Source organism: Streptomyces sp. Mut1 (assembly GCF_030719295.1).
In the GTDB taxonomy this organism is placed as follows: domain Bacteria; phylum Actinomycetota; class Actinomycetes; order Streptomycetales; family Streptomycetaceae; genus Streptomyces; species Streptomyces castrisilvae.
Map to the genome: position 1 here is coordinate 230,226 of NZ_CP120998.1, position 55,780 is coordinate 286,005.

55 protein-coding genes and 1 pseudogene (1 of these 56 running past the window's edge) are annotated in these 55,780 nt (G+C 69.9%); 23 read left to right on the forward strand and 33 right to left on the reverse strand.

Features of this window, described 5'->3' with window-relative positions:
• The 6 genes in view from P8A18_RS33710 to P8A18_RS33735 are tightly spaced (each overlapping or abutting the next) and all read left to right on the forward strand, a layout consistent with a single transcriptional unit that may run on beyond the window.
• On the forward strand, positions 1–887 hold the 3' portion of the coding sequence (locus P8A18_RS33710; protein WP_306061714.1) for a DegT/DnrJ/EryC1/StrS family aminotransferase. It extends 193 nt beyond the left edge of the window; only the last 887 of its 1,080 coding nucleotides appear in the window; its start codon lies off the left edge, out of view; its stop codon occupies positions 885–887.
• On the forward strand, positions 884–2,197 hold the full coding sequence (locus tag P8A18_RS33715; RefSeq protein WP_306061550.1) for a macrolide family glycosyltransferase: 1,314 nt from the start codon (positions 884–886) through the stop codon (positions 2,195–2,197). The genes P8A18_RS33710 and P8A18_RS33715 overlap by 4 nt, the downstream gene beginning before the upstream one ends.
• A complete protein-coding gene (gene rfbA, locus P8A18_RS33720) occupies positions 2,194–3,132 on the forward strand; it encodes a glucose-1-phosphate thymidylyltransferase RfbA (protein ID WP_306061552.1) in 939 nt (312 codons plus the stop codon). Before P8A18_RS33715 ends, rfbA begins: the two co-directional genes overlap by 4 nt.
• Positions 3,129–4,346, forward strand: a complete 1,218-nt coding sequence (locus P8A18_RS33725; RefSeq protein WP_306061554.1) for a macrolide family glycosyltransferase — start codon at positions 3,129–3,131, stop codon at positions 4,344–4,346. The genes rfbA and P8A18_RS33725 overlap by 4 nt, the downstream gene beginning before the upstream one ends.
• Positions 4,343–5,575 (forward strand): macrolide family glycosyltransferase, encoded by a 1,233-nt coding sequence (locus tag P8A18_RS33730; RefSeq protein ID WP_306061556.1) that lies wholly within the window; start codon positions 4,343–4,345, stop codon positions 5,573–5,575. The genes P8A18_RS33725 and P8A18_RS33730 overlap by 4 nt, the downstream gene beginning before the upstream one ends.
• Positions 5,572–6,816: a cytochrome P450 gene (locus tag P8A18_RS33735; protein WP_306061558.1), complete on the forward strand. Its 1,245-nt coding sequence runs from the start codon at positions 5,572–5,574 to the stop codon at positions 6,814–6,816. The genes P8A18_RS33730 and P8A18_RS33735 overlap by 4 nt, the downstream gene beginning before the upstream one ends.
• Positions 6,817–6,829: 13 nt before the next feature.
• Here P8A18_RS33735 and P8A18_RS33740 read toward each other — a convergent pair whose 3' ends face one another.
• On the reverse strand, positions 6,830–7,378 hold the full coding sequence (locus P8A18_RS33740; RefSeq protein WP_306061716.1) for a YciI family protein: 549 nt from the start codon (positions 7,376–7,378) through the stop codon (positions 6,830–6,832).
• Between the two features lie 184 nt (positions 7,379–7,562).
• Between P8A18_RS33740 and P8A18_RS33745 the strand changes: the two genes are divergently transcribed.
• Positions 7,563–8,987 carry an ATP-binding protein gene (locus P8A18_RS33745; protein WP_306061560.1) on the forward strand — a complete coding sequence of 475 codons (1,425 nt, stop codon included), beginning with the start codon at positions 7,563–7,565 and terminating at the stop codon, positions 8,985–8,987.
• Between the two features lie 164 nt (positions 8,988–9,151).
• On the opposite strand, the gene P8A18_RS33750 is transcribed toward P8A18_RS33745, so the two are convergent.
• Positions 9,152–9,727: a helix-turn-helix domain-containing protein gene (locus P8A18_RS33750; protein ID WP_306061562.1), complete on the reverse strand. Its 576-nt coding sequence runs from the start codon at positions 9,725–9,727 to the stop codon at positions 9,152–9,154.
• A gap of 121 nt (positions 9,728–9,848) precedes the next feature.
• Between P8A18_RS33750 and P8A18_RS33755 the strand changes: the two are divergent.
• From P8A18_RS33755 to P8A18_RS33770, 4 genes and pseudogenes are all read left to right on the forward strand, one after another.
• Positions 9,849–9,968, forward strand: a pseudogene (locus P8A18_RS33755) (EamA family transporter); the annotation flags it as partial.
• 29 nt (positions 9,969–9,997) lie between these two features.
• Complete coding sequence (locus P8A18_RS33760) at positions 9,998–10,705, forward strand: B3/B4 domain-containing protein (protein WP_306061564.1); 708 nt, start codon at positions 9,998–10,000, stop codon at positions 10,703–10,705.
• A 51-nt stretch (positions 10,706–10,756) separates the two neighbouring features.
• Entirely contained in the window at positions 10,757–11,005 is a 249-nt protein-coding gene (locus P8A18_RS33765) for a type II toxin-antitoxin system CcdA family antitoxin (RefSeq protein WP_306061566.1), read from the forward strand.
• A complete protein-coding gene (locus P8A18_RS33770; protein WP_306061568.1) occupies positions 11,002–11,403 on the forward strand; it encodes a DNA-binding protein in 402 nt (133 codons plus the stop codon). Before P8A18_RS33765 ends, P8A18_RS33770 begins: the two co-directional genes overlap by 4 nt.
• A 134-nt stretch (positions 11,404–11,537) precedes the next feature.
• On the opposite strand, the gene P8A18_RS33775 is transcribed toward P8A18_RS33770, so the two are convergent.
• Both P8A18_RS33775 and P8A18_RS33780 read right to left on the reverse strand, forming a co-directional pair.
• On the reverse strand, positions 11,538–12,278 hold the full coding sequence (locus P8A18_RS33775) for a coenzyme F420-0:L-glutamate ligase (RefSeq protein ID WP_306061570.1): 741 nt from the start codon (positions 12,276–12,278) through the stop codon (positions 11,538–11,540).
• Positions 12,275–12,913, reverse strand: coding sequence for a hypothetical protein (locus P8A18_RS33780; RefSeq protein ID WP_306061572.1), 639 nt, complete (start codon positions 12,911–12,913; stop codon positions 12,275–12,277). The genes P8A18_RS33775 and P8A18_RS33780 overlap by 4 nt, the downstream gene beginning before the upstream one ends.
• 554 nt (positions 12,914–13,467) lie before the next feature.
• On the opposite strand from P8A18_RS33780, the gene P8A18_RS33785 reads away from it, so the two are divergent.
• A complete protein-coding gene (locus P8A18_RS33785) occupies positions 13,468–14,130 on the forward strand; it encodes an HAD family hydrolase (protein ID WP_306061574.1) in 663 nt (220 codons plus the stop codon).
• Here the strand turns inward: P8A18_RS33785 and P8A18_RS33790 are convergent.
• Positions 14,111–15,334: a helix-turn-helix domain-containing protein gene (locus P8A18_RS33790; RefSeq protein ID WP_306061576.1), complete on the reverse strand. Its 1,224-nt coding sequence runs from the start codon at positions 15,332–15,334 to the stop codon at positions 14,111–14,113. The genes P8A18_RS33785 and P8A18_RS33790 overlap by 20 nt on opposite strands.
• A gap of 1,099 nt (positions 15,335–16,433) precedes the next feature.
• On the opposite strand from P8A18_RS33790, the gene P8A18_RS33795 reads away from it, so the two are divergent.
• Both P8A18_RS33795 and P8A18_RS33800 read left to right on the forward strand, forming a co-directional pair.
• Positions 16,434–16,895: a glycine-rich domain-containing protein gene (locus P8A18_RS33795; protein WP_037710878.1), complete on the forward strand. Its 462-nt coding sequence runs from the start codon at positions 16,434–16,436 to the stop codon at positions 16,893–16,895.
• 179 nt (positions 16,896–17,074) lie between these two features.
• The gene (locus P8A18_RS33800) at positions 17,075–17,734 is read left to right on the forward strand and encodes a class I SAM-dependent methyltransferase (RefSeq protein WP_306061578.1); all 660 of its coding nucleotides are present in this window, start codon (positions 17,075–17,077) and stop codon (positions 17,732–17,734) included.
• Positions 17,735–17,909: 175 nt separating this feature from the next.
• On the opposite strand, the gene P8A18_RS33805 is transcribed toward P8A18_RS33800, so the two are convergent.
• Entirely contained in the window at positions 17,910–18,449 is a 540-nt protein-coding gene (locus tag P8A18_RS33805; RefSeq protein WP_306061580.1) for an NUDIX hydrolase, read from the reverse strand.
• A gap of 359 nt (positions 18,450–18,808) precedes the next feature.
• Here P8A18_RS33805 and P8A18_RS33810 point away from each other — a divergent pair, with 359 nt between their 5' ends.
• The 4 genes from P8A18_RS33810 to P8A18_RS33825 all read left to right on the forward strand — a co-directional run bounded on the left by P8A18_RS33810 (position 18,809) and on the right by P8A18_RS33825 (position 20,598).
• Positions 18,809–19,603, forward strand: a complete 795-nt coding sequence (locus tag P8A18_RS33810) for a hypothetical protein (RefSeq protein WP_306061581.1) — start codon at positions 18,809–18,811, stop codon at positions 19,601–19,603.
• Between the two features lie 97 nt (positions 19,604–19,700).
• Positions 19,701–19,883: a type II toxin-antitoxin system Phd/YefM family antitoxin gene (locus P8A18_RS33815; RefSeq protein ID WP_018555988.1), complete on the forward strand. Its 183-nt coding sequence runs from the start codon at positions 19,701–19,703 to the stop codon at positions 19,881–19,883.
• Between the two features lie 29 nt (positions 19,884–19,912).
• Positions 19,913–20,278, forward strand: coding sequence for a hypothetical protein (locus tag P8A18_RS33820; protein WP_306061583.1), 366 nt, complete (start codon positions 19,913–19,915; stop codon positions 20,276–20,278).
• A complete protein-coding gene (locus tag P8A18_RS33825; RefSeq protein WP_362932711.1) occupies positions 20,275–20,598 on the forward strand; it encodes a hypothetical protein in 324 nt (107 codons plus the stop codon). Before P8A18_RS33820 ends, P8A18_RS33825 begins: the two co-directional genes overlap by 4 nt.
• Before the next feature lie 105 nt (positions 20,599–20,703).
• Here P8A18_RS33825 and rfbB read toward each other — a convergent pair whose 3' ends face one another.
• From rfbB to mqnE, 5 genes are read right to left on the reverse strand one after another with little or no spacing between them, the layout of a single operon-like run.
• Entirely contained in the window at positions 20,704–21,666 is a 963-nt protein-coding gene (gene rfbB, locus P8A18_RS33830; protein WP_306061585.1) for a dTDP-glucose 4,6-dehydratase, read from the reverse strand.
• A gap of 14 nt (positions 21,667–21,680) precedes the next feature.
• Positions 21,681–22,886 carry a cyclic dehypoxanthinyl futalosine synthase gene (mqnC, locus tag P8A18_RS33835; RefSeq protein ID WP_306061587.1) on the reverse strand — a complete coding sequence of 402 codons (1,206 nt, stop codon included), beginning with the start codon at positions 22,884–22,886 and terminating at the stop codon, positions 21,681–21,683.
• A gap of 40 nt (positions 22,887–22,926) precedes the next feature.
• Positions 22,927–23,832 (reverse strand): menaquinone biosynthetic enzyme MqnA/MqnD family protein, encoded by a 906-nt coding sequence (locus P8A18_RS33840; protein ID WP_306061589.1) that lies wholly within the window; start codon positions 23,830–23,832, stop codon positions 22,927–22,929.
• A complete protein-coding gene (locus tag P8A18_RS33845; protein WP_018555727.1) occupies positions 23,832–24,140 on the reverse strand; it encodes a ferredoxin in 309 nt (102 codons plus the stop codon). Before P8A18_RS33845 ends, P8A18_RS33840 begins: the two co-directional genes overlap by 1 nt.
• Before the next feature lie 41 nt (positions 24,141–24,181).
• Positions 24,182–25,348, reverse strand: coding sequence for an aminofutalosine synthase MqnE (mqnE, locus tag P8A18_RS33850; protein ID WP_306061592.1), 1,167 nt, complete (start codon positions 25,346–25,348; stop codon positions 24,182–24,184).
• 226 nt (positions 25,349–25,574) lie between these two features.
• Here mqnE and P8A18_RS33855 point away from each other — a divergent pair, with 226 nt between their 5' ends.
• From P8A18_RS33855 to P8A18_RS33865, 3 genes are read left to right on the forward strand one after another with little or no spacing between them, the layout of a single operon-like run.
• The gene (locus P8A18_RS33855) at positions 25,575–25,994 is read left to right on the forward strand and encodes a DUF6069 family protein (RefSeq protein ID WP_306061594.1); all 420 of its coding nucleotides are present in this window, start codon (positions 25,575–25,577) and stop codon (positions 25,992–25,994) included.
• Positions 25,995–25,997: 3 nt separating this feature from the next.
• Positions 25,998–26,483 (forward strand): hypothetical protein, encoded by a 486-nt coding sequence (locus P8A18_RS33860; RefSeq protein ID WP_306061596.1) that lies wholly within the window; start codon positions 25,998–26,000, stop codon positions 26,481–26,483.
• Between the two features lie 3 nt (positions 26,484–26,486).
• Complete coding sequence (locus P8A18_RS33865; RefSeq protein WP_306061598.1) at positions 26,487–27,260, forward strand: futalosine hydrolase; 774 nt, start codon at positions 26,487–26,489, stop codon at positions 27,258–27,260.
• Here the strand turns inward: P8A18_RS33865 and ahcY are convergent.
• The 4 genes from ahcY to P8A18_RS33885 form a co-directional block, all read right to left on the reverse strand.
• Complete coding sequence (gene ahcY, locus P8A18_RS33870; protein WP_306061600.1) at positions 27,254–28,690, reverse strand: adenosylhomocysteinase; 1,437 nt, start codon at positions 28,688–28,690, stop codon at positions 27,254–27,256. The two genes, P8A18_RS33865 and ahcY, sit on opposite strands and share 7 nt — an antisense overlap.
• 50 nt (positions 28,691–28,740) lie before the next feature.
• Positions 28,741–29,724, reverse strand: a complete 984-nt coding sequence (locus tag P8A18_RS33875; protein ID WP_306061602.1) for a carbohydrate kinase family protein — start codon at positions 29,722–29,724, stop codon at positions 28,741–28,743.
• A gap of 69 nt (positions 29,725–29,793) precedes the next feature.
• Positions 29,794–31,002: a methionine adenosyltransferase gene (gene metK, locus P8A18_RS33880; RefSeq protein ID WP_306061604.1), complete on the reverse strand. Its 1,209-nt coding sequence runs from the start codon at positions 31,000–31,002 to the stop codon at positions 29,794–29,796.
• Positions 31,003–31,247: 245 nt separating this feature from the next.
• The gene (locus P8A18_RS33885) at positions 31,248–32,420 is read right to left on the reverse strand and encodes an aminotransferase class V-fold PLP-dependent enzyme (RefSeq protein WP_306061606.1); all 1,173 of its coding nucleotides are present in this window, start codon (positions 32,418–32,420) and stop codon (positions 31,248–31,250) included.
• 347 nt (positions 32,421–32,767) lie between these two features.
• On the opposite strand from P8A18_RS33885, the gene P8A18_RS33890 reads away from it, so the two are divergent.
• Positions 32,768–33,001: a hypothetical protein gene (locus P8A18_RS33890; RefSeq protein ID WP_306061608.1), complete on the forward strand. Its 234-nt coding sequence runs from the start codon at positions 32,768–32,770 to the stop codon at positions 32,999–33,001.
• Positions 33,002–33,128: 127 nt separating this feature from the next.
• Here P8A18_RS33890 and P8A18_RS33895 read toward each other — a convergent pair whose 3' ends face one another.
• From P8A18_RS33895 to P8A18_RS33960, 14 genes are all read right to left on the reverse strand, one after another.
• Positions 33,129–34,382: a helix-turn-helix domain-containing protein gene (locus tag P8A18_RS33895; protein WP_306061610.1), complete on the reverse strand. Its 1,254-nt coding sequence runs from the start codon at positions 34,380–34,382 to the stop codon at positions 33,129–33,131.
• Between the two features lie 356 nt (positions 34,383–34,738).
• Positions 34,739–35,584: a metallophosphoesterase family protein gene (locus P8A18_RS33900; protein WP_306061612.1), complete on the reverse strand. Its 846-nt coding sequence runs from the start codon at positions 35,582–35,584 to the stop codon at positions 34,739–34,741.
• A 162-nt stretch (positions 35,585–35,746) separates the two neighbouring features.
• On the reverse strand, positions 35,747–36,568 hold the full coding sequence (locus P8A18_RS33905; protein WP_018555420.1) for an AfsR/SARP family transcriptional regulator: 822 nt from the start codon (positions 36,566–36,568) through the stop codon (positions 35,747–35,749).
• A 216-nt stretch (positions 36,569–36,784) separates the two neighbouring features.
• Entirely contained in the window at positions 36,785–37,630 is an 846-nt protein-coding gene (locus P8A18_RS33910) for an AfsR/SARP family transcriptional regulator (protein ID WP_078622687.1), read from the reverse strand.
• Positions 37,631–37,766: 136 nt separating this feature from the next.
• Positions 37,767–39,359 carry an acyl-CoA carboxylase subunit beta gene (locus tag P8A18_RS33915; protein ID WP_306061615.1) on the reverse strand — a complete coding sequence of 531 codons (1,593 nt, stop codon included), beginning with the start codon at positions 39,357–39,359 and terminating at the stop codon, positions 37,767–37,769.
• 35 nt (positions 39,360–39,394) lie between these two features.
• The gene (locus P8A18_RS33920; protein ID WP_306061617.1) at positions 39,395–39,607 is read right to left on the reverse strand and encodes an acyl-CoA carboxylase subunit epsilon; all 213 of its coding nucleotides are present in this window, start codon (positions 39,605–39,607) and stop codon (positions 39,395–39,397) included.
• 141 nt (positions 39,608–39,748) lie between these two features.
• Positions 39,749–41,785: a condensation domain-containing protein gene (locus tag P8A18_RS33925; protein ID WP_306061619.1), complete on the reverse strand. Its 2,037-nt coding sequence runs from the start codon at positions 41,783–41,785 to the stop codon at positions 39,749–39,751.
• A complete protein-coding gene (locus P8A18_RS33930) occupies positions 41,782–42,594 on the reverse strand; it encodes a 4'-phosphopantetheinyl transferase family protein (RefSeq protein WP_306061621.1) in 813 nt (270 codons plus the stop codon). Before P8A18_RS33930 ends, P8A18_RS33925 begins: the two co-directional genes overlap by 4 nt.
• Complete coding sequence (locus P8A18_RS33935; RefSeq protein WP_306061624.1) at positions 42,591–43,913, reverse strand: hypothetical protein; 1,323 nt, start codon at positions 43,911–43,913, stop codon at positions 42,591–42,593. The genes P8A18_RS33930 and P8A18_RS33935 overlap by 4 nt, the downstream gene beginning before the upstream one ends.
• Before the next feature lie 43 nt (positions 43,914–43,956).
• Complete coding sequence (locus tag P8A18_RS33940) at positions 43,957–44,919, reverse strand: SRPBCC family protein (RefSeq protein ID WP_306061626.1); 963 nt, start codon at positions 44,917–44,919, stop codon at positions 43,957–43,959.
• Between the two features lie 96 nt (positions 44,920–45,015).
• The gene (locus P8A18_RS33945; protein WP_306061628.1) at positions 45,016–45,657 is read right to left on the reverse strand and encodes a ScbR family autoregulator-binding transcription factor; all 642 of its coding nucleotides are present in this window, start codon (positions 45,655–45,657) and stop codon (positions 45,016–45,018) included.
• Between the two features lie 304 nt (positions 45,658–45,961).
• Positions 45,962–46,627 (reverse strand): ScbR family autoregulator-binding transcription factor, encoded by a 666-nt coding sequence (locus tag P8A18_RS33950; RefSeq protein ID WP_306061630.1) that lies wholly within the window; start codon positions 46,625–46,627, stop codon positions 45,962–45,964.
• 113 nt (positions 46,628–46,740) lie between these two features.
• A complete protein-coding gene (locus tag P8A18_RS33955) occupies positions 46,741–47,511 on the reverse strand; it encodes an SDR family NAD(P)-dependent oxidoreductase (protein ID WP_306061632.1) in 771 nt (256 codons plus the stop codon).
• On the reverse strand, positions 47,508–48,239 hold the full coding sequence (locus P8A18_RS33960; RefSeq protein ID WP_306061634.1) for an HAD family phosphatase: 732 nt from the start codon (positions 48,237–48,239) through the stop codon (positions 47,508–47,510). The genes P8A18_RS33955 and P8A18_RS33960 overlap by 4 nt, the downstream gene beginning before the upstream one ends.
• Positions 48,240–48,598: 359 nt before the next feature.
• On the opposite strand from P8A18_RS33960, the gene P8A18_RS33965 reads away from it, so the two are divergent.
• Positions 48,599–49,510, forward strand: coding sequence for a ScbA/BarX family gamma-butyrolactone biosynthesis protein (locus P8A18_RS33965; protein ID WP_306061636.1), 912 nt, complete (start codon positions 48,599–48,601; stop codon positions 49,508–49,510).
• A 45-nt stretch (positions 49,511–49,555) separates the two neighbouring features.
• On the opposite strand, the gene P8A18_RS33970 is transcribed toward P8A18_RS33965, so the two are convergent.
• The 4 genes from P8A18_RS33970 to P8A18_RS33985 form a co-directional block, all read right to left on the reverse strand.
• Positions 49,556–49,945 carry a DUF6009 family protein gene (locus P8A18_RS33970; RefSeq protein ID WP_018554470.1) on the reverse strand — a complete coding sequence of 130 codons (390 nt, stop codon included), beginning with the start codon at positions 49,943–49,945 and terminating at the stop codon, positions 49,556–49,558.
• Positions 49,946–50,087: 142 nt separating this feature from the next.
• The gene (locus P8A18_RS33975; protein ID WP_306061638.1) at positions 50,088–51,632 is read right to left on the reverse strand and encodes a DNA primase family protein; all 1,545 of its coding nucleotides are present in this window, start codon (positions 51,630–51,632) and stop codon (positions 50,088–50,090) included.
• A 702-nt stretch (positions 51,633–52,334) separates the two neighbouring features.
• A complete protein-coding gene (locus P8A18_RS33980; RefSeq protein WP_306061640.1) occupies positions 52,335–52,952 on the reverse strand; it encodes a hypothetical protein in 618 nt (205 codons plus the stop codon).
• Positions 52,949–53,875 (reverse strand): ParA family protein, encoded by a 927-nt coding sequence (locus P8A18_RS33985; protein WP_018554467.1) that lies wholly within the window; start codon positions 53,873–53,875, stop codon positions 52,949–52,951. The genes P8A18_RS33980 and P8A18_RS33985 overlap by 4 nt, the downstream gene beginning before the upstream one ends.
• Positions 53,876–55,780: the final 1,905 nt, after the last annotated feature.

Sequence of the window (55,780 nt, forward strand, 5' to 3'; positions counted from 1 at the left end):
TCGGTCCGGGCGACGAGGTGATCGTGCCCGCCCACACCTTCATCGGGACCTGGCTCGCCGTCTCGTCCACCGGGGCGCGCCCGGTCCCCGTGGAACCGGGCGAGGGGTCGTTCCAGATCGACACGGACCTGCTGGAGGCGGCCCGCACCCCGCGCACCCGCGCCGTGATGCCGGTGCACCTGTACGGGCATCCGGTCGACCTGGACGCGGTGGAGCGCTTCGCCGAACGGCACGGCCTCGCCGTGCTGGAGGACGCGGCCCAGGCGCACGGCGCCCGCCACCAAGGCCGCCGCATCGGCAGCCGGCACGTCGCGGCCTTCAGCTTCTACCCCGGCAAGAACCTGGGCGCCCTGGGCGACGGCGGCGCCGTCGTCACCGATGACCCCGAGCTGGCCGACCGGATCCGGCTGCTGCGCAACTACGGCTCCCGCGAGAAGTACGTGCACCAGGAGAAGGGCGCCAACTCCCGGCTCGACGAGATCCAGGCCGCGGTGCTCGCCACGAAACTCCCCCACCTGGACGCCTGGAACGAGCGGCGCCGCACGATCGCCCGCCGCTACACGGAGGCGCTCGCGGACCTGGACGGGCTCACCACCCCCGAGGAGGCGCCGTGGGCCGAGCCGGTCTGGCACCAGTACGTGCTGCGCACCCCGCGCCGGGAGTTCCTGCGCGAGCGGCTGGAGGAGGCGGGCGTGGGGACGCTGATCCACTATCCGGTGGCCGTCCACCACACGCCCGCCTATGCCGGACAGGGCCTCGAACCCGCCGCCGGCCTGCCGAGGACCGAACGGCTGGCCGATGAGGTGCTGAGCCTGCCCATCGGCCCCCAGCTGCCCGACCACGCGATCGACCTGGTCGTGGACGCCGTGCGGAGCGCGCTCCTGTGAACGCGCTGCCGGCCCAGGACGGCCCCGCGCACCGGCAGCCACCCGGCCCGCGCGGACACATCGGCGTCTGCACCTTCCCCGCGTACGCGCACATCGCGCCGGCCGTGCCCCTGATGACCGAGCTGGTGGACCGCGGACACCGGGTCACCTGCTTCGTCACGGAGCGCTTCGCCGACCTGGTCCGGGGCAGCGGCGCCGAGGCCGTCGTCTACCCGTCGCGCTTCCCCTGGGCGAACGGGCCGACCGGCTCGGCGCTGGAGAACATCCTCGCCTTCTTCGAGGAGGCGCTCGCCCCGCTGGAGACGGCGGTGACCCGCTTCGACGGCGACCGGCCCGACGTCATCGCCCATGACCTCGCCGCCTCCGAAGGGGCCAGGCTGCTGGCCCGCGCCTGGGACATCCCGGTGCTCCAGCTGTGCCCGACCATCGCGTCCGGCCCCGGCTTCTCGATGTCCGAGCGGCAGAACCAGGAGGTGACGGGGCCGCCACCGGAGCCGATCGACCCGGCCGACCCCTCGATCGGCGCGTTCGTGGAGCGCAGGGGGCGGCTGCTCGACGCCCACCGCATCGACGGCTCCCCGCTCGACGGCTTCGGCGCGGAGCACGGCGACAACATCGTCTTCCTGCCGAAGGAGTTCCAGCCGGCCGCGGAGACCTTCGACGACCGGTTCTCGTTCATCGGGCCCTGTCTCGCCGGCCCGTCCGACGACACCGCCCAGGACCCCGGCGGCTGGCGGCCGCCCGAGGGCCGCAAGGTCGTGCTGCTCTCCCTGGGCAGCTCCTACACCCCCGACCAGGCCGCCTTCCTGCGCTTCTGCGTCGAGGCACTGGCCGGCTCGCCGTGGCACCTGGTGGTGACCCTCGGCCACCGCGTCACCGCCGATGAGCTGGGCCCGCTGCCGGCCCATGTGGAGACCCACCAGTGGCTGCGCCACCCCGAAGTCCTCAGGCACGCCGCCGCGTTCATCACGCACGGCGGCATGGGCAGCGTCATGGAGTCGCTCGCCCACGGGGTCCCGATGGTCCTCGTGCCGTACCACATCGACCAGCGGGTCATCGCCCGCCAGGCCGCCGGCCTCGACCTGGGGCGCGTCCTCATGCGGGAGTCGGCCGACCCGGCAGCGCTGCGCGCGGCGGTCGAGGAGGTCGCCACCGGCCCCCGGATCGCCGCCGCCGTGGCCGCCATGCGCCGGCACGTGCACGAGGCGGGCGGCGCCTCGCGCGGAGCCGACGCGGTCGAACGCCTGATGCGCCGTCCCGAACGTCCACGCACCCCTCACGCGCCACCTAAGGAAGTGACTCACCCATGAAGGGCATCATCCTCGCCGGGGGCGCCGGAACGCGCCTGCACCCCGTCACCCTCGCCGTCTCCAAGCAACTGCTCCCCGTCTACGACAAGCCGATGATCTACTACCCGCTGTCCGTGCTCATGCTCGCGGACGTCCGGGACATCCTCATCATCTCGACGGCCGAGGACCAGCCGCTCTTCCAGCGGCTGCTCGGTGACGGCTCCGAGCTGGGCCTCAGGCTCAGCTACGCCGTACAGCACGAGCCGAACGGCCTGCCCGAGGCGTTCGTCATCGGCGCGGACTTCATCGGCGACGACTCGGTCGCGCTGATCCTCGGCGACAACATCTTCTACGGGCCCGGCATGTCCGACTGCCTCCGCGACAGCCGCCGCGACCTGGACGGCTGCGTCCTGTTCGGCTACCACGTCTCCGACCCCGAGCGCTACGGCGTGGGCGAGGTCGACGCGCGGGGCCGGCTGATCAGCATCGAGGAGAAACCGGTGCGCCCGCGCACCGACCGGGCCATCACCGGCCTGTACTTCTTCGACAACCACGTCGTGGACATCGCCAAGAACCTGGTGCCGTCGGCGCGCGGCGAACTGGAGATCACCGACGTCATCCGCCACTACCAGCGGGACGGCAAGGCGAACGTGGTCGATCTCGGCCGGGGCTTCGCCTGGCTGGACACCGGGACCCACGACTCGCTCATGGACGCGGGCCAGTACGTCCAGGTGCTGGAGCGCCGCCAGGGCGTGCGCATCGCCTGCATCGAGGAGATCGCCCTGCGGCGCGGCTTCATCAACGCCGAGGCCTGCTACCGGCGCGGCTCGCGCCTCACCAAGTCCGGCTACGGCGAGTACGTCATGGACACCGCCAGGAAGCACATGGAGACGCGGCTCACGAGTCCGGTGGACACGTCCTCGGAGAAGCTGCGGGAAATGGTGGGCCTTCGGTGAGCGGCCGGCACATCGCCTTCTTCAACTACGCGGCCCACGGCCATGTGAACCCCACGCTGCCGGTCGTCGCCGAACTGGTGCGCCGCGGCAACCGGGTGACGTACGTGGTCGCCGACCAGTTCGCCGGCGTGGTCGCCGCGACCGGCGCCGAGGTGATCCCGTACGAGTCGGTCGTACCGAAGTCGTGGAACACCGTCGCCATCCCGGCGAAGATCACCGGCAACGACATGGCCGAGGCCGCGGAGAAGCACCTCACCGAGGCGTTCGCCCCGCTCGCCGAGGCGGAGAAGCGGCTCGGCGACGACCGCCCGGACCTGATGGTCTACGACGGGTTCGGCTACGCCACCGGCCGGCTGCTGGCCCGCAAGTGGCAGCTGCCCTCCGTGATGACCGCGACCACGTTCGTCGTCAGCGAGCAGTGCAACCCGTACGCCGGACTCGCCGCGACCATGTCCGCGCCCGACCCCGGCCACCCGGCCCTGGCCCGCACCCAGGAACTGCTGCGCACCACGCTGGACGCGCACGGCCTGGGCGACCTGTCGAACGAGGAGTTCACCGGCGCCGCCGAGGAGCGGACCATCGTCTTCGTGGCGCCCGAGTTCCAGCCGGGCACCGAGACGTTCGACGAGCGGCACGTCTTCGTCGGCCCCTGCATCGGTGACCGCGCCCTGCAAGGCACCTGGCAGCGGCCCGGCGACGGGCGCCCGGTGGTGCTCGTCGCGCTGGGCAGCTTCGGGTACGAGAACCAGGCGGCCTTCTACCGCGACGCGCTCGCCGCGCTCGCCGACCTGCCCTGGCACGTCGTCATGTCGCTCGGCGGCCTGGTCACACCGGACGACCTCGGTCCGCTCCCGCCGAACGTCGAGGCCGCCCCCTGGGTGCCGCAGCTCTCCGTCCTGGAACACGCGTCGGCCTTCGTCTCGCACGCCGGCATGGGCAGCACCATGGAGGCCCTCGCCTTCGGCGTACCGCCGGTCGTGGTGCCCCGTACCGGCGAACAGGACCTGGTGGCCGCGCGGGTGGCGGAGCTGGGCCTGGGCCGGTCCATCGCCCCGGACGCACTCGACGCGCGGGCGCTGCGCGCCGCCGTACTGGACCTCTCCGAGGACCGGGCGGCCCGGGAGCGGGTACGGGAGCTGTCCGCGAGCATCGCGGCCCGCCGGGGCCCGGAGCTGGCCGCCGACACGATCGAGTCCCGGGCGGCCGCGTCATGACCGAGCCGTCCCGTCACTTCGCCTTCCTGCCCTACCCGGCGTACGGGCACATGGTCCCGGCGCTCCCGGTGGTCGCCGAACTCGTGGCCCGCGGCCACCGGGTGACCTGCTTCACCACCGAGGAGTTCCAGGACCGGGTCCGCGCCACGGGAGCGGAGGCCCGCCTGTACGACCCGCCGCTGTCCTCCGACCCGCCGCCGGACGTCATCGACGCCGACGAGTGCGCGCGGGCCCCGCTGAAGCTGCTGGACGGGAGCACGGCCGTGCTCCCGTCGATCGAGGCCTGCTTCGCGGACGGCCCGCCGGACGTCGTCGCCTACGACACCACGCTGTGGCTGACCGGACGGCTGCTGGCCGCCCGCTGGGGGCGGCCCAGCGTGCAGCTCTCGCCGACGTTCATCTCGAACGAGCACTTCAACCTCTCCGAGCAGCACCAGGAGTTCGCCGGGCGGATCGATCCGGCGCACCCGGCGATCGTCGCCTTCGCTGACCGGCTCAAGGACATCGTGACCGGCAGCGGCCTGCGCGAGGACCAGCAGGCCGAACTGTTCAACGGGCACGAGGAGTTCACGGTCGCGTTCGTGCCGAAGGAGTTCCAGTTCGCGGGCGACACCTTCGACGGGCACCATGTGTTCGTCGGCCCGACGACACAGCCGCCGGCCCCCGCGGACGACGGCACGGCCTGGCAGCCGCCCGCGGACGGGCGGCCGGTGCTGCTCGTCTCGCTCGGCACCACCGTGAACAACCACCCCGGCTTCTTCCGCGACTGCGTCGAGGCCTTCGCCGACCAGCCCTGGCACCTGGTGCTCGCGCTCGGCAAACGCGTCTCCCCCGAGGAGCTGGGCCCGCTGCCGCCCCATGTGGAGGCGCACCCCTGGGTCCCGCTGGCCGAGGTCCTGCCGCACACCTCGGTCCTGCTGTGCCAGGCGGGCATGGGCAGCGTCCAGGAGGGGCTGCGGGCCGGCGTGCCCATGGTCGTCGTACCCCACCACCCCGAACAGCACGTCAACGCGCGGCGGCTGACCGAACTGGGCCTGGCCCGAGCGGTGCGGCGCGAGGACGCCTCCGTACAGGCCCTGCGCAACGCCGTACTGGACGTCGCGGACGACGCCCCCCTGCGGGAGCGCGTACGGCGGATGCGGCACCACGTCCGGTCGGCGGGCGGCGCGAGGCGGGCCGCCGACGCGATCGAACAGCGACTGCACGCACTGTCCCTGGAGACGACATGACCCAGCTCCCGGACGCCGGCCCCGCGCCCGTGGCGCACCCGCCGGTCACCCTGCCCTCGGCGCGGACCTGCCCCTTCGACCCGCCCCCCGAGTACGCGGAGCTGCGCGAGACCTGCCCGGTCGCCCCGCTCGCACTGACCGTGGGTCCGGGCGACGGCGCCGGCTGGCTGGTCACCGGGCTCGCCGATGTGCGCGCCGTCCTGAGCGACCGCCGCTTCAGCCACCGCAACGAGCTGATCGCCCTGCCGATCCCGCCGCCCTTCCCGATGACCGACTACGACCCGCCGCCCGCCGCCCCCGGCGCGTTCATCAAGATGGACCAGCCCGACCACTCCCGCTACCGGCGGCTGCTGACCCGCCGGTTCACCATGCGGGGCGTGGCCGCGCTGACCCCGATGATCACCCGCCTCACGGAGGAGTACCTCGACGCGCTGGCCGGCGCCGACGGGCCGGTCGACCTGGTGAGCACCTTCGCGGAACCGCTCACGGTCCGGGTGATGTGCGAGATGCTCGGCGTGCCCGAACCACTGCGCGAACCGCTGGCCGGCCACCTGGCGGTGCTGTCCCGGACGCACTACACGGTCGAGGAGCTGATCGAAGCCTGCACGGTCATCGCCGAAGCCCTCCAGGACCTGGTCGCGGCCAAGCGCGCCGACCCCGGCACGGACCTGCTCGGCGAGCTCGCCGCCGACGACGGGCTCACCGACGAGGAGGTCGTCAACATCGCCTGGGCCCTGCTCGGCGGCGGCTTCGACACCACGGCCAACATGCTGGCCCTCGGCACGTTCGCCCTCCTGGCCCACCCCGACCAGCTCGCCCTCCTGCGCGCCCGCCCCGAGCTGGCCGACAACGCGGTGGAACAGCTCCTGCGCTACCTCACGATCTCCCACCTGGGGGCGAGCCGAGCCGCCCTGGAGGACGTCGAGCTGAACGGCACCCGCATCAAGGCGGGCGACACGGTCGTCCTCGCCCTCTCCGCCGCCAACCGCGACCCCGGACACTTCGACGCCCCGGACCGCCTGGACATCACGGCCGAAGCCCAGGGCCACGTGGCCTTCGGCCACGGCGAGCACCAGTGCATAGGCCAGAACCTCGCCCGCGCCACCCTCCGCACAGCCCTGCCCATGCTCTTCGACCGCTTCCCGGCCCTACACCTGGCCACCCGCGCCGAGGAGGTCCCGCTCCGCTCGGACATGCTCCACTACGGGGTGCACGAGCTGCTGGTGGATACGGGGGCGTGAGCCGCGGCCTGGTTCAGCGGCGCCCGCCGAACTCCCAGGCGTGGACCTCGATGTTCGCGTACCGGTCCTGGGTCAGGATGCCGCGTGCCGCGTCCGGGTCCGGGGCCCGGACCAGCGCCGCCGTGCCGAGCCAGGTGTCACCGTCGTCGGCCAGCAGTGGCCCGTACGCGATCAGTTCGTCCCGGCCGGGCGGCAGGTCGAGGTCGGCCGCCGGGCCCTCGCCGAGGCCGAGGACCAGGTACTGGCTGCCACTGCTCCGGTCACCGGGAAAGTCCCACATGGTGCGCCCCAGCAGGTTGCGCCATCGGCGCAGCAGCACGTCCCGGTACGCTCCGGCCTGGTAGTTGGGTTCGTCGAAGGCGAACGCGCGGGCAGCGGCGGCGTCCGGCAGATCGACGATGTGGACGCTTCCGGTGAGCGTCTCACCATCGTGGGTGAAGGTCGGGCCGCGAGCGCTCAGTTCCTCCACGTACCGGTCCATGTAGGACCAGTGCTCCTCCACCAGCTCCTCGCGCAACGCGAGGGAGCCCGGCCGGTCTCGGTGGTAACAGAAGTACTCCATGGTCACAGACCCTTCCTCACACCGCCCCGGGGCTCAAGTCCCATCACCGATCGCCACCGGACTCCCCCATCGGACCACCCCAAACACTGGCGTCACTCTATGTGAGGCATGTTACTTCCATTCATGAGAGTATCATGAATGGAAGTAACATGAATGAACGCCTAGATCATGGAGGTGGACCGCCATGAACGGATTCATCGGACGCCGCACCGAGCTCAGACTTCTGGACGACCTGTTGCGGCCAGTGAAGACGGGCGGGCGCAGCGGGCGCCCGGGGCGGGCCGTCCTCATCCGCGGGCGCCGCCGGGTGGGCAAGTCCCGCTTGGTGGAGGAGTTCCTGGAGCAGACGGGCCTGCCGCATGTGTTCTTCACTGCCGTCGGCGGCTCCCGTGAGGAGGATCTGGCGGGTTTCGCCGCCGAGGTGGCCTCTTCCCGACTTCCCGACGTGGCGCGGTTCAGGGACTTCGCCGCCCCGCTGACCTGGGACGCCGCGCTGACCATGCTCGCCTCCGCGCTGCCCACCGACTCCCCCAGTGTGGTGGTCCTTGACGAGATGCCCTACCTCGTACGCGAAGACCCGAGCTTCGAGGGCGCGCTGCAGAAGGCATTCGACCGGACGCTGTCGAAACTGCCCGTTCTGCTCGTCCTCATCGGCTCCGACATCGCAATGATGGAACAGCTCAACACCTACGGGCGGCCCTTCTACCAGCGGGGCACCGAAATGGTCGTGCCGCCGCTGAATCCCGCCGAGGTCGCCTCGATGCTCGATCTGCCGCCCGCCGACGCCTTCGACGCCTATCTGGTGTCCGGCGGGCTCCCGCTCATCCTGGAGGAGTGGCCGCAGGGCGCCGGGTTGTGGGAGTACCTCGAACAGGCTCTGCGCAGTCCGACCTCCGCCCTCCTGGTCAGCGGCGAACGGTCCCTGGCGGCCGAGTTCCCCGTCGAGGCGCAAGCCCGCACCGTCCTGGGCGCCATCGGCCACGGCGAGCGCACTTTCACCCTGATCGGCAGAGCTGCCGGCGGCCTCAACCCCAGCTCGCTATCCCGCTCACTGGAGCTTCTCACCTCGCGTCGCATGGTCACCGCGGAGCTTCCCCTCTCCACCAAACCCAGCCGGGAGACCCGCTATCGCATCGATGACCCCTACCTGCGCTTCTGGCTCTCCTTCATCGGTCCGGGCATCCCCGCGATCGAACGCGGCCGGGGCGACCGCGTCCTCGACACCATCCGTGCCGGCTGGACGTCCTGGCGGGGCAGGGCCATCGAGCCCGTCATCCGCGAAGCTCTGTGGCGACTCGGCTCCGACGACGGGCAACTACCCGCGAGCACGAATGTGATCGGCGGCTACTGGACCCGCACCAACGACCCGGAGATCGACCTCGTCGGCGCCGACCGCGCCCCCATCGCCAAGAAGATCACCCTCGTGGGTTCGATCAAGTGGCTGGAGAACAAGCCTTTCGACAACCGCGACCTCGCCCGCCTCATCACCCACCGCTCCCAGCTTCCCGGCGCCGACGACACCACCCCCCTGCTCGCCGTCACCCGCAACGGCTGCACCGCCGACATCTCCTCTCTCACCCCCGAGGACCTCCACGGCGCCTGGAGCTGAGTCCGTGGCAGGCCGCGCTACTGCACGTCGGCCGGAGCGGTACGGAGTGGTCACCGCAGGTACCCACACGACACTTGGATCCGGGAGGCAGCAGACGACGAGACGTGTCCAAGACGTAGCCACGGTCCGAAAATGCTGTCCGGCCGCCCGGGGCCCTCGGGACGCTACGCCGGGCCCGGGGGCAGGTGGACGGTCATGATCAGATGGCAGGTCTCGGTGCCCGAGCCGCGGTAGGTGTGGGTGGCGTCGGCGTCGAAGGCGGCGGTCTGCCCGGCGGTGACGGTGTACTCGGTGCCGTCGACGACGAGGGTCATCTCGCCCGTGGTGACGTTGACGGTCTCGGTCACGCCGGCCTGATGAGGGTGGCTGGGGTATTCCTCTCCGGGTTGCAGTGTCCAGCGCCAGACTTCGGTGGCCGCGGGTCCGCCGGTGGTCAGCATCAGCCGGGCCTCGCTGCCGCGCTCGCCCTTCCACAGGGGCGTGACGGTGTCGGCGCTCACCACCCGCACGCGCTGTTCGGGGCGCCCTTCCATCAACGCGGAGACGGAGGCGCCGAGGGTGTCGGCGAGGCGGACCAGGGTGGCGAAGTTCGGGTTGCCCTGAGCCTTCTCCAGGGCGACCAGGGCGCCCTTGCTGACCTTGGCCCGGCGGCCGAGTTCGTCCAGGGAAAGCCCGGCGCGGGTACGGGCCGCGCGAACGTTGTGCGCGAGCGTCCGCAACGCCGCCTCGGTCTCCGTCATCGCTCTCACCCTCGTAGGAGATGGATCAGTGCACTGCACCCGTCGGTCGTTCGGTTGACTACTTCCGGTCGGTGCGCTGTACGGTGTAGTCGTTCTGTTGATACTAAGGGATGAACCATCCCTGATCGCTCCGCTGCTTGCCCTGGGCGGTTCCCTGGCCTACGGATGCGCCGACCTCCTCGGTGGCCCCGGTGCCCGCAAGGCCCATGCCCTGCGGACCGTGACGGTCGCCGCCCCGGCCCACTCCCCTCGAACGGATACCCCCGCACGATGACCACCTTCCGCCTCAGCCCCGCCGTCGCCGACGCCTTCCCCCACACCCTCATCGCCATCGTCACCGCCACCGGCCTGCGCGGCCACGAGCCCTGGCCCGCCACCACCACCGCCCAGGAAGACCTGGAGGCCCAGCTCGCCGCCGGCACCTGGACCCCCGCCGACGAGAGCGACCCGCGCGTCGAGGCATGGCACACCGCCTACCGCTCCTTCGGTACCAACCCCCGCCGCATCCGCCCCAGCGTCGATGCCCTCGGCCGCCGCCTCGCCAAGAAGGGCGCACTGCCCCGGATCAACCCGGCCGTCGACTCCTACAACACCGTTTCCGTCCGCCACGGCCTGCCCGCCGGCGCCTTCGACCTCGACCACGTCACCGGCGACGTCGAGATCCGCTACGCCGAGGGCACCGAGACCTTCACCCCGCTCGGCGAACCCGACACGATCGAGAACCCCAGGACCGGCGAGATCATCTACACGGACACCACCGACGTCCTCACCCGCCACTGGAACCACCGCGACGCCCACCGCACCCGCGTCACCGAAGACTCCACGCACGTCGCCTTCGTCCTCGAAACCCTCCACGCCACCCGCGACGGCCACCTCCTCACCACCGCCGTCGGCGAACTGCGGGACCTGCTCACCGACCACTCCGCCCGGAGCACCGTCCACCACCTCAGCCCCGCACACCCGCAGGCCACCCTCTGACACCACACCGCTGGAGCGCCATCCTGACGCATACCGCAGTATGCTTGCCGTATGTCCTCAACGACTCGCATCACCGTCACGCTCCCCAGCGACCAGGTGGCGGAGCTCCGCAAGCTCACGGACAACGTCTCCGGCTATGTGGCGGAAGCCGTGGCCCGCCAGATCCGGCATCAGCTTCTCGGTGATGACCTCCGCCGCCACGAGGAAGAGCACGGATCATTCAGCGACGAGGAGCTGACCGAAGCCCGCACAAGGATCTTCGGCACCACCGACCCCTCCAAGAGCGCGAACGCCGCGTGAGCGAGCGCATCGAGACCGTCGTCCTGGACTCCGAGGGGCTCTCCGCCTGGATCGCGCAGGACCGCAAGCTCCTCGCGATACTTCAGGTCTTCCACGACATGGGAGCCGATCTGGTGATCGGGGCGAACACCATCGTGGAAGTCAGCCATTCCCGCACCAACATGCCTCGACTGAACTGGGCCCTGTCCCGGATCAAGGTGGAACCGGTCACCGAGCAAGGCGCCAAAGCGGCAGCGGAGTTGCTCAAGGACGCCGGACTGCACGGGCACAAGTACGCCATCGACGCCACGGTCGCCGAGGTCGCCCTGCGCCAGCCGAAACCCGTCGCACTCCTGACGTCCGACAGCGACGACATGACCAAGCTCTGCGGCAGCCAGGTCCGCATCATCCCCCTCTGACCAACTGGGGGGGGACGGCCGACCGGGGCGGTCTCGTCAGCCCAGGAGAGCCGGCTCACTGGGCGGGCTCGTCCCGCACCGGCTCGGAACGTGGCCGGACGGGGCCGTTCGTACAGGTGCTGTCGACCCCAGCGTTACCGGGTGGGGGTGCGGTGCAGCATTGACGCTACTCCTACGTCCGAGGGGGCGTAGCCGATGCCCCGCAGGATGACGACGGGGACTCCGCGGCCGCGCTGGCCGAGGATGATCCCGGCTGCTGCGGCGATCATGTCGGTGAAGGTCTCCTCCTGTTGCTTCCCGCCGTCCTCGCTGAGTCGCAACGGCGCGACTCCGGCGGCGCCGATGGAGATGCAGGTGGCGCCGCGACGGTCGGCGCGGCCGTCGGAGTCCGCGATGACGACCGCGACGTTCGCGCCGGAATGGGCGATCAGTGCGTCGCGCAGGGCGCGGGCGGAAGCGTCGGGGTCCTCGGGAAGCAACCACGCCCCTTCGGTGCCGGCGCGGTCGATCCCGGCGGAGGTGAGTTGGTGGCCGAGGGTATGCCAGGCGATGATCGGACCGCGCTCGGTGGCCAGGAAGTAATCGGTGGAGTGGTCCAGGATGAGCTGGACCACGGTGGCCGGCTTGCCCGTACGGGCTGACAGAGCCATGGCTTCGGCAAAGGGCGTGACGTCGGCCAGGGCGACGTAGCGCTTCTCTGCGATCGAGACGACCTTGCTGGCGACCACCACCACGTCACCGTCCAGCAGTTCGGTGCCGGTCCGGGAGAGGGCGTCGGTGATCGCGCTCGGGAGATCATCGCCGGGCTGGACTGAGGGGAAGGGCTCCAAGCCGAACGCGGAGAACCCGGAAGTGGTGGGCGGGATGGCGGTCATGGTGCTCCTGCTGCTGGGGAAAGATCGGTGCGTAGGCGGTCGTGGGCGGCGGAGAGCATCCGGGCTCGCTGCCGGGGGGTGGCGTGCTGCGCGCTGGTGAGCCAGTCACAGACGCGGTGCAGGTAGTGCGGCCATAGCCGCGCGGCCGCAGCTGAGGCCGGCATACCGGAGGTGGCGGCCCGCCAGGCATCGGCGAGGTGCAGCGGCCAGGGCCTGCCATCGTATCCGCCAGGGCCAGGCGTGAGGTTCTTGAGCGATGCGACCATGTCCCGCACACGGCCGGGCGGCAGGTGCCGCTCGGTCGACCGGTAGACGACCGCACGGGCGCGGACCTGTGCGGGCTGGGACCACGCTGCGGTGAGGTGCAGCAGGACCGGAACGGCCTGGTGGAAGATCGCCGGGAGATGGCTGAAAGAGCCGGCGTGCTGCTTGGGGTCCGTGAGATGCACGGAGTTGACGGGGCCGGTCGTGGCGGCGGTCAGCAGCAGGAACGCGTCAATGCCGTACCCGGCGACGCGCTGCGCGAGTTCGTCCGGCAGCTCGGCCACGGCCTGCCGGGCGGCGGTGAGTGCCCGGCGGGACACGGCGAGGTCGCCGGCGAGCGGCTGCGGAACGTAGAGGCCGGTGATGGCCAACTACCAAGGGCCGGGCCAGATGATGCGTCAGATTGGCCTCGTCCCAGTGCCGGGGGTAGTCCGCGACGGCGAGGGCAGCACCCTGCTGAACCTGGTCCAGGAGGGCACGGTAGATGGCCGGGTCCGGAGTGACGCCCAGGGTCATTCACGACATGGGAGCCGACCTGGTGATCGGGGCGAACACCACGGTGGAAGTCAGCCATTCCCGTACCGACATGCCGTGCTTGAACTCGACCCTGTCCCAAATCAAAGTGGAACCTGTCACCGAACAAGGCACCAAAGCGGCAGCGGCTCCTTGGGCGGGCTCGTCCGGCACCCGCTCGGGCCCGGGTTTCCAGAGCAATGTGGACTCGTGTCCCGGAGGCGTGTCATGCGCGCCGACGCCAGTGAGCATCCCCGGAGTGGTCGGCTCATTGCCCTGTACAGGGCGGGACGAGGTGCGTGCTGCGGCCGCCAACCAGCGCCCCGCCGCACGGTAGCGGCAGGCAGAGGGGCCGAGCATGAAGAACGGCTGCGGCGCGGGGCTGACAACCGGCTTGCGTAGGATTCGGCGCATGATTCGCGCAGTCGTATTCGACGTCGGTGAGTGCCTGGTGGACGAGACCCGCGAGTACGGAACCTGGGCCGACTGGCTCGGCATCCCGCGGCACACCTTCGCCGCCATGTTCGGGGCCGTCATCGCCCAAGGCCGCGACTACCGAGATGTCTTCCAGGAGTTCCAGCCCGGCTTCGACCTGTACGCCGAACGGGAGCGCCGCGCTGAGGCCGGCAAGCCGGAGCACTTCGGGGAAGAAGACCTGTACCCAGATGTCCGAGACGCCCTGCACGCCATGCGGGCCGACGGCCTATGGCTCGGCATTGCGGGCAACCAGACTGTCCGCGCCGGCGCCATCCTTCGCCAGCTGTTCTCCGAGGACGTCGACCTGATTGGGACCTCCGACGACTGGGGCGCGAGCAAGCCCGACCCGGCCTTCTTCCGTCGCGTGGCCGAGGTAGTGCCCGCCGACCCCGGGGAAATCCTCTACGTCGGAGATCGCGTGGACAACGACCTGCGCCCCGGAGCAGCTGCTGGGATGCTCACCGCGCTGGTGCGCCGTGGCCCATGGGCGACGATCCAGTGGAACACCGACGAAGCCCTCAGCCTTCCCACCTTCCGTTTGGAAACCCTCCTCGAACTCTCGCCGAAGATCGCGGAGTTCAACGCGCGAGGGCGCTGACCGTCGTCGACCACCCGTACAACCGGTCATCGAGGTCACGCACGCATTGCTCGTGCTGATGAGGGGCCAGCGCGCGCCGCACCTCCCGCACCCGGTCCATGCCCGTCGCGTACCAGGTTGCCTCTAGCTGATCGAGGGCGCGGCGGGCGTGCTCGCAGGCACCATCGGGGTTCCCCGCCGCCGCCTCGACCGCTGCCAGGTCCCCGTAGACCACGCTGCGCTGCTTGCCCTCGGCGGCCGGCAACTCTTCGAGAACCCTGAGGAGAGTTGTCCGGGCCTGCGGCAGGTGCCCGGCCTTCAATTGGGTGTTCCCCTTGAAGGCGCCCAGGCGCACCGGGCTGAACCAGTCCAGCCAGTCAGGCGATGGGTGTTCGGTGCCTGCATCGAGCACGTCCTCGGCGTGGCCAATCAGGTGGAGAGCCGTCCTAATGTTCCCACACCGGGTTTCGCACTCGGCCTCGACCGCGTCCAGCCATGCCAGCAGTTCCGCCGACGGCGCGCCGCGGCGGGCGTAGGTCCGGGCGGCAACCATTCGCTCTGCTGCATCATCCCGGCGGCCAGCCCAGGCGGGGATGAAAGCCATGTGGGCAAGGACAGCGGAACCGAGCAGCGGATCGTCGGCCTCGCCCGCTGCCTGGAGGGCGCGGAGAAGCGTGTTGCCCGCGTGGTCCGGTTCGCACAGGTCGAAGAACTCGATCCGGCCTGCCAGCAGCCAGGTCTCCGCGAGTGCGGCAGCCACCGCACGCCGCGTTTGCCCAGCTGTCTCCGGGAGAAGGGCACATCCGAGGGCGGCATGCGCGATCGCGGCTGGGCGAAGGGTTGCCGGGGCGACGGACCAGTACAGGCGTCGATGCGACCGGGTCACGGCCTCGAAGTCGGGGGCGACGGACGCGGGTTGCATGGTGGCGGTCGCTTGCGCAGGAACGGTGGCAAGGCCGACCGTGCCGCCTGTCAGACCACGATGCCCTGCATCTCGGCGGTCGCGCCCGTCCGGAGGACTGAACCCCAGCGCATCGAGGTCCTGGCCAAGGGTCCGTGTGAGGGCTTCGCCGAGTTCGGGGTGTGGCCATGGCGGATTCTCCGACTCCCACCGGCGTACCTGCCGAACACCGACACCAAGCGCTGCGGCGAGGGCTTGCTGCGAGTGGTAACCGGCAGCGAGGCGAGCGGACTTCAGACGGACGTTGCTGGGCTTCGGTGGCACGGTGGTCCTCCCTCATGGCAATGGCGCCAGTCTCACACCAGGCCCTCTGGCTAGCCACTCACGCCCCAGAAGAATGCATGAAAGTCCTCTTTCGTGCCGAGAAGAGTCCTCTGAAAGCCCTCGGAATGAGAAGGGACGCAAGCCAACCTAAGTGGACGATCACAGCTACGGGAGGCTCAGGTGCCGTCCACGCCCACAATCAAGCACTGCCGGTTGGAAAGCGCCGGCGAGGCGTGGGACGCCGTCCGCGTGCCTCGCAGCGTTGGCAATGACGCGGTCTCCATCCTCGGGAGCCTGGTTGGCGCCGCTCTTCAGGACCCGCACGAGGGGTGCATGTATTTCTTCATCGCCCCCGGGTCGGCGGCCAGGTGGGAGCCCCCCGATGTGCCCGGTGCCCGGGTCCTCGGGCCTGGCGCTCACGTCGTGTTCCCGCCGCCGAGACGAACCTCTGGGCCTGGCCCGTATTGGCGGGTCTGCCCGGCAGGCGACAGGCTCCTCACTGATACAGCGGCGCTTCGGGCCGCCCTGGAGGATGCAGCGACTCCACGGACGGAGTCAATCCTGTGATGGTTCCTGCGGTGGTTCGCTTCGCAGAGCGGCGATACCCGAGCGCGACCGGATAACGCACCTTCGCAAGGTCATGGTCCTGGGGCTCGTGGACACCGCGAGCGCCCCGGTCAGGCCCCTTACCCCCGTAACGAAGATCAGACAGAAGGAGTCCATCATGACCGCGTGTGCACACTGCGAGCGGCTGCGCTCAGAAGAGACGGCAGCCTCGCGGGTCGGTGACTACTCTCGCGCGACGGACTGCCGCGTACTGCTCCGCAGACATCCTCACCGCAGCGGCGCAGCCGCGCCGGAGCAGACCAGCCCCGTGCTGGCACGCCAGTGAGGCCACTCCGTCCCGGCTGCGCACTCGCGCGTGCAGCCGGGACGGCCGGGCCGACAACTCGGCACGGCCCCCGCGCGTATCGCGTCGGCCGGCCCTCATAGCTCCCGCGTCACCCAGGTACCCGGCCTGGGGCGAGCGGGTGGCCAGGCCGCCGTCCTGCGGCCGGGCAGGTAGAGCCACGCAACCCGACTACATCGGAGGGCACCCATGGCAACACCATTAATCGAAAGGGATCGGGAGACGTACACCGTCACCCGCGACCCGAGGACCTTCGTCTCCCCGGAGGTGTGGGACCGTGAGGTCACTCTGCTCATGCGCGACTACCCGTTCGACAAGGTCATGGCGGAGCGTCTGTTCGCCGGCGCCGTCTCGTACCTCATCACCGCCATGGAGAAGTTCGGCCAGGGCCTGGAGATGTGCTGCGGGCGGATCGTGGACATCGCGGTCCACGTGTTCATCCTCGACACCCGCAACTACCGGGAGTTCTGCGAGACGAACTTCGGCGGCAGGTTCCTGGAGCACATCCCGGAGATCGAGTTCAAGCACGACGGCTCCGTGGAGCGTACCGCTCACATCATCGCGGACAACGGTTTCCCTGTGGACTGGCCGCTGTGGGAAGCCGACTTCGCGAAGTGCGGGCCGTGTCACCCCGGGGCGAGCTGCCACTGACGCCGTAGGGCTGGGCTGATCCCTTGTGCCCGGGACCGCTTCACGCGGACCCGGGCACTCTTTATGCCTATATATGATGGTTTCTGACTTTCACGTACGTCCCGGGGGTGCCGTCGGTAGCGTGGCGCCACTGGAGTTCGTCTCTCCCCCGGAGGATTCACATGTCCAGCGCCGGCCCCATGACCGCAGCCGAGTACTGGGACAAGTACAAGCCTCACCGAGGCGAGAAAGCCGAGCGGCGCCCGGTGGCGGACCGCTTCGACTGGACCGGCATCCCTGGCTCCGGGCCCGGGGCAGAGGTCCTGGGCGAGCCGAAGACCGCGCTCGACCTGGGGCCGGCCGAGGGCGAGAACGCGGCCTTCCTGACCCGGGCCGGCGTCGAAGTCATCGGCGTGGACTTCTCGCCCGCTCAGGTCCGCCGCGCCCGCGAGTTCTGGAGCGACGTCCCCGGGCTGGAGTTCGTCCACGCGGAGGCCTGCGCCTTCCTCGACGGTGATCTGAGGTGGTGGGATGCCATTTACTCGACATGGGGCGCGGTCTGGTTCACCGATCCAGACGCCCTCGTCCCGCGCGTCCTGCGCCGCCTGTCCCCGGGCGGCGTCTTCGCCTTCTCGCACCGGGAGCCGATTGCCGGTCAGTTCGGGGCGCAGCAGATGGGCGGGAAGTGGCTGGAAGGCCGCGAGAAGGAGTTGACGGTGTACCGGTGGCAGTACAGCGCGGAGCAGTGGGCCGGTGTGCTCAAGCTCCACGGCTTCGTGGACATCCGGTCGGAGGTACTGCCCCACCCGGATGCCGGCTCCCTGGGGACGCTCCTGGTCCGGGCGTGCGCGCCTCGATGACCCTCGTGCTGTTGGCGCGGCGAGGTCGAAGCGGTGACCTCGCTGCCGGCCTGGCGTGACCGGTCCGGCCCGCGCCGCCGGCGAACAGCCACTCGCCATGTCGATGCTGCCCTTCGCACGCGAAGCCCCCGTCCTCGCCTTCGAGCAACGCATGCGTGAGGCCCTCGGCTGACCTCTACGAGCTGCTGGTCGCCTCGTCCAGGAGCAGATACAGCAGACCGACCAGGCTGCCACTGCTGACGATCTCTCGGCGGTCGATCATGCCCCGGATCTCCGAGATCGGAATCCACTCGATTCGGTCGGACTCGTTCAACTCGGTCGGTGGGCCCGTGTACGAGGCGGTCTCGGCACGAAAGACGAAGTGCTCGGAATCCGTGATGCCGTTCGCCGGTTGCGCGTACACCAGCGGCTTGACGCCCTTCACCCGCCAGCCGGTCTCCTCCTCGACCTCGCGGGCAGCCGCCTGTTCCGGAGTCTCGTCGGCCTCGATGAGGCCCATCGGAAGCTCCCAGCCCCAGGTGTCGGTGATGAACCGGTGCCGCCACATCATCAGCACACGCTTCTGGTCGTCGACCACGGCCGCTACGGCCAGGTGCCGCATCCGGACCACATGGTGTTCCCACCGCCGGCCGTCAGGCTGCTGGACGTCCACGAGCCAGAGGTTCACCCATGGGTTGTTGTAGATCTGCCGCTCGCCATGGACGGTCCACTGCATGAGCCAAACTCCCTTGTGTCAGTGAAGTACCCAGCATGTCACTTTGACGAGAATCCGACCGCCAAGTTGGAGACGAAGACCTCGGGGCTCAAGCTCCGAGCCCCGAGCGCTCTTTGAGTGGAATGGGTGGATGGGCTTGTACCCACCCACCCACCCTCCTGACCCGCAAGGGTTGACTTTCCGCGTTCGAGTTGCGACGCCAGGTAGCCGCGCTCTAGCTTCAGCGAGGACACAGAACAAGACGGCCCCTGCCGGTGAGGAAACACCGCCAAGGGCCTGACCACCTCGATCGAAAGCAATGGAGTACCGATCAGATGGCTGCCAGCCAGTTTAGTGGTGCCTCCGCACCCGACCACCCGATGGCCAACCCCGGTTACGGCAAGCGCTCCGCGCCGGACCAGCGCCCCCGCACCGGCGCCGACTTCACCCACCTCGTCCCCCGCGACGCCGCCATCGCCTCGTACATCGACTCACTGCGCGACGGCGCCGACATCTCCGTGAAGACCCTCGCCAAAGCCCTCCCGTACGGACAGTGCGCGATCCGCACCACCCTCAACCGCCTCCAGGAAGAGGGCCACCTGCGCCGGGGCAGCGAATGCGTCGCCAGCGGCGAGAACCTGATCTGGGTGACCCGGACATTCTTCTCCCGCACCGCCCGCGACGACACCTGGTGGGCCGCCTTCAGCCGAGGCGACGTACCAACAGAAACCCAACGCACCACCCGCTCCCGCGCGTTCATCCTGCTCGCCGCACTCGGCCGCACCACCCCCGCCCTCTCACTCTCCCACCGCGACTGCGTAACCCTGGAACCGCAAATGACGGAATGGCTGACCCGAGGCGCCACCGAAGCCGAGATCACACACGCCCTCACCTCAGGCCTCCCCGACCGCATCCACCACCCGGCCGCCCTCATCGCCACACGCCTCCAGACCAAACTGCCCCCAGCCCGCGAACCCCACACCGTCCTGCGCTCCCTCGAATGCAGCGAATGCCGAGCCCCCGGCACCCCCGAAGCCCTACCCGGCGGCAAATGCCGCACCTGCCGAGGCACCCCCACCCACCAGGAACCCACCCTCCCCGCCCAAAAAGTCCGCGCCCAGGCCCGAGCCGTACGAGCGGGCCTGATCCCCAAATCAGACCGCCCCAAGCGCTGACGGCCCCGGGTTCAGCCACTGTGCCGCCTAAGCGACATAACCAATCACGCTTAGTGACGAACCTGTCAACTATGATAGTTGTTATACGCTTGAACGCATGGAGACGAAGACGTACACAACCATCGACCTGCGCAAAGGGATGGGCGAGATCCTGGACCGAACCCGGATCGCCGGTGAGGCCGCCGCAATCACCCGCAAGGGGAAGACGGTCGCCTACTTGGTGCCGGCCGAGTGGTTCGAGCAGATGGCTCGTCGGCACCAGTCGCACGAGGTGGCCTGACCCACCCTCCATACCAAGGAGCCCGAACCATGCCCGCCCATGCACTCCACTTCGATGGGTACGAGGGGGAACCCCTGCGGATTCCACCCATGCCCGAGCGCACCCCTCAAGCACTCCGGTTGGCCATTCAGGAACACACTCCACAGCTCCTCCCGGACTTTGAGGCTCACTGGAAGCGCGTCATCGGCGACGCCTTCAGCATCACCCCCGTGCCGGCCTTCATGCGCCTGTGGTGGACGCAGTACGCCATCGCGCGAAATCCCGTACTCGACTCACACCTTCGCGACCTCGAAGCCCGCGCCGCCAAGTCCGAGGACCCCGAGGAGTCCACCCGGCTTCTGGAGGAGTACAGCCGCCTCCGGCATGAAGCCGCCGACAGGAAGCCCGGAGAGTGATCGACGAACCACTCCGGCCGCCTTGGCAGATGGACTGGACGAAGCAGGCGCAGCACGATTTCCAGAACATGCCTGCCGAAGGCAGCGACCTGGTCATGAGTGCCCGTGCGGAACTGGTCACCGCCGAAGACCCGTACTTCCGGGGAATCGATGCCGATGCTTCGCTCCCGCACTGGATGACCGTTCGGCCGCTGGCCTCCACAAGCCCCGGTGGTCCTCATATCGTGGACCTGGCCGGCGGACGCGGCTGGCTCATCTACACCTTCATGCGCCGCCACGCCGACCCACAGATCGTCGTCACCGAAGCCTTCTGGGCCTGACGCCCGCGTCACCCGCAATGCGGCCAGGTGACCCCCGGCACCCACGCACACAGCGGCCGCCGGATCGCTCGATCCGGCGGCCGCCGCAGCCCTCGTGCCGCCCGGTCAGGCGGTCTCGGCCGGCCACCAGTCCGGGTGGTCGGCGTACCACTGCACCGTGCTCTCCAGGCCCGCCGTGAACTCGATCGACGGGGTGAAGCCCAGCTTCGTGATCTTGCTGAAGTCGAGCGAGTACCGCAGGTCGTGGCCCTTGCGGTCGGCGACCTGGCGGATCATGGACGGGTCGGCGCCGCACAGCTCGACCAGGCGTCGGGCGATCGAGACGTTGGTGACCTCGACGCCGCTGCCGATGTTGTAGACCTCGCCCGGCTCCCCGTCGGTCAGGACCAGTTGCAGGGCCGCGCAGTGGTCGGCCACGTGCAGCCACTCACGCACGTTGCGTCCGTCGCCGTACAGCGGCACGGGCTTGCCGCGCAGCAGGTTGGTGATGAACAGCGGGATGAGCTTCTCGGCGTTCTGGTACGGGCCGTAGTTGTTGGAGCACCGGGTGAGCCGGATGTCCAGCCCGTGCGTGCGCCGGCAGGCCAGGGCGACCAGGTCGCTGCCCGCCTTGGACGCCGCGTAGGGCGAGTTGGGCTGGAGCGGCTCGTTCTCGTCCCACGAGCCGCGCTCGATGGAGCCGTACACCTCGTCCGTGGACACGCACAGCACGGTCGCCACGTCGTGCCGGGCGCAGCTGTCCAGGAGCTGCTGGGTGCCGACCACGTTCGTCGAGGCGAACGGGACCGCGCCGGCGACCGACCGGTCCACATGCGACTCGGCGGCGAAGTGCACCACCACGTCGTGTCCGGGCAGCACCTCCTCCAGGGCGGCCGCGTCGCGGATGTCGCCCCGGACGAAGGTCAGCCGCTCGTGCCCGATCGGCAGGTTCGCCGTGTTGCCCGCATAGGTGAGCAGGTCGAAGACGGTGACCTCGGCGTCCTCGTAACCGGCGTACTCGCCCGCGAGCATCGCCCGCACGTACTGCGAGCCGATGAAGCCGGCTCCGCCTGTGACAAATACCTTCACGTCGTCCCGTCTCCTCAGCCGACCGGCAGAACCTTCAGGGAGCGGCGGCGGACGCCGTCACCCGAATCCACGATCGAGGAGATGTGCGAGACGACCCGCTCGTCGGCCGGGTCGTTCGCCGGGTCGTCGTGCACCCGCAGGATCTCGTACGTGGTGCTGCGCTGCGCCGGTACGCGGTCGGCGCCGCGGATCAGTTCGAGCAGCTCGGGCAGGTTGGAGCGGTGCTTGGCGCCCGCGGAGGAGACGACGTTCTCCTCCAGCATCACCGAGCCGAGGTCGTCGGCCCCGTAGTGCAGGGTCATCTGGCCCATCTCCTTGCCCGTGGTCAGCCACGAGCCCTGGATGTGCGCCACGTTGTCCAGGAAGAGCCGTGCGACGGCGATCACCCGCAGGTACTCCAGCGACGTCGCCTGGGTACGCCCGCGCAGCTTGTTGTTCTCGGGCTGGTACGTGTACGGGATGAAGGCGCGGAAGCCGCCGGTGCGGTCCTGCACGTCGCGGATCATGCGCAGGTGCTCGATGCGCTCGGCGTTCGTCTCGCCCGTGCCCATCAGCATGGTGGTGGTCGATTCGAGACCGAGCCCGTGCGCGGTCTCCATGATCTCCAGCCAGCGTTCGCCGGACTCCTTGAGCGGGGCGATGGCGGTACGGGCGCGGGCCGGCAGCAGCTCGGCGCCGGCCCCGGCGAACGAGTCGAGTCCGGCGTCGCGGATCCGGGTGATCGCCTCCTCGACCGGGACCTTGGAGACCTTCGCCATGTGCGCCACCTCGGAGGCGCCCAGCGAGTGGATCACCAGCTCGGGGAAGCGCTCCTTGATGGCGGAGAACATGCTCTCGTAGTACTCGACGCCGTAGTCCGGGTGGTGGCCGCCCTGGAACATGATCTGCGTGCCGCCCAGCTCAACCGTCTCCGCGCAGCGGCGCAGGATGTCGTCCAGGTCCCGGGACCAGCCCTTGGCGGTGTCCTTCGGAGCGGCGTAGAACGCGCAGAACTTGCACGCCGTGACGCACACGTTCGTGTAGTTGATGTTCCGCTCGATGATGTACGTCGCCTGGTTCTCCCGGTCGGCGTAGCGACGGCGGCGCACCGCGTCGGCCGCCTGGCCGAGTGCGTGCAGGGGTGCGTGGCGATAGAGCTCCAGGGCCTCTTCGGGCGTCAGGCGGCCTCCGGTGGCGGCGCGGTCCAGAGCAGCGGTGAGATGACTGGTCGGGATGGCCATCGGGCCACCTTTCTGTTTCGGATGGATCGACGCGGCGCTCCTACGAGGTGCGCCCGGTCTCCAGCAGGTGGATCCTCAGGTCGGGCGCGAAGCCGGCGTCGGCTCCGCCGACCCGGCGGGCGAACTCGCGCAGTCCGGCGAGCTGCCGCTCCCCCAGGTCGAAGTCGAGCGCGGACAGGTAGTAGCGCTTGAGCGTCTCGACGTCGAACTTCGCCCAGCGGGCCGCCTTCCGGCAGACCACGTCGATCTCGTCGAGGAACAGCTCACGCGACTTCAGGAATCCGGAGTGCACCTCACGGACCAGCTCCGGGTGCTCGGCGACGAACTCGCGCCGGGCCGCGAACACCGCGAAGACGAACGGCAGCCCGGTCCACTCCCGCCACATCTCGGCCAGGTCGTACACCTGGAACCCGAAGGTGTCGGCCTGCTGGAGCGAGGCGCGCAGCGCGGCGTCGCCGATGACCACGGCCGCGGGGGCCCCGGCCATCATGGTGGGCAGGTCCGGCGGGCAGTCGAAGTACTCCGGCTTGACGCCGATGGACTCGGTGAGCAGCAGCTCGGCCAGGCGCACGGTGGTGCGGCTGGAGGTGGTCCGGGCGAGCGGGACGCCGTCCAGCTCCTCCAGCGGCACCTTACTGAGCAGCAGACAGGACATCACGGGCCCGTCCGCGCCGACCGCGATGTCGGGCAGCACGACCAGGTCGTCGGCATGGCGCAGATACTCCATGACGCTGATCGGGCTGATGTCCAGCTCTCCGGCGACGAGGGCGTCGCTGAGGCGTTCCGGCGAGTCCCTGTGCAGGTCGAGGTCGAGCAGGCTTCCCGTACGGGCCAGCCCCCAGAACAGGGGCAGGCAGTTGAGGAAGTCGATGTGGCCGACGCGCGGCCGGCCGAGTTCGGCCGACGGGGCGCGCAGGGCCGGCTCGTAGCCGGTGACCGCCGTCATCAGCCGTCCGCCGAATCCGGTCCGAGGACCTCGACGCCGTCGCTGATCCGGCGTACATGGATGCACTCCCCCGGGCACTCCTTCACCGAGTCGGTGACGTCGCGCAGGGCGATGGTCGGCACGAGGACCGTGGCACCCGTGTCCTGGAGCAGATCGCCGTCCGCGTTCCTGACGTAGGCGAGCCCGTCGATGTCCAGCTCGAAGACATCGGGCGCGTACTGACAGCAGATCCCGTCACCCGTGCACAGGTCCTGGTCGATCCAGACCTCAAGGGCATCGCCCCGGAGGTCCTCGTCCCGTACGGTCATCGCGCACACCTGCCGATACTTGTCGTGATGATGGTCATGAGTCAGACCCGCATGGGCTGGGGGGTCTCGCGGATCTCCGGATCCGGGCCCTCGTACTCGCGGACGGTCTGATAGAGCGTGTTGCGCTCCACGGGCTGGAACCCGGCGTCGCGGATCAGGTCGAGCAGGCTCTCGCGGGACATCTTGTCCGGAGTGCCGTAGTTGTCCGCGTCGTGCGTGATCTTGTACTCGACAACGGAGCCGTCGATGTCGTCGGCGCCGTGGTTGAGCGCGAGCTGTGCGGTCTGGAGGCCGTGCATCACCCAGAAGACCTTGACGTGCGGCACGTTGTCGAAGAGCAGCCGCGAGACCGCGAAGGTCTTCAGGGACTCCGTCGGCGTCGCCATCTTCGTCCTGGACATCAGCCGGTTGCGTTCCTTGCCGTCCATGGAGTCATGGAAGTCGTGCTGGTAGCGCAGCGGGATGAAGACCTGGAAGCCGCCGGTCTCGTCCTGGAGTTCACGCAGCCGCAGCACGTGGTCGACGCGGTGCCGGGGCTCCTCGATGTGCCCGTAGAGCATCGTGCAGGGGGTCTTGATCCCCTTCTCGTGGGCGAGACGGTGGATGCGCGACCAGTCTTCCCAGTGCGTGCGGTGGTCCACGATGTGCTGGCGGATCTCCCAGTCGAAGATCTCCGCACCGCCGCCGGTCAGCGACTCCATGCCCGCGTCGATCAGCTCGTCCAGGATCTCGCTCGCCGGGAGCCCGGAGATGCTCTCGAAGTGATGGATCTCGGTGGCGGTGAACGCCTTGACGGCGACCGTCGGCGGCAGCGCTTCCTTCAGTGCCCGGATCGAGCGCGGGTAATAGCGCCAGGGCAGCGTCGGGTGGAGGCCGTTGACCAGGTGCAACTCGGTGAGCTGGTCGTTCTCCATCGCCTTGGCCAGCTTCACGGCCTCCTCGATGCGCATGGTGTACGCGTCCATCTCGCCCGGCTTGCGCTGGAACGAGCAGTACGCGCACGAGGCCGTGCACACGTTGGTCATGTTGAGATGGCGGTTGATGTTGAAGTGAACGACGTTGCCGTTCTTCCGCGTACGGACCTGATGGGCCAGCCCGCCGAGCCAGGCCAGGTCGTCGCTCTCGTAGAGACCGATACCGTCCTCCCGGCTGAGGCGTTCGCCGGCAGCGACCTTCTGTTCGATTTCGCGTTTGAATCCTGCGTCCACCCGTGCGTCTCCTCAGCGTGAAATCCGGCATGAGAACGGTCTGCTAACCCCGCGAACACAACAGCCCCGGGCAGCGCAGCTCCATGCTCCTGGAACCACCGCTAAGAGATTCCCTACAGATACGATCCAGCTCCTCCTACGCGGCGACCCCTTGCCCGTAACGTGAACTCTCGCGAAGGTCCGCCTCCGGACCGAGACACGCGCATCGGCGTAAGGATGAAGACGCATGTCGAATACAGCGACCGCCTCCCCCACCCGGCAGCAGGCCCGCGGACGGATCGTGTACCCCCTGGTCGCCACCGTGGCGACCGTCATCGTCTGGCTCATAGCGCACGCCACCCTCGACGACGGCCTCAAGGCGAAGGCCCAGGGCGGCGACATCCAGGAGATCGGTCTGCCGGTGGTCATCGGCGTGACGCTCGTGGTGGGCTTCGCCGCCCTCGGCGTGGTGACGCTGCTCGACCGCAAGTCGCCCAACGCCCGCACCCTGTGGACGGTGATCTCCTCGGTCATCTTTCTGCTGTCCCTGCTCGGCCCGGCCGGCAGCGGCGACGGGGGCGGCTCCAAGGTCGCGCTGCTGTGCATGCACGTCGTCGTGGCCGCGGTGCTGATCCCCGGGTTCGCGCGCACCGCACGAAAGGACTGACGCATGGCGAAGACCGCGCTCAGCCTCCACAAGAAGGGCGGCGCCTTCGTCCTCGACGGTGTGAAGGGCTCCTCCGCGACGCTGACGTTCGAGCGTGGCATGCGCAAGGGCACGGTCACCGTCGGTGGCCGTGCTCTGCCGATCGCGGCCACCGGCCGGGGGCGCACCCGCGTCACGGCCGCCGAGCCCGCGATCCTGTGCCTGGACGGCCAGGGGGCGTTCGTGCCGGGCGGCGGCGCGCCGGTCGAGTGGCGTACGTCCAAGCCGCACCGCGGCCACTACCGGGCGACGCTCGTCCGGGGCTCCGACGAGATCGACTTCTCGTTGTCCAGGTCCGACGGCAAGTCCGTGCAGATAGCGGTCACCGGCCAGTGGGACGAGCTCGAACTGCTGGCGCTCGCCGGGTCGTTCGCGCTGCTGTCCCGCCGCCGCGGCGACACGTACCGCAAGATCGCCATCGCCGGCGTCGTCAGCCACGGCCCGCACTGAGCCGTGACCGCCTCCCCGCCGGACGGACCCGGCCTCCGGGTCCTCGTCGTCACCGCGGTCGCCGCGGAACAGGACGCGGTGGCGGGCGTCTTCCGGGACGCCGCCACCCCGCCCGTACCCACCCCGCTCGCCGCCCGCACCCTGCACCGGGTGACCACGGGCGGCGTCGGCGTGGACGTGCTGGCCGCCGGTGTGGGGCCCGCCGCCGCGGCCGCCTCGACCGCTGTGGCGCTGACCGCCGCGGCGCACCGGGGCGCCGGCTACGGCCTGGTCGTCAGCGCCGGGATCGGCGGCGGCTTCCAGCCCGAGGCACCGCTCGGTTCCCTCGTCGTGGCGAGCGAGCTCGTCGCTGCCGACCTGGGCGCCGAGACGGCCGACGACTTCGTGCCGGTCACCGAACTGGGCTTCGGCACCATCGCGTACCGGCCCGACGCCACGCTCGTGGCCCGCGTCGCCGAAGCGACGCGGGCCGGTACGGGCGCGGTCCTCACCGTCTCCACCGCGACCGGCACCGCCGCGCGGGCCGCCGCGCTGCGGGCCCGTCACCCCGGCGCACTCGCCGAGGCGATGGAGGGGTTCGGGGTCGCCGAGGCAGCGGCAGCGGCCGGCTGCCCGGTCGTGGAACTGCGCGCCGTCTCCAACGCGGTGGGCCCGCGCGACCGGTCCCAGTGGCGCATCGGCGACGCACTGGCCGCCCTCGCGGACGCCTCCGGCCGGCTCACCTCCGTGTTCGAGGATCTGCCGGCCGGACGGTCCGATGGGGTGCGGGGTCAGTAGCGGTAGTGGTCGGGCTTGTACGGGCCCTCGACCTCGACACCGATGTACGCGGCCTGCTCCGGGCGCAGCGTCGTCAGCTTGACGCCGAGGGCGTCGAGGTGGAGGCGGGCGACCTTCTCGTCCAGGTGCTTGGGGAGCACGTAGACGTCGGTCGGGTACTCCTCGGGCTTGGTGAACAGCTCGATCTGGGCCAGGGTCTGGTCCGCGAAGCTGTTGGACATCACGAACGAGGGGTGGCCGGTGGCGTTGCCCAGGTTCAGCAGGCGGCCCTCGGACAGCACGATCAGGACCTTGCCGTCCTGGAACGTCCAGGTGTGGACCTGCGGCTTCACCTCGTCCTTCACGATGCCGTCGATCGCGGCGAGGCCGGCCATGTCGATCTCGTTGTCGAAGTGGCCGATGTTCCCGACGATCGCCTGGTGCTTCATCCGGGCCATGTCCGCGGCCATGATGATGTCCTTGTTGCCCGTCGTGGTGACGAAGATGTCCGCCTGCTCCACCACGTCGTCGAGGGTGGCGACCTGGTAGCCGTCCATCGCCGCCTGGAGCGCGCAGATCGGGTCGATCTCGGTGATGATCACGCGGGCGCCCTGGCCCCGGAGGGACTCCGCGCAGCCCTTACCGACATCGCCGTACCCGCAGACCACGGCCGTCTTGCCGCCGATCAGCACGTCGGTGGCCCGGTTGATGCCGTCGATCAGCGAGTGACGGCAGCCGTACTTGTTGTCGAACTTCGACTTCGTCACCGCGTCGTTCACATTGATCGCCGGGAACAGGAGCGCCCCCTCGCGGTGCATCTCGTACAGCCGGTGCACACCCGTCGTGGTCTCCTCGGTGACCCCACGGATCTCGGAGGCGAGGGCCGTCCAGTCCAGGCCGCTGTTCTCCAGCACGGCGCGGACGACGGCCAGTTCCTCGTTGTCGGCGGTGGGCAGCTCGCCCGTCTTCCGGTACTCGACGCCCTTGTGGACCAGGAGGGTGGCATCGCCGCCGTCGTCCAGGATCATGTTCGGACCCGTGTGGCCGGGCCAGGTCAGCGCCTGCTCCGTGCACCACCAGTACTCCTCCAGCGTCTCGCCCTTCCAGGCGAAGACGGGGACACCCGCCGGGGCGTCCGGGGTGCCGTCCGGGCCGACCGCGATGGCGGCCGCCGCGTGGTCCTGGGTGGAGAAGATGTTGCAGGACACCCAGCGGACCTCGGCGCCGAGCGCGACCAGGGTCTCGATCAGCACCGCCGTCTGCACGGTCATGTGCAGCGAGCCCATGATCCGGGCACCGGCCAGCGGCTGGGCGGCGGCGTACTCCTTGCGGATCGACATCAGGCCGGGCATCTCGTGCTCGGCGAGGGTGATCTCCTTACGGCCGAAAGCCGCGAGTGAGAGGTCGGCGACCTTGAAGTCGGTGAAGGCGACGTTCGGCTGAACGGGCATGCGTGCTACTCCTCGGGTTCTGAAAAGTCTGGTGGGTACCGCGTCACCGCTCACGGCATGTCGTGGAGAGCCGGTGCGATCTCCTGGGCGGCCTCGCTCCCGTAGGCCCGCGAGACCGTGGCGAGCAGGGCGTCGCGGTCGAGGCCGTACGCCTGCGAGCCGACGGCGCCCAGGGCGGAGGCGGCGGTCACACAGCCGAGCCGGGCCGCCGCCTCCAGCGGCAGCTTCGCGCTCACGGCCGCGAAGAAGCCGGCGCGGAACGCGTCACCGCCACCGGTCGGGTCGGTGACCTCCGTGCCGGGCACGGCCGCGACCGTACGCGTCGCCTCGTTCCCGCTGTCGATCCGGGCGCCGTCGCCGCCCAGGGTGGTGACCCAGGTGTCGACGCGTTCGAGCACGTCGTCGCGGGTCCAGCCGGTGCGCTCCAGCAGCAGGGCGGCCTCGTACTCGTTCGTGAGCAGCCACCGCGCACCGGAGACCAGCTCGCGTATCTGGTCGCCGTCGAGGCGGGCGAGCTGCTGGGAGGGGTCGGCGGCGAAGGGAAGGCCGAGCTGGCGGCACTCCGCGGTGTGCCGGACCATCGCCGCCGGGTCGTTCGGGCAGACCAGGACCAGGTCGGGCCGGTCCCAGGCGCCGACCAGCTGCCACAGGTCGATGTCGCGGGCCTCTTCCATGGCACCGGCGTAGAACGAGGCGATCTGGTTGGCGTCCTCGTCGGTGATGCACATGAAACGGGCGGTCTGCCGCTCGGCGGAGACCCGCACGGCTCCGGTGTCGACGCCGTGCTCCTTGAGCCAGACCTCGTACTCGGCGAAGTCGGTGCCCACGGCCCCGACCAGCAGCGGACGCAGGCCGAGGCTGCCCAGACCGAAGGCGATGTTGGCCGCGACCCCGCCCCGGCGCACATCGAGCCCGTCGACCAGGAAGGAGAGCGAGACATGGGCGAGCTGATCGGGGATCAGCTGGTCCGCGAACCGGCCGGGAAAGGCCATCAGATGGTCCGTGGCGATGGAGCCTGTCACCGCGATACGCACATTAACTCCTGAACTCCTGTCGGGCGGCCCGGAGCCGGGCCGCGGCGAAGACGTGGCCCGAGCGGCCGGTCAGGCCCCTGCGGCGGCATTGAGGGCGGCGGCCCGGTCGGTGCGTTCCCAGGCGAAGTCCGGCAGCTCCCGGCCGAAGTGGCCGTACGCGGCGGTCTGGGCGTAGATCGGGCGGAGCAGGTCGAGGTCGCGGATGATCGCCGCCGGACGCAGGTCGAACACCTCGGAGACGGCCTTCTCGATCCGCTCCTGGTCCACCGTGCCCGTGCCGAAGGTCTCCACGAACAGGCCGACCGGCTCGGCCTTGCCGATCGCGTAGGCGACCTGGACCTCGCAGCGGGCGGCGAGCCCGGCGGCGACGACGTTCTTGGCCACCCAGCGCATCGCGTAGGCGGCGGAGCGGTCCACCTTCGACGGGTCCTTGCCGGAGAAGGCGCCGCCGCCGTGCCGGGCGTAGCCGCCGTAGGTGTCGATGATGATCTTGCGGCCGGTGAGGCCGGCGTCGCCCATCGGGCCGCCGATCTCGAAGCGTCCGGTCGGGTTCACCAGGAGCCGGTAGTCGTCGGTCTCCAGCTTGATGTCGTCCTCGGCGAGCTGCGCGAGGACGGCCTCCACGACGTGCCGGCGGATGTCGGGCACGAGCAGTTCGTCCAGGTCGATGCCGGCGGCGTGCTGCGAGGAGACGACGACGGTGTCCAGGCGGACCGGACGGGTGCCGTCGTACTCAATGGTGACCTGCGTCTTGCCGTCGGGGCGCAGGTAGGGGACGGTGCCGTCCTTGCGCACCTCGGTGAGCCGGCGGGACAGGCGGTGGGCCAGCTCGATCGGCAGGGGCATCAGATTCGGGGTCTCGTTGGTGGCGTACCCGAACATCAGGCCCTGGTCGCCGGCGCCCTGCTGGTCGAGCTCGTCCTCATCGCCCTCGACCCGCTTCTCGTACGCGGTGTCGATGCCCTGCGCGATGTCCGGGGACTGGGCCCCGATGGACACGGAGACGCCGCAGGAGGCGCCGTCGAAACCCTTGGCGGAGGAGTCGTAACCGATGTCCAGGATCTTCTCGCGCACGAGGGTCGGGACGTCGGCGTAGGCACGGGTCGTCACCTCGCCGGCGATATGGACCTGACCCGTGGTGATGAGCGTCTCGACGGCTACGCGCGAGGACGGGTCCTGCCGCAGCAGCTCGTCGAGGATGGCGTCACTGATCTGGTCAGCGATCTTGTCGGGGTGGCCCTCGGTCACGGACTCGGAGGTGAACAGGCGACGGGACATGGCTCTCCAGAGGGGTGCGTGGTCGGACGGTGGGCGTGCGCGGGCTCACCCCGCACGTTCCGCGGCAGCTCGGAGTACTGGAGCAGCCGCCGGTCACCCGAAGGTGCGCACGGCGGTCGCGCCTCCCACCGTCGTCCGCGGCGCTTGAGAACGGTTCGAAGGGTGCTCGACCCGGCCGGGGAGGCCCGGCCGGGGAGGCCCGGCCGGGGAGGCCCGGCCGGGGAGGCCCGGCCGGGTGCGTACGCTCAGCTGCCGACGAGGGCGATGCGAGCGGGGTCGGTCCTCGGGACGGCGCGGAGCGGCCTGATCTCGGCCACCACCGCGGCCAGGGCCTCGGCGAAGTCATCGATGTCCTGCTGCGTCGTGCCCTCGTCCAGCGAGACGCACAGGGCCGTGGTGGCGGTCGCGTGCCGCGCGAGCAGCGGCGTCTCGTCGGCCACCGTCTTGCGCACCGCCACCCCCCGCTCCGCGAGACCGCGCCGGATGAGCGCGGCGGACAGCTCCGGGTGGTGGAAGGCGAGCATCGCCGAAGGGTGCCGGCCGGGTGCGAGCAGTTCGACGCCCGCCACCCCGGCGACGGCCCCGCGCAGCGCGGGGATCAGACCCTCGTACGAGGGGGCCGGCCGTGCGGCGCGGTGGGACAGGACGGAGGCGAACGCGGCGACCGCGGCGGTCGTCGGTACGGGAGAGGCGAGGGCGGCCGCCCGCGGCGCCTCGTCGGCCACCTCCGCCCGGGACAGCGCGTCGCGCAGCCTCGCCGACACGTAGGCGAAGCCCACCGAGCGCGGGCCGCGCAGGAACCGCCAGCCGTCGCCGGTCAGCAGGTGGCAGCCGATGTCCGCGATGTCGACGGGCAGCTGGCCCAGTGAGTACGCCGCGTCGACGGCGTACAGGCAGCGGTGCGGGGCGAGCAGGCGGCCGATGGCCTCGACCGGGTTGACGATGCCCCGGTTCGCCGGGACGTGGGGCACCGAGACCAGCGCCACGGAGTCGTCGATGTGCGCGCTCATCCAGTCGAGGTCCAGGTCCCCGTCGGGGCGCAGCGGGACGACCTCGAGCCGGCAGCGGGTGCGGTCGCGCACCGAGCGGAGCGTGGCGAGGTGGGCGGCGCTCTCGTAGGGGGTGGTCCAGACCCGGTCGCGTTTGCCGAGCGCGAGACCGGACACAAGCGCGTCGAACCCCGCCGCGCCGCCCGTGAACAGTTCGGTGTGCCCGTCGGGGGTGTTGAGCAGGCGTTCGAGCCGCTGGTGGACCTCGCCGTGGACGAGGTCGCCGACCCGTTCCTCAAGTTCGTGAGGCCCGAAGCGGTCCTCCACACGCACGCATTCGGTGAGGACCGTGCGGACCGGGTCAGGCATACGGCCCTGACCTGCCGTGTTGAGGTGGATCATCTCCAGGCCCTCCCCTGTGCCAGACATTGCCAATATGGTTGGCAATACATTGCCTACAGAATGGAGAACTTGGCAATCCACGCTCCAGCAGCGCTCTAGTCCGGGCGTTCCGGCACAGCACGTCATGGGCGGCTCATCAAGGGGAAGTCAGCAGGTCTCCCGTTGCCCGCGGAGCCGTAATTCGACTGTCTCCGCAGGTCACATGCGGAAAGCGGGACAGGTCACGGCGAATGCCGGGAGGGCGCTCCAGCTATCGGTTTGCCGGGCTCCAGGGATTCTTGAGCACATCCCGAGCGGAATCCAAGGCACAGTTGTCAATCTTCTTGCCAAGGAGTTGCACACACCGGCAGAACCGAGTCACAGAGGAGTCAGTCATGAAGGGTCTCGCCCGCGGACTGGTCGTCACCGCCACGCTCACCGCCGCCCTGTTCACCGCGGCAGGCGTCTCCGCGGCCGACATCGGCTGGCCCGTCGCCCCGTCCACCACGGACTCCGCGGCGGACATCGGCCGGCCCGCCGCCTCGGCCACCACCGACTCCCCGACCGGCGACATCGGCTGGCCCGTCGCTCCGAACGGCGACATCGGCTGGCCCGTGGCCGGCGCGTGACGGGCGGCGGGCAGCACTCGGCACCCCGCCCCGCGTCACAGCGGGACGGAGCGGAGTTCAGAAGGGGTCAGCCGGAATCAGCGGGGACCGGCGGAGATCAGCCGGGACCGGCCGGGACCGGCGGGGGTCAGGCGCTGTCCGGCTCCTGGACGAGGCGGGGCGACGGCAGCACGGGCGCGGCACGCAGCTGGGTGAGCGCCTCGGCGAGAATGCGCCAGATCTCGGCGGCCAGGTCGATGTTCCCGCTGGCCTGCGCCTCTTCGGCCAGTGCGCCAAGGCCCTGGACGCCGCTCTCGTCCCCCTCCAGCACACTCAGCTGGTAGCGCAGGACATCGAAACGCACCCGGTCGCGGTACGTCATCAGCTCGTCCCTGGCCAGCCCGGCCAGCAGCGTACGGGCGTCGTCGTAGCGGCCGGTGACGAACGCCAAGTCCGCCTTGAGGCCCGCCATTTCCTGGTCCAGCGCCTCCGTGCGGACGAACACCAGGGCTGCTTCCGCCTCGGTGATGCGGCGCTCCGCCGCCGCCGGGTCGGCCGGAGACCGCTGCAGATACAGCCGTCCGGCCGCGATCCGCAGCCGGACCCACAGGGTCAGGTCCACGGCACTGGAGAATCCGGCCAGCGCCAGTTCCAGGATGTGCTGCGCCCCCGCGTGATCGCCCTGCCGCACGCGTACGGCGGCCACCGTCCACAGCGCCTCCGCCCACAGGGTGTCCGAGCGCCCTTCGACCAGCTCCGCCAGTTCGTCGGCGTGGACGCGCGCGTCGGGCAGCCGGCCCGCCTCCGTCTCCACGGACGCCAGGGCGAGCAGCACGGCGGCCCGGTCCTCGACGCCCAAGTCCGCCTCGCAGGCCAGCCGGTGGGCGTCCTCACTCATGACAAGGGCGGCCTGGATCTCGCCGACGGACCGTAAGCAGCGGGCCAGCCGGGTCAGGCCGCGCACCCGCAGCTCGGGCAGCGCGACCTCGTCGCCCAGGCGGACCAGGTCCTCCAGGTGGGCGCGCTCCCCCACGTGGTCGCCCTTCAGCCGGTGGGACTGGGCGAGCAGCCACAGGGCCTGCCAGCGCAGGGCGGGCGCCTCGTGGCTCTCGGCCGCGTACGCCTCGCGCAGGACGTCGATGGCGGTGCCGGAGCCGGTGGAGGTGGCCAGCGTGAGCGCGTGCGCGAGCGAACCCGCCGCCGGCTCCTCGAATTCGGAGGGCTGCAGGCCGAGCCGCTCGGCGAGATAGGCCACCGCGCGCTCGGTGGGCTGGCGTCCCCCGGATTCCAGCCGGGAGAGGTACCCGGTGGACATGCCTTCGCCGGCCAGGGCCGTCTGGGACAGGCCGCGGGCCAGGCGGATCTTCTTCAACCGGCTTCCGAATGCGGGCTGTCGCAGCATGGACCAATTCCTCGGAGAGCAGCGGTCAGGGACGCGTACACGAGAGGAGCGGCCGCGGAGAACGAACGGGCGGGCCGGGGCCTCGGTCGGACATCGAGCCTACGGCCGCTGACAACATCCGGGCAAACGTTTGCCAGACTCCGCGACCCGGTCTCCGGCAGGGCTCACGCGGCCCTTCGGCGCTGCTCAAGTCCCCCTCGACCGGGCCCCGAGTGGATACCGAGCATTTCGAGGCAGAATGTCGAGCAGCCGTGCCGAGCGCATGTCCTCACAGGGGGAGTCGCTGATGAAGTGCCTGGTGACAGCGTCGGGGCCGGAGAAGTCCGATGACGACATCGGCTGGCCGAAGCGGTCGGTCAGCTCCGGGGCAGGATCCGGCGCGGTCCGACCTCCGGATGGCCCGGACGACGCCACTCCCGTGGGTAGCCGACCGAGACCTCCTCGAAGCGCACGCCGTCGTACCAGGTCGTGCGCGGGATGTGCAGGTGCCCGTAGACCACGGTGTGCACGGAGAAGCGGGTGTGCCAGTCGGCCGTCAGCTCGGTGCCGCACCACTGCGCGAACTCCGGGTAGCGCAGGATGTCGGTCGGCTGCCGTACCAGCGGATAGTGGTTGACGAGGACGAGCGGAAGAGCCGGGTCGGCCTCGGCGAGCCGGGCCTCCGTCGCCTTCACCCGGGCCCGGCACCAGGCGTCGCGGGTCGGATACGGGTCCGGGTGGAGCATGAACTCGTCGCTGCACACGACCCCGGACTTGTACGCCAGGTCCAGTGACTCCTGTTTGCCGGCGGCCTCGGGCACCCGGAAGCTGTAGTCGTACAGCAGGAAGAGCGGTGCCACCGTCACCGGGCCGCCGGGACCGGTCCACACGGGGTACGGGTCCTCGGGGGTGACCACCCCGAGGCCGCGGCACATCTCCACGAGGTGGTCGTAGCGCTCCACGCCCTTCAGCTGGAGCGGGTCCTCGCGGGGAGTCCAGAGCTCGTGATTGCCCGGTGTCCAGAGCACTTTGGCATAGCGGCCGCTGAGCAGGTTCAGCACCCACTCGATGTCGTGGGCCATCTCGCCGCAGTCGCCGGCGACCACCAGCCAGTCGTCGTCCGATTCCGGGCGCAGCATCCGCTCCACGAGCGTCCGGTTGTCCGAGAACGCGGCGTGCAGGTCGCTCACGGCCCAGAGGGTCGCATTCTCCCGGTGCGGCATATGATGTGACCTTTTCGTCGTTTCCGGTATCGCTCCAGCCGTACACGACTACTGTCGCCCAGGATGAACGGAACCGGGCACCCCGGCCCGGTGCGCGATCCGGACCCGGGCCCTCCATGTCCTCCCCCGACGGGACGGGCCCGGGTCGGGGCGCGTCCGGTCTCAGGCGGCGAACAGATCGAACGTCGACGTCCGCCGGGGTCCCGACAGCACATCGAGCAGCGGGTCGACCGCCAGCATCGCCTGGTGCAGCCGCTGCAGTTGCGGCGAGGGCTCGACGCCCAGTTCCTCGATGAGCCGCGTGCGGAGCCGCCGGTACACATCAAGTGCGGAACTCTGCCGGCCGGAGCGGTAGAGGGCGACCATGACCTGTGAGTGAAGCCCCTCGTGGCGTGGGTGACGGGCGGTCAGCTCCATGAGTTCGGCGATGAGTTCCGTGTGCCGGCCCATCCTCAGGTCCGCGTCGATCCGACGCTCCACCGCCACCAGACGGCTCTCCTCCAGCCGCATGGCCTCTATCTCAAGGACCGGGCCGAGCCGTACGTCCACGAGCGTCTGACCGCGCCACAGGTCGAGGGCGGAGCGAAGACGCTCGGCGGCCAGTGCGTTGTCACCCTCCTCGAAGGCGATCTGCCCCTCACGCGCCAGTTTCTCGTAGACCCGGACATCTATATTCAATTCCGGTATCTGCAGTAAGTAACCGCCGTGCCGAGTGGCCAGCACATCCTTCACGCCGTCACGCGAATCCGGACCCATTGCCGTGCCGAGTCTTCGGCGCAGCTGGAGAATATAGGTCTGCAAGGTGGTGAGTGCACTCTGCGGCGGATTCGAGGCCCAGATCTCCTCCATCAGCGTGGGTACCGGCACCACTCGGCTTGGATAAAGCGCAAGCAACGCCAGGATCTGGCGGGGCTTGCCGGCCGTCGGGACGATCGACCCGCCGTTGACCTCGGCCGACAACGGCCCCAGAAGCTGAACCCTCATTCCGCCCTCCCCGTTGGCGTCCGCTCGCCCATGGCCTTGAGTGGCCAGAAAGCTGCGCTGGGAAGCAAGCTATCGGGTCAGGACCCACCGAGTGTTTTTCTCCAGCGACTCTGTAGCGGACTTCAAATAATTCGGTTTACGCAAGCTCTCGGTCTTTCATTTCCCATGGCTCTTCCGCCGGAAAGAGCCGACCTGTAGCGGAATCATTGCGCTGCGTCAGCTGATCGGCACGGCTCCCGCTCCGCCCAGCGGCAGCACGGAGCCGTTGAGGGGGTTGCGCCCGTCGTCGACCGGGGTCGCCAGCAGGGACTTGTGCAACCGCGCGAGCCTGGCCGACGGCTCGATGCCCAGTTCGTGCACCAGGGTGTTGCGCAGCCGCCGGTAGAGCCCGAGGGCCTCGCCCCGGCGTCCCGACCGGTGCAGCGCGATCATGAACTGGGCGTGCAGGTTCTCGTGGGTGCGGTAACGGCTCACCAGAACCGTCAGCTCGGCCAGCAGTTCGCGGTGGCGCCCCAGCCTCAGGTCCGCGTCGATGCGCTGGTCGAGGGCGCACAGCCGGGTCTCCTCCAGCCGCTTGACCTCCATGCCCAACTGCCCGCCCGTCTGCACCCCGGAGAAGGGCGATCCGGTCCACAGCTCCAGCGCCTGCCGCAGGGTTTCGGCGGCCCTGGGGTAGTCGCCCGCGTCCATGGCGCGGTATCCGATGCCGGCGAGCCGGTCGAACTCCCGTACGTCGCTGACCCCGTCGCCGCTGACGAGCATGTAACCGCCGGGGGCGGTCACCAGGACGTCCTTGGAGGTGCGTGCAGGACGGTCGGCGGGGTCCTTGAGGAGGGCCACAGCGATGAGGTCGCGCACCTGGAGCACGTAGGTCTGGAGAGTCGTGCGGGCGCTGCGCGGCGGCTTGTCCCCCCACAACTCCTCGACAAGGACCGACACGGGCACCACCTGGTCGGCGTGCAGAGCCAACAGAGCGAGAACCTGACGTGGCTTCGGCGCGGTAGGGGTGATGGACACCCCGTTCTCACGCACCTCCAGCGCACCCAGAGCATCTATGTCCACGCAGCTCGCCTCCCTGACTTCCCGTCCTGTGTGCACAAGGCTCACATTAAAAAACAGCACAGGCGGTTTGTCAATCGACCCGTAACGCCCAACCCCCTTGAGACAAAAGGGGTTTCGGGTGACGTTTGACCCTGTATTACTGGGGCGGGTTGCCGTGTTTTCGGGATGGCAGGTCGGCGTGCTTGGAGCACAGCATCGCCAGGGAGCGGATGAGCACCCGACGGGTTTCGGCGGGGTCGATGACGTCGTCCACGAGTCCGCGTTCGGCTGCGTAGTACGGGTGCATCAGCTCGGTCTTGTACTCCTTGACCATGCGGGTGCGCATGGCTTCGGGGTCCTGGGCCTCGGCGATCTGGCGGCGGAAGATGACGTTGGCGGCGCCTTCGGCGCCCATGACGGCGATCTCGTTGGTGGGCCAGGCGTAGGTGAGGTCGGCGCCGATGGACTGGCTGTCCATGACGATGTAGGCGCCGCCGTAGGCCTTGCGCAGGATCAGGGAGATCCTGGGCACCGTCGCGTTGCAGTAGGCGTAGAGCAGCTTCGCGCCGTGGCGGATGATTCCACCGTGCTCCTGGTCGACGCCGGGCAGGAAGCCGGGGACGTCCAGAAGAGTGATGATGGGGATGTTGAAGGCATCGCACATCTGTACGAAGCGTGCGGCCTTCTCGGATGCCTCGATGTCCAGCACGCCCGCGAGGGCCTGGGGCTGGTTGGCGACGATCCCGACGACCTGGCCGTCCATCCGGGCCAGCGCGCAGATGATGTTGCGGGCCCAGCGCTCGTGGATCTCCAGGTAGTCCCCGTCGTCGACGAGCTCCTCGATCACCTTGTGCATGTCGTACGGACGGTTGCCCTCGGCCGGCACCAGATCGTACAGCCCCTCGCCACGGCGGTCCGCCGGGTCGTCCGTGGTCACCGGGGGCGGGCTCTGACGGTTGTTCTGCGGAAGCAACGACAGCAGGTAGCGGACCTCGGCGATGCAGGTCTCCTCGTCGTCGTACGCGAAGTGCGCGACGCCCGAGGTCTCCGCGTGCACGTCGGCCCCGCCGAGGCCGTTCTGGGTGATCTCCTCGCCCGTGACCGCCTTGACGACGTCCGGACCGGTGATGAACATCTGCGAGGTCTCACGGACCATGAACACGAAGTCCGTCAGGGCCGGACTGTACGCCGCGCCGCCCGCACACGGACCGAGCATCACGCTGATCTGCGGAATGACACCCGACGCCCTGGTATTGCGCTGGAAGATCCCCCCGTACCCGGCAAGCGCCGAGACACCCTCCTGGATACGGGCACCCGCACCGTCGTTCAGCGAGACCAGCGGCGCACCGGCCGAGATCGCCATGTCCATGATCTTATGGATCTTCGTCGCATGGGCCTCACCCAGCGCACCACCGAAGATCCGGAAATCATGCGCGTACACGAACACCGTCCGGCCATCCACCGTGCCCCACCCGGTGATCACACCATCGGTATACGGCTTCTTCCCCTCCAGACCAAAACCCGTCGCCCGATGCCGGCGCAACTGCTCCACCTCATGAAACGAACCCTCATCCAGCAGCAGGGCAATGCGCTCACGCGCCGTCAGCTTGCCCTTGGCGTGCTGCGCTTCCGTCGCCCGGTCGCTCGGCCCGCGCAGCGCCTGCTCGCGGATCGCGTGCAGTTCGGCCACCCGCCCACCGCCGTCTCCCGTCCCCTGCTCCGTGAGCCCGGAGGCCGTCGCCACAGCCATGTCAGTCCTTTCCCCCAGTACGTAGACCATGTCCGTCACCGCCAGCTGCCGGGCGCCCGGTAGGCCGCCCGCGGCTCCGGCCACCGGGGCCACTCCGGCTCCAGCCGCTCGCCGTCCCGCTGACGGCCCCGGGCGCGCAGGCCGAGCAGCAGGACGGTGAGCGCCGCCACCTCCTCGGCGTCGGCCCGCCCCCGCTCGACGCGCAACAGGTCACCCGCCCCGTACTCGCTGATGTCCAGGTCCCTCATGACGGCCTCCTCAGACTCGTTCGATACGCCCGACGGGCGTTCTCGCCCCGCCGGCATCCGGCCGCACGCACCCGACCTCCAGGGCGTTTCGTCTGGATCGGGCCGGGCTCGCGGGGTCCGGCCCGATCCGAACGAAACGCCCTAGGTCCGGCCCGTCACCACCGACCGCAGAGCGGCCGCGAGGGCGTCCGCGCTCGCCTCGGCGCTCCCCGTGCCCGCCATCACCACGACCGGGACCCGGCCGGGCGCGACGGTGCGCGCGATCTCGTACGCCGTCACCGCGCCCGGCCCGCACCCGCACAGCAGCAGTCCGCCCCCGCGCACGGCCTCCACGAGAGCGGACGGCAGGGCGAGCGGCGGGCCCTGGCAGCGCAGTTCGACAATGCGCTCAGGACCTTCGTGCAGGCGGGCGAAGCGGTCGTAGGCGCCGGCCACCACACCCTCCTGCGCGATCAGGCAGATGACGTCCGCGCCGGGCTCACCGCGCCGCAGCGTGGTCAGGGACGGCGCCCGGGGCACCCGCGCCCGGGGCGGCCGCACCGCCGCACGCGGCACGTCCAGACCGTCCAGCACCTGGACGAGCTGCGCGACGGTGGTGCCCGCGTCGGTGAACTCCGCCAGCGCACGCAGCATCCGCACACACTGCGAAAGCAACAGCGCGGCGTCGTCGTCCCGCAGCACCGCCCGGTCGTACAGCGAGGTCAGACCAAGGCTCCCGTCGGGCTCGTGGCGCGCCACGAGCGTGACCGCGGCGCCGCTGCCGCCGACAAGGCGCGGCACGTCGACCCGGATGCCCTGGGCCTCCAGTTCCGCGCGCACGGCCGGAACCATCGGCGGCCTGCTGTCGAAATCGACCGTGGTGTCCGCCGCCCGCACCTCGCGGCCGGTCCACTGGCTCAGCAACTCCTCGCTGACCCAGGGGTAGTTGGCCATGTCCAGTCCGGCGTCGCGCAACCGGAGCATCAGCACCTCCAGCGGCTCCGCCGGGTCCACGGTCACCGTCAGCGGTGCGCAGCCGCCCAGCAGGCCCGGCACATCGGCCGCCCCCGACAACGCGACGTCCCGCCCCGAAAGACGCACACCGAAGGTCACATGCCCCGGGCGGACGGGGGACTCGGTGGCCCGGTGCAGCAGCAGCGCCCACACCAGGTGCAGCGCGCTGCACTCCCCCGCGCCCCGGGCGGTCGCCCAGGACCTCAGCCGCAGCACCTGCGCGGGGCTGAGCCGGCGCCGTATCCGGGCGTCCCCGCTCTGCCGCGTGGGGCCGCTCGGCCGGCCGGGGCCGTCCGCGGCGTCCGGCGGCGGGGCAGCCCGGGACCAGTAGGCGCGTGCGGCGTCCGGGGACTGCGCGGCCAGCCAGCGGGCGTGGTCGCGGACATCGGGGCGCCGTTCCCCTCCGGGCAGCGCCCCGCCCGCCAGATAGGCGCGGTAGAAGGCCCGCAGGAGGACGTGCACGGCACGCTCGTCCAGCAGCGCCCGGTGGTACGTCAGCAGGACGCGGGTGGACGGTCCGGACCCGTCGGCTTCGGGCGGGGCGTCCTCGAACAGCGTCAGCCGCAGCAGCCCCGCCCGGTTCAGCGGGAAGCCCTGGGCCCGGTCGTCCGCCAGCAGCTCGTTCCAGGACCGGAACGCCGTACGGGAGCGGTGGGCGACCTCGATGTCCGCGTGGTCGTGCAGCACCAGCCGGGGGGTTGCCACCCAGTCGAACGCGCTGCGCAGCACCACCTCACGGGCCGCCACCGACTGCCAGGCCGCCACGAAGCGGTGCGGGTCCAGCGGGCCCGTCCAGCGCAGGGCCACCTGCTCGATGTGTCGGCCCGGATCGTCCGGCGCGCGGACGGCGGCCCGCACCCGTGCGCTCTGGGTGCCCGAAAGCGGCACGGTCCGCGCGCCCCCCGGCAGCAGCAGGACATCGGCGAGCAGTTCGGGCGACAGCGGCGTCCGGCCACGGGCGGTGTCACGCGGGACGAGCGTCAGCGTGTGGTGGCTGTCGGTCCGGCTCGTGAACAGGACGGAGAAGGCGTGATGGCGCTCGACGAGCCGGGCCGCCAGCCGGTCGGCCTCGGCCTGTGTCAGCGCCCCGTGCAGCTCCAGCACATGCGAGCCGTCCGGCGTCGTCGCGGACGCCGTATGGGTCACGCACAGGACGCCGCCCGGGTTCGGGCGTCCACCGTTCATCCCCGGTCCCGCGCGCCCTCGTCCTGGGCGGTGGACGTGCCGGTGGCCGCGGACGGGTCCGCCGCCCGGACGGGCGGCGCACCGCGGTGGGCCTCGCTCACCAGATACCGGTCCTGGACCCGGTGGGTGTCGAAGGTCCAGGCGTCGGCGTCGGGTGCGGGCGCGGCCAGCCTGGTGCGCCCTTCGGCGTCCTCGTCGAAGCCCACCCGGGAGAAGCTGTGGCGCAGGCCGTAGCCGAGCGCCTTGGTGTACGCCTCCTTCAGGGTCCACAGCCGCAGCAGCTCGGCGCGCTGTCGCTCGGCGGGCATCACGGCCAGCCGGCGGGCCTCGCGGGGAGTGCACATCTCCTCGCCCATCAGATCGAAGGGAATGGACCGGTCGGCCCGTTCGATGTCCACGCCGATCGCCCCCGTGCCGCTCACCGCAACGACGAGCAGTTCGTCGGTGTGCGCCAGGCTCAGCGAGAGCTCGTCCCAGCCGCGCACCCCGGGCCGTCCGCCGGGCCGGAAGGTGAAGTCGATGGCCTGGACGGGAACCTCCAGCGCCGCGGCCACGGTGTACTTCATGACATAGCGCGAGGCGGCGAACCCGAGCCGCTGCCCGGTACCGGGGAACTGCCGGTAACGGGGCCAGTCCCGGCCCAGCATCCGGCGCAGCTCGGGGTCGAGCAGCGCGGCCGGCGCCCACACCCCCCACGTGGTGTGCACGACCACGCGCCCCGCACTGCTGAAACGGTCCTGCACTACGTCCCAGGGGCCGTCGGGGCAGTTCACGTACACCGGCGCCCCACCCCCGGCGGCGGCGGTCACCACAGAATCCTGGTGGCATGGAGGTCGGTGTCGGCACTCAGCCGGTCGCGCCGGGCCAGCTCCGCCTCGACACCCGCCTGCGCCGCTTCGAAGGGGCCGACCGGTGGCAGGCCGAGACGCTGGACGCCACGGGCGAGCGCGACCGGCGCCCAGCCCCCGGAGGCGAGGAAGCGGCTGCCGCCGTACGCGGCCGCGTCCCGGCCGACCGCCAGCACCACGCAGACCATGAGGAGTTGGGCGTACCGCTCGGCCGCGGCCGCGCCCGCCCCGGGCACTCCCCGCTCTGGCCCGGTCAGCAGTCTGCGCTCGGCGAGCAGCCGCCGCGCCGCCCGGACCTGCCCGGAAGCCGCTCCGGCCGCGCCGGGGCCGCCACGGGCCGCCGCGGCGTCGAGGACACCATGCAGCTCTGCCTCCCAGTCCACGGGCGGCACCTCGCCGCCGGCCACCGCGTCCCCCCGCACCGTGCCGGGGCGGTTCGCGGCGCGGCCGCCACCGGGGCCCGCCGACGACGGCAGCGCGCGGATCAGCTGGGCCCTGCAATCGGCCGTCCCGCTCGCCTCGCGCACCCGGGACACCCCGGCCGCCGTCCGCAGGCACCACCGCAGCGCGGGGCTGTCGGGCCCATGGCCGCACTCGCCCAGGGTGAGCACGGCCTCGTCCAGGATCTCGGCGGCCAGGGCGGGCACGACACAGCCCGCCGCCGCGCGCAACGCCCGTCCCGTACCGGGCGAACGGCTCAGTGACCGCAGCGCCACGGCCGTCAGGCTCTCGCACGCGAGCAGGTCGGCGAAGCTCCGGGCGAGCGAGGCACGCCAGCGCGAGAGCCCCGGTGTCCGCCGCTCCCCTTCGGCGACGGCGCGCACCGCCGCACGCAGCGCGGTTCCGGCCGCGGCGGCCAGTGCCACGGGCCCGAGCAGCCGGGCCAGTTCCACGCTCCGGTCCGGCAGCGGCCCGTCGGGCCCTTCGGCGGACAGGACCGTGGTGACGGCGGCGTGACCGTGCTCCAGGTCGCGGCGGAACAGCGGGCGCAGGGCCGCGGCCATCACATCGCCACCGGTGAAGTGCCCGCCCTTGCCGGCCGGGCGGATCTCCGCTTCGACGATGCCGGCGAGCGCGGACAGCAGCCGCCGTCCGCCCTGGTGGGCCAAGGCGTGGTGGCCGTACGGATTGGCCCGGTCGCGCGGGTCCCCGAGCAACGCCTCAAGCCGCCAGGCGCGCTGGATCGCGGCGGCCGGCAGCGCCGCCGCCGCGTGGAAGGGCGGCACGACGGCCGGCGCGACCGCCCGCTCGTCCCGCAGGAGCGATCCCTGCCCGCTCACACCCATCGGCCTTCCTCCTCGTCGGTCCTGCCGGTGCGGTCGGTCACCCCACGTGGCGCAGGGCGCTCTCCGCATGCCACTTGGCCAGCCCGAGGATCTCGGCGGAGGCCTCCCCCAGCCCCGTACGCACCTCGTGGCGCGCGTCGGTGAGGGTGGCTTCGGCGCCGAGGAACGAGGCGAGGGCCTCTTCCCTGAGCATCACCCAGTGCGTACAGACCACCGTGAGACCCGTACTGTCCGGCAGCAGGGTCCACCGGACGGTGTGCCCCGCGAGGATCTGGGGCGCCACCACGTCCTTGTGGACGATGCATCCGGCGGCCGGGAAACAGAGCCGGACGGCGCCCGATGTGACGGTGTCGCCGCCGTCCCAGGCAGTGCTGTCGATGTCGACGATCTGCACGCCCGGGGCGTCCGTGCTGACTTCGGTCCACTCGATGTGCGGCACGAGGTCGGGCCAGTCCTCGACGCGTTGGAGAAAGTCGTAGACCAGTTCCGGCGGCCCGGTGGTGCGGACGCTGTCCGAGAAGGCGAGCAGCAGTTCGTCCAGCCGCTCCCAGCGCTCGGCCACCGCCTTGACCTCGTCCAGCCGGGCCCTGACCTCCGTATCGAGATCCTGCGCGGCCGCGTCGGCCCAGGGCAGCGGGAAGGGAGATACGCCCAGTTCCCTTCGCAGGCTCAGCACACTGCCGCCGTTGGCGTCGGACGTCACCCGCCATACGCCGCACCCGATGACCCGCTGCGTCACGGGATCGATCCGCTCGGTCTCGATGGTTCTGGCATGCGGGTGCAGGCGCCGGCGCACATGCAGGGCGCGCAGGCCGTCGCTCGTCATGTCCCACAGGTGCAGCAGTTCACGGGAGCCGTCACCGTCTATGCGCTCCGTATGGATGTACGACGGAAACAGCACGGGCCATCGGAGCGGGTCCGCGAGCAGGCCGTAGACCACGCCGACGGGAGCCGCCACCGAGATCGCGTATTCGGCCACATGTGCCTGGTGCGAGGACATCCCTGCTGGCCCCCTCTCCAACGGCCCGGATCAGCGGACCAAGGATGCGGCGCGCGGCTGGAGTACGACTTGAGGCGGGCAGGACCCTGCCGCCCGTCAGCCGGAGGCGGCCGTCCCCGCCCGCAGCCCGGAGCCCGGCCCGGGGTGCCCGTCCGGCGGCGGGGCGGACAGCCAGGACAGGAGGAATTCACGGAACGGGACCATGTGTGCGTACGGCGGCTGCTCCGGATCACGGGTGCCGCCGAGCAGCACCACACCCGCGACGGCCGCGGAGATGACGGTGGCCGCGCCCTCCGGGGAGACCTCGTCCGGGAGTTCGCCGGTCTCTCTCGCCCGTGCCAGCAGATCGCTGACCCACTCGTACCACCAGACGACGACTCCGCCTCCGCTCTTCCGGGAAGGATCGCCGCCCAGCCGGAGGCCCGCCCGGGTCACGGGGTCCTCGCTGACGGCTTCGAGCAGGCGCGTCACGGTGCACGCCAGGCACTGGAGCAAGGTGCCCGAGGACTCGTGGCACTCGTTGACCAGGTTCCGCAGGCCGAGTTCCGCGGTGTTCTCGACCGCGGCAGCCAGCGCGTCCTTGCTCGAGAAGTGGAAGTGGAGGGCACCGGTGCTCACACCGGCCCGCTTGCTGATGGCAGGAAGCGAGGCCAGGGCGTACCCGTCGTCGGCGAAGACCTCCGCGGCCGCGATGATGAGAGCACGCCGGGTGCGGGCCGCCCGCTCCTGCTGGACCATGGGTTCCTCCTCATTCCCGCCCCGAGCGGCGCGCCGAGTCCCCCACTCCGGTCTCCGCGGACAGCGGTGTCCTGACTCGAAAACAATAGCAAACCGCATGCCTGGTTGGTTTATGAAGGTCTGACACGTCCGTCACAGGTCACGGACGCGCGCGCAGCGGCGGAATGGCAAGGAAGAGCAGGTACACGCACATGCGGTCGCCGTGCGGTCCACTGTTTCCCGCTGATACCGCTGCCGACCGCACCGGATCACGGTGCGGTCGGCAGCAGCCGGAATCGAGGGATTCTCGAGTGCGGTCCGCCTGCTACGTGCCGGCGGACACGAACGGCCTGTCGGTCTCTTCGTCGAGCTCGGCCAGGACCCGGGCACCGCGGTCCGGCGCGGTGTCCAGTCTGATCAGCGCCGCAGGAGTGGCGATGGCGGGCAGTACGTGGTTGTACAGCACGGAGATGCGCTGGTGGAGATCCTTCCAGCCGGACTCCACCTCGGACATCGTCTGCGTCCCGATCCACGCGCCGACGAAACACTGCGCGGTCTCCTCGGGGTTCACGTGCGGCAGCGCCTCGCCGCGTTCCTTCGCCTCGGTGACAAGCTTGGCGATCAGGCCGGACCAGGCGGGCCACGCGCTGCCGAACCGGGCGCGGCCCTGCATGTCGGCCGAGAGGCGGATACCGGCGAGCAGGATGACATCGCGAGGAATCCGGTGGGCCAGCGTCATCCCGACGTCGACCCACTCCTGCAGTCTCAGATCACGCGGCGCCCACCGCGCGGGGTCGACCTGCGCGTCTATGACGCCGCGCGCCAGGGCTTCCTTGGAGTCGAAGTGGAAGTAGAGAGCGCCCTTGGTCACACCGGCACGCTCAAGGATCTCGGCCATGGTGGCCGCTGCGTAACCCCGTTCGGCGAACACCCCGGCGGCGCCCTCTATAACAGCGCGGCGGGTACGTATCGCACGCTCTTGCCGTGCCATGCCCCTCCTCCGATGGCGAACAAAACCGAACGGGAGGTACCTTACCCGTTTCCAGCCCTGTAAGCCGCTCCCCCTGGGGGTACTTCAGGGGGAGCGGTGCCATGTTCCGGGGGTTACCAGGCGGTCCGGCCTCCGTCCACCGGCACCGTCACGCCCGTCACGAAGCTCGCCAGGTCACTGCACAGCCAGGCGGCCGTCTCCGCCACCTCTTCCGGCTCCGCGGCCCGCTTCTGCGGTGCGGACCGGTGGGCCCGCGCCTCGGTCTCCGGTGAGTTCGCGAACCATTCGGCGGTCATCTCGGAGCGGGTCAGCCCCGGAGCGATCGCGTTGACGCGGATGCCCTGCGCCGCGTACTCGACGGCGGCCGCCTTGGTCAGCCCGATCACCGCGTGCTTGGACGCGATGTAGGGGGCCCCGGTGCCGGAGGCGACCAGCCCGCCGACACTACTGGTGTTGACGATCGCCCCGCCCTTGCCCTCCAGCATGGCCGCGATCTCGTGGCGCATGCAGTTCCACACCCCCGTCACGTTCGTACCGACGACATGTTCGTACACATCGTCTCCGATGAGGTGCATCGGGGTCCTCGGGAGGCCGACGCCCGCGTTGTTGAAGGCCACGTCCAGCCGTCCGTGCCGCTCCACGGTGTTCTCCACCACGCGCCGCACGGCCTCCCCGTCACGCACGTCCAGGACCTGGTGGGTCACCTCGGCGCCCGTGCCGCGAAGTTCGTCCGCGAGTTCGCGCAGCCGGTCCTCCCGACGGGCCGTCAGCACGACGACAGCGCCGTGCCGGGCGAACACCCGCCCCGCGGCGGCCCCGATACCACTGCTGGCGCCATGGACGATCGCGATCTTTCCCTCCAGGATCGGAGCGGTGCCCTTCATATGCACACCTCCGCGCCCCGCGGCCGTGCCGCGTCCTGCCAGACGGTGCCCTCCCCGGCCTCCCGGTCGAGCCTGCGCACCAGGGCCTCGTCGATCTCGTCCGGCGAGCCGACCATGTGCCGGGTGCCGGCCGCACGCATCAGGGCCGGCTGGAAGCCGTGCTCGAAGGAGCTGGGGTGGCCGATGAAGGGGACGTCCAGCTCGCGGGCCCGGACCGCGAACGAGGCCGCGTCATCGATGAAGAGCACCTGCTCGCGGCGGAGACCGAAGCAGTCCTCGGCGATCTCACGGATCCCGGGTCTGAAGTCGTTGGTGCAGATGTACCCGGGGGCGGTGAACCACGAGGCGCTCTCGCCCAGATGGCGTTCGAAGTGGTCCGCCCCCAGGCCGCCGTAGCAGACGAGGTCCAGGCCCAGTGCCCGTAACCGCTTCAGCAGCGGCACGGCGCCGTCGACGGGTCGCACCGGATGCTCGCGCACATAGCGCTCGCGGGCCGCGAAGTAGGCCCGGAGCACTTCCTGTTCGCTCGCGTCCGTGCCGGTGGCCCCGGCCATGGCCCGCGCCGCCGCGCTCTGCGACTGCGACAGCAGGCGCTGCTCCAGCTCGGCGGTGTAGGTACCGCCCCACTCGACCACGAGCTGGTGCAGGACCGGGCTGAACGTGTCGTTGAGCAGGACTCCGTCGATGTTGACCGCGGCGAGGCGGAGCGTACAGAGTGGTGCGTTCATCCAGCGAACTCCCTGTCTGTCTGACGGCCTGACGTTCACCCTGGGTACCCCGCGGGAAAACATCGCACACAACCGGTTTCTGTGTTGTCGCATTTCCATGCCCCGACGGAGCGACGCACACCCCTTAAGTCCGGTTCTCCCTACTTTTCGCCCCGATTTGGCACTGTGAACGGCCCGTAAAGCGGAATGACGGACTCAACTAAACAGGCCGCACTTTGCAAAGATTTTACTTTCGGTCTCACGTTAAGAAAACCGGTAGGTCCGTATCTTATAGGCGTCGTCGCTGACCGCACCGCACGTTCAAGACGGGGGTCCCCATGGCTCTGTCCATTGCGAGTAGCAATACCGAACTGCCCGATATGCCCAAGCTCACTACGACAGTTCCCAAGGAGTACGTACACCGCGCCTCCCTGGCCGAGGTGTTCCTCACCGGCTGCACCGACCAGGAAGGGCTGTGCTTCACGCTGACCGGGCAGTGGCCGCGCGCTCACACGCTTTTCAACAGCCTGGACGGACGCAGCCACGACCCGCTCCAAGTGGCCGAGACATTCCGCCAGGCCGGTATGTTCCTGGCGCACGCCGAAATGGGCATACCGCTCGGCCACCACTTCGTGATGTGGAACCTCAATTACACGACGTATCTGGAAAATCTGAACATAGGCCCCCGCCCGACCGACTTCGTGCTGGACGTGAGATGTGCGGACAGCGCCTACAGCGGGCGCACCGTCAGCCAGTTCCACATGGAGTTCACCATCCACCGGGACGGCGCCCTCGTCGCGCACGGAACGTCGCACTTCTCCGCCATCGCCCCGCGCGTCTACAACCGTCTGCGCGCGGGCCGTCCGCAGCGCGACGACTCCGCGGTGCCGTGGACCGGGCCGGACCGTGCCCCCATGGCGCCGGCCGCCGTGGGCCGTCACTCCGCGGCCGACGTGGCGCTCACCCCGACCGACGATTCATCGCGCTGGCTGCTGACCCCGGATCTGAACCACCCGATCTTCTTCGACCACTCCGGTGACCATCTGCCCGGCATGGTGTTGCTCGAAGCGGCGCGTCAGGCGGCGTGCACCCTGGTCGCGCCCCAGGTGATGTCCCCCGCGAGCGCGGCCACGGTCTTCCACCGCTACGCCGAGCTCGACCGCCCCTGCTGGGTCGAGGTGACCCGGATCTCGGCGGAGCACAACGAGCTGATGACTGTGGAAGTCGTGGGCCGGCAGGACGGCGAGGCCGTCTTCACCTCGACCCTGACGGGCCCCGTGCGGCCTCGGTGACCGGGCTGCCCGCCGGGCCGGGCCCCCGCCGCGTCGTAGGCCGGTTCAGGAACGGGCCGGAACCGTCTCCGCGGTGCCCTGCGAACGGTTGGTCTTCTCCCCGACCTCGCCCGGCGCGACCGTGCGCGGGTCGACCGCTTCGAGCGGCGAGCCGACCTTGTACGGGCACTCGGGGTCGTCGGGCCGGTTGGGGCGGTCGTGCGGCAGAAGGTAGAACGTACGGCGGGCGAACAGGCCGCTGCCCAGGCTCCGGGGTGCCTTCGGCGCGAGGTTGGAGTAGCCGATGAGACGGCCGTCGCGCTCGTACCGGGGCTTGCCCTTACGGGTGTTGACCTTGTCCAGGGCCTGTCGGACGTAGTCGAGGCCCATCGGGTCCTCCAGCCACACGATCTCGACCTCCTGGGCGACATCGCCTTCCTGGGGCAGTGCGCTCATCGGCCCTCCTGCGTGTGGGCGGCCGCGGGTCGGCCTGGTGGTGTGTCGTTCGCGGGGCTGGTGCCCCAAACGGCGGTGCGCCGTCCGGAACGTCCGCCTCCATCGTACGGGTGCCCGAGAATCGCGGGCAGGGCGCAGTCGGTCATCGTGCGCCCCCCTCGACCGCGCACTCCGGGAGCAGCGCGATGCCCGGATAGAGCTTCGTCGCATTATTCTTGATCATTTCCGCAGGTGACGCCAGACCGAGTTCCTGACGGATGCGGCTGGCGAAGGCACGCGGTGTGGAGGCGCGGATGCCTTCGTCCGAGCACCAGCGGCAGTACGTCTCGTACAGCAGCTTCTGTTCGACGCGGAGGTCGGGGTTGGGTCCTTCGCCCTCGCCCTTGGTACAGCGTTCGGTGACGAACCGTCCGACGTGGTCCTCGGTGGTCTCGTACGCGGCCGTGGCGACCCGCACGGAGGCGGGTCCCGCCAGCGAGTCCCGGGTGGCCAGATAGCGCTGGGCGCCCTCGATGAGCCACTGCAGGATGCCGGGACCCTCGTCGGCGACGAGCTCGGCGGCCAGGTTGTCGATCTTGCGCTCGTCGGGAACACGCCGCTCGAAGGGAATGATGCGCATCCGGCGCCAGAACGCGTGGCCGCCGGTGCCGACCTCGGGGCGGTGGTTGCCGAGCAGCCAGAGCTTGTGGGTCGGGGTGAAGGTGAAGAAGTTCTGCCGCATGCGCCGGGCGGTGATGGTGTCGCCTCCGGTGAGCAGCTTGACCCGGGCCTCGTTGAACTTGTCGTTGGGCTTGAGTTCGGAGCAGACGACGATGCGGCGCCCGTGCAGCTCGGTCAGCTCGGTGGAGTGCTCGGTGAACTTGCCCTTCTCCATGAGGAATCCGGGCGGTGCGGCGTTCGCGTAGTCGCCGAGGATCTGCGTCATGACCTCCAGGAGCACGGACTTGCCGTTGGCTCCGGAGCCGTACAGGAACGGCAGGACCTGCGCGCCGACGTCCCCGGTGACGGAGTAGCCGAGCAGCAGGTGCAGAAAGCGTGTGGTCTCCAGGCCCTTGTCGTCGCCGCCGAAGGTGTCCCGCAGAAAGCTGTCCCACCGCGGGACCGGCATCTTGAGCGGGGCGACGGTGGTGGCGCGCGAGTGCATGTCCGTGAGGGGATCGGGCTTGCGCAGTTCTCCGGTACGCAGGTCCACCACGCCGGCCGGGGTGCACAGGGCGTAGATGTCGCCGTCCAGGACGTCCGGGTCCAGGCGCAGGCTCGGCGCGGCCTGGGCCTGGAAGAGGAGGGCCTTGACCCCGGCGGTCGACTCGGAGTGGCGGCTGTGCCCGGCCAGTTGCCGGTCCGTGAAACGGCCGCTCGGGTCATGGGTGGCGTACTGCTCGGCCATCTCGCCGGCCGCCCAGACGGCGGCCTCCTCGCCACCGGTCAGCTTCCAGCGGTAGGTGTCCCAGGAGTGCCAGCCCATGCCGATGACGTACCGGAAGCGGTCCCTGTAGAGACGGGCGAACAGCTTCGCGTTGCCGCGGTCGGTGAGGGAGCCCGGCAACAGCCCGGTGGGCCGGGCTGGAGGTGTTTCGTTCTGCTGCGCGGGAAGGTTCGGCTGCTCCTGGAGAGCGATGTCGAGGCTGTGCTGATGAATCTGCCTGGCTGCGGCTTCTGCGTCGAAGCGCACGGGCTCGGCGCTCATGAGCGTCCTCGCGCGGGGTCCGGGCGCTGCGCGCCGACGGACCGCCCGGCGGGGACCGGCGGGAAGGTCGAGGCCTGGTCGAGCAACTTCGGGTCCTTTGTCGGGCTTTTCGTGTGCGGGCCGTAGTTCCGCGCGCCTCCATGAGGCCTGCGCCGGCAAAACCACGGGACTACGGGACTGAAGGGACTGAGCTTTTGAGTTAGCCGAGCAGAGCGTAGCCCACCTTCGGTGGCCGCAACCGAGGAAGACTCACGTGTCGGGAAAACTGAGTCCCGTCAGTCCCGTAGCACCCCTGGCCGGGCGGCCGGCTCCGGGGCTGGTTCAGTCCCGTGCGGGCTCGATCCCGTTCGGTCCCGTTCAGCCCCGCACACAAAACCGCAGGTCAAAGCATTGGCCTGCAAAACAACGGGTCTGACGGGGCTGAACCGTGTAGTTATCCCCAGCATAGAGAATCAGACGTCGTACGCGCGCGTACACGTGTTCCCATATTCTTGAGTAGCTGATAACTACGAGGTTCAGCCCCGTCAGACCCGTTGTGGTGGGCAGGAAATGCTTTGACCTGCGGTTTTATGGCCACGGGACTGAACCGCAGGCGTGGGTCCCGTTCAGCCCCGCCCCGTTCAGCCCCGTGGGACTCTGCACCCGCCCCGGGCTGGTCTTCGAGCCCGGCTGGACCGCTCCTTGAGCCCCGTGTGCCGGGGCTCAGACGTCCCGGCGCCCCGGCAGGTACTGGTCGAGCACGACCGCCAGGAACTTGGTGTGGTCCGGCAGCCCGGCCTCGCTCACCAGGCCGTCGATGACCCCGCGCTGCGCACGCGTCGGCTTGTACTGGAGCTGTACGGGTCCGAGCCCGCGCAGGTCCGTGTTGTCCGGGGCAACCGCGAACAGCTTCGACTGGAACTTGGGCGCGCGGCGGGCGTCCCCGACCACCTGGGCGAGCCCCTTCTCGACGGCGGCCTCCACCGCGAGGAACACGATCTGGGTGTGCGTCAGGTCGCTGCTCTTGCGCAGCTTGCGGAAGCGGGTGGCCACATTGGTCGACACGTAGAACCCCACCGGCTTCGCCGTGTCCGCGTCCGCGACCGCCGGTGCGGGCTCCTCGGCGAGCTCACGGCTGGGCTGCGGTACGACGACGGGGCGTGCGGCGGCCGGGACGGGCTGCGGCGACGTGGCGGCGGGTGCGGGGCTCTGCGGCGTGGCCCAGCCGGCGAGCGCGCCGGACGGCGCTGCTCCCCCGCTGAACAGGTTGCCGACGCCTTCGTCCGACATGCTCTGCTCGTCGTCCTGGGCTTCGGTCCTCTTGTTCTTCGGCGGTGTCATGCCGCGGCGTCCTTCCTGAGCTCCAGGGCCCTTGCGAACATCTCTTCGGTGAATCCTTCGTAGTCCGAGTCGAGCCCCGTCACGGCCCCGGGGACGGACCGGTCGCCGTTCGCCCGCTGTTCCGCCAGCTCGTGGACAAGCAGACCGCGCTTCCGCACCAGCCTGGCCACCGACTCCGTGTGCCCGATGAGGTGCTTGAACATGTGGGCCTCCGCACCCAGCACCTTCTGCACCTGGAGCCGCACATCGGCGTGGATACCGCTGTAGTTGCGCCCGGTGTCGAACAGCAGTACGCCGAGCAGCGCGATGTGCGGATTGATGTGGCTGACGAACTTGACGTAGGAGAACTCGAGCCCGATCTGTGCGAGACCGTCCTCCGCGCCCCCGTCGCTCTTGACCGGGATGACCAGCCAACGCGCGGCCGCCAGGGCGAGACGCTGGAGCGACGGGTTCTCCGGCGGGGTGTCGAGCACGATGATCTGGTACCGGTGCGCGATCGGCAGCAGGCACGTCAGCAGCCGCAGATACGCCTGCGGGCCTTCCTTGGCGAGAAGCGTGTGGAAGAAGATTCCGAACTCGTCGCCGAGCGCGGGACCGCCCAGGACGACATCCAGGTTCTCCCGCACGTTCTCGACCGGAGTCAGCGGTGCGCCGGTGCGCAGCGACTCGATCAGCCCCGCTCCCCCGTCGTTCCACTCGGCCCGCTTGTACCCGAGCTCGCGCGCGATGTTGCCCTGCGCGTTGCAGTCGATGATGAGGGTGCGCAGTCCGCTGCGAGCGGCCTTGCCCGCGGCGTTAGCGGAGATGGACGACTTGCCGACGCCCCCCTTGCCGTTGCCGAACATGAAGATGTGCGACAGCGACTCCCAGGGGATGCCGTGGGGCTGCGCATGAGCGTCAGGCGCTTCGAAGGGGCTGGCCATGGGTCCTCTCACTCTGGTTCAGGCCCGAAAACAGGGCGCGAAGCGCCCCTTTTGAGCTGGTACGGGTGGTCAAACTTCGCTCAGAACGATTCTGCGCTCCGAGGCGGTCGGAGACGGTGTCCGGTAGGGCCCGAACCTGCCCTCCACGGCACCGAGTCGCCCTCGTGTTCCCCCGTCGTCGCAGCTCATACGGATACTTCGGGTTGGGAGTCCGGCAAGTGACACCACGTGGCCCGAAGTTGTGAAGGCCGCTTGTGTACGTGCCGTTCGCATCGCATTCCAAGACGTTGACTGCCCGGCGAGGGAGCCAGTTGGCACCTCAGCAAGGAAAGTCACCTCCAGGAAAGCAGTGAGAGAGGGCGGAGCCCAAGTTAGCACGAAGATCATGACATTCATGGACCCACACACCCAGGTATCGGCATCGTGGCCCACGGCCGGGCAGATGTAAGGGCCCACCCGGGGAGTGGTCGGCCACTCCCCCGCCATGCGCACCTGCGTACGTGGCTACGGGGTTACTGAGAGACCAAGTTGCCGGCTGGCTTGTCGGCGCATTGCCCGACCCAGTTGTTCCCCGGCCGTGCGTCAGACCCTGTTGCGTGCAGGCCTGGGGGTGGGACGGCCTGCTGCTTGTCTCCCTTGCACGCGGGTGTGGGTATCTGCCTCAAAGCCTGTTCGCAGTGATGACTGCACGGAAGCTTGCTGCGGGATGTGCGTACAGGTCGGGCATCAGGCCATGAGGGCGGCAGGCGGGGCGGCGTGTGTGCTGGTCTGCGGGGCCGCAAGCTGGCTGACCGGACGACAGGCTTGGCAGCCGACTGAGGGACTTGCCCGCATCTGGGTAGCCCGGGTGATGTCCTGACTCACTGGCCGGCCCGCTTGGAGTTCTGTGGTTCGGCTGGTGTGGTGACTGGCGGGCAGGCGGATATGCATGCGTCGTTGCAAGCCTGCTGAGGACCTTGCCTGCAACCGTGCCTGTACCTGTGTTTGGGCACAGGTCAACGAACTGGCTGGGCGACGGGCATGCATGGGTGCACGCAACTGTGGTGCCATGCCTACCCGGATGCCGACTGCCCGTCCTGTTAAGAGACCGGTTTTGGTATTGACGTCCGTGCTCGCATGCACGAACGCCTGAGACTCTGCTGATGGAGCGGTTGGTGCCCCCGCGTGTGTATGGGTGCGAGTGCCAGCCAGCATGCAGGCTTCTGTCACGGCGTAGACATACGCGTTGAACCAAGTGGATCTGGAAGCCTTCTGAACGGTGTGTTGCCACACCCTTATCCAACCAGCTGGCAAAACCGTCATCGATGCGGGAGAGCAGGCCATGGTTCACGCACTGCCTCCTAGTTGTACGCAAGCTTGCACCGATGTTTGCGGTATTGTTTGTTTTCCCAGGTCAGTGACCATTTTGACCGCCCTGACCTATGCACTCTAGCGTCGATTCCGCACCATCACCAGTACCTCCAGAACCTGCATGAACGAGGGGCAAAGAGATGCACATCTGACTGAGGCGCCCCCGTTGGCAAACATGGACTGGTGGCTGCCTTCACGTATCAGCCTCGGTCACTCGCTGCTGATTCCCCACCCGGTGTCTGGCCTCTGGTATGGCGGCCCACCAGGACGGTCATCCGTTGGGAGAAGCAGGCGTCGTCACCAGTCCATGACCTGTCGGGGGAGTGGCAGGAGTATGCGGCCACGGGGTTGGGGCATGGTCATGGATCTCGTTGAGTGACGTACTTCCCAGGCCCATGACACAGTGGAAGTATCCCGTCTCGGGCACCCCTTCCGGCCTCCGGAATCAGCGACACCGCCTCCGCGTCCTCAGCCATCAGGTCGCATCTGTGGCAAGACGTAAGGCGCCACCATCACGCACCCCGGACGTCCTCACTCCGGACAGCGCACTCGCAA

Bases quoted from the DNA above. Each gene is read 5' to 3' on its own strand.
- ahcY (WP_306061600.1), bottom strand. From the start codon at position 28,690: ATGCCCGTTCAGCCGAACGTCGCCTTCACCGACTTCAAGGTCGCCGAC.
- P8A18_RS33785 (WP_306061574.1), top strand. From the start codon at position 13,468: ATGATTCGCGCAGTCGTATTCGACGTCGGTGAGTGCCTGGTGGACGAG.
- P8A18_RS33940 (WP_306061626.1), bottom strand. From the start codon at position 44,919: ATGTCCTCGCACCAGGCACATGTGGCCGAATACGCGATCTCGGTGGCG.
- P8A18_RS33800 (WP_306061578.1), top strand. From the start codon at position 17,075: ATGACCGCAGCCGAGTACTGGGACAAGTACAAGCCTCACCGAGGCGAG.
- P8A18_RS33775 (WP_306061570.1), bottom strand. From the start codon at position 12,278: ATGACCGCCATCCCGCCCACCACTTCCGGGTTCTCCGCGTTCGGCTTG.
- P8A18_RS33795 (WP_037710878.1), top strand. From the start codon at position 16,434: ATGGCAACACCATTAATCGAAAGGGATCGGGAGACGTACACCGTCACC.
- P8A18_RS33985 (WP_018554467.1), bottom strand. From the start codon at position 53,875: ATGGCCAGCCCCTTCGAAGCGCCTGACGCTCATGCGCAGCCCCACGGC.
- metK (WP_306061604.1), bottom strand. From the start codon at position 31,002: ATGTCCCGTCGCCTGTTCACCTCCGAGTCCGTGACCGAGGGCCACCCC.
- P8A18_RS33820 (WP_306061583.1), top strand. From the start codon at position 19,913: ATGCCCGCCCATGCACTCCACTTCGATGGGTACGAGGGGGAACCCCTG.
- P8A18_RS33955 (WP_306061632.1), bottom strand. From the start codon at position 47,511: ATGAAGGGCACCGCTCCGATCCTGGAGGGAAAGATCGCGATCGTCCAT.
- P8A18_RS33745 (WP_306061560.1), top strand. From the start codon at position 7,563: ATGAACGGATTCATCGGACGCCGCACCGAGCTCAGACTTCTGGACGAC.
- P8A18_RS33920 (WP_306061617.1), bottom strand. From the start codon at position 39,607: ATGAGGGACCTGGACATCAGCGAGTACGGGGCGGGTGACCTGTTGCGC.
- P8A18_RS33750 (WP_306061562.1), bottom strand. From the start codon at position 9,727: ATGACGGAGACCGAGGCGGCGTTGCGGACGCTCGCGCACAACGTTCGC.
- P8A18_RS33735 (WP_306061558.1), top strand. From the start codon at position 5,572: ATGACCCAGCTCCCGGACGCCGGCCCCGCGCCCGTGGCGCACCCGCCG.
- P8A18_RS33895 (WP_306061610.1), bottom strand. From the start codon at position 34,382: ATGCTGCGACAGCCCGCATTCGGAAGCCGGTTGAAGAAGATCCGCCTG.
- P8A18_RS33840 (WP_306061589.1), bottom strand. From the start codon at position 23,832: ATGACGGCGGTCACCGGCTACGAGCCGGCCCTGCGCGCCCCGTCGGCC.
- rfbA (WP_306061552.1), top strand. From the start codon at position 2,194: ATGAAGGGCATCATCCTCGCCGGGGGCGCCGGAACGCGCCTGCACCCC.
- P8A18_RS33860 (WP_306061596.1), top strand. From the start codon at position 25,998: ATGGCGAAGACCGCGCTCAGCCTCCACAAGAAGGGCGGCGCCTTCGTC.
- P8A18_RS33760 (WP_306061564.1), top strand. From the start codon at position 9,998: ATGACCACCTTCCGCCTCAGCCCCGCCGTCGCCGACGCCTTCCCCCAC.
- P8A18_RS33975 (WP_306061638.1), bottom strand. From the start codon at position 51,632: ATGAGCGCCGAGCCCGTGCGCTTCGACGCAGAAGCCGCAGCCAGGCAG.
- P8A18_RS33855 (WP_306061594.1), top strand. From the start codon at position 25,575: ATGTCGAATACAGCGACCGCCTCCCCCACCCGGCAGCAGGCCCGCGGA.
- mqnC (WP_306061587.1), bottom strand. From the start codon at position 22,886: ATGGCCATCCCGACCAGTCATCTCACCGCTGCTCTGGACCGCGCCGCC.
- P8A18_RS33845 (WP_018555727.1), bottom strand. From the start codon at position 24,140: ATGACCGTACGGGACGAGGACCTCCGGGGCGATGCCCTTGAGGTCTGG.
- P8A18_RS33950 (WP_306061630.1), bottom strand. From the start codon at position 46,627: ATGGCACGGCAAGAGCGTGCGATACGTACCCGCCGCGCTGTTATAGAG.
- P8A18_RS33925 (WP_306061619.1), bottom strand. From the start codon at position 41,785: ATGAACGGTGGACGCCCGAACCCGGGCGGCGTCCTGTGCGTGACCCAT.
- P8A18_RS33730 (WP_306061556.1), top strand. From the start codon at position 4,343: ATGACCGAGCCGTCCCGTCACTTCGCCTTCCTGCCCTACCCGGCGTAC.
- P8A18_RS33970 (WP_018554470.1), bottom strand. From the start codon at position 49,945: ATGAGCGCACTGCCCCAGGAAGGCGATGTCGCCCAGGAGGTCGAGATC.
- P8A18_RS33900 (WP_306061612.1), bottom strand. From the start codon at position 35,584: ATGCCGCACCGGGAGAATGCGACCCTCTGGGCCGTGAGCGACCTGCAC.
- P8A18_RS33915 (WP_306061615.1), bottom strand. From the start codon at position 39,359: ATGGCTGTGGCGACGGCCTCCGGGCTCACGGAGCAGGGGACGGGAGAC.
- P8A18_RS33740 (WP_306061716.1), bottom strand. From the start codon at position 7,378: ATGGAGTACTTCTGTTACCACCGAGACCGGCCGGGCTCCCTCGCGTTG.
- P8A18_RS33965 (WP_306061636.1), top strand. From the start codon at position 48,599: ATGCCCAAGCTCACTACGACAGTTCCCAAGGAGTACGTACACCGCGCC.
- P8A18_RS33765 (WP_306061566.1), top strand. From the start codon at position 10,757: ATGTCCTCAACGACTCGCATCACCGTCACGCTCCCCAGCGACCAGGTG.
- P8A18_RS33890 (WP_306061608.1), top strand. From the start codon at position 32,768: ATGAAGGGTCTCGCCCGCGGACTGGTCGTCACCGCCACGCTCACCGCC.
- P8A18_RS33815 (WP_018555988.1), top strand. From the start codon at position 19,701: ATGGAGACGAAGACGTACACAACCATCGACCTGCGCAAAGGGATGGGC.
- P8A18_RS33980 (WP_306061640.1), bottom strand. From the start codon at position 52,952: ATGACACCGCCGAAGAACAAGAGGACCGAAGCCCAGGACGACGAGCAG.
- P8A18_RS33810 (WP_306061581.1), top strand. From the start codon at position 18,809: ATGGCCAACCCCGGTTACGGCAAGCGCTCCGCGCCGGACCAGCGCCCC.
- P8A18_RS33885 (WP_306061606.1), bottom strand. From the start codon at position 32,420: ATGTCTGGCACAGGGGAGGGCCTGGAGATGATCCACCTCAACACGGCA.
- P8A18_RS33805 (WP_306061580.1), bottom strand. From the start codon at position 18,449: ATGCAGTGGACCGTCCATGGCGAGCGGCAGATCTACAACAACCCATGG.
- P8A18_RS33945 (WP_306061628.1), bottom strand. From the start codon at position 45,657: ATGGTCCAGCAGGAGCGGGCGGCCCGCACCCGGCGTGCTCTCATCATC.
- P8A18_RS33905 (WP_018555420.1), bottom strand. From the start codon at position 36,568: ATGAGGGTTCAGCTTCTGGGGCCGTTGTCGGCCGAGGTCAACGGCGGG.
- P8A18_RS33960 (WP_306061634.1), bottom strand. From the start codon at position 48,239: ATGAACGCACCACTCTGTACGCTCCGCCTCGCCGCGGTCAACATCGAC.